This window comes from Duganella violaceipulchra, assembly GCF_019166075.1.
Classification (GTDB): Bacteria; Pseudomonadota; Gammaproteobacteria; order Burkholderiales; family Burkholderiaceae_D; genus Rugamonas; species Rugamonas violaceipulchra.
The window spans coordinates 56039-113709 of sequence record NZ_JAHTGR010000004.1 but is presented as its reverse complement, the minus strand read 5'-3'; the positions used below and the strand labels follow the sequence as shown (position 1 = coordinate 113709).

Sequence of the window (57671 nt, the reverse complement as noted above, 5' to 3'; positions counted from 1 at the left end):
GCGCCGCCAGGCCGACGGCGCCCAGACCGGCCATAAACAGCGCGTAGGTCTCCGGCTCAGGTACCGCCGACAATGGGGTCAGCTTGATGACACTGCAGGAATACGAAAATAGGCTCTCGCAGGCAGTGGCGACGATCTGGCCGCGGTCGTCAATGCCCCCGGCGGAAAAAATCTCCAGCTTCAGCGATGGATCGACCAGCGAATTGAGGTCGAAGGTCTGGCCATTTTCGTACAGGAAGCCGTGCGAGGTGTAGTCCGCGGTCAAGCCATAGCCCACGACCTGATGCAGTGCGTTGATGCCCAGCGCTTCGTTGAGCGCGTAGCCGCCCGAGAATTTATGCAGGCCAGGGATATACGTCAGCTGCCCGTTGACCTTCATCCAGGCGGAGGGTTCGCCGTTGCCGTCATCGATCCGATCCGCGCCCGCCAATGCACCGTCGCTGCTCAAGGCAAAAGGCATCGGATGATTGACCGCGCCGGCGCTGATGATGTTAATGCTGCCGTTCTGACTGACGAAACCATTGTCGCCAATACTCCCTGCCACCGTGCCGCTATTATTGATCGCTCCCGCGCTGCCACTGCTGTTGCTCAAAAGGGTCGCCGTGCCATTGGCGAAGGTCGCGGCCTTGTTGCCGGCGCTGCCCGCGATCACGCCGGCATTGTTGATGTCGTTCGCGGTCGTGCCATCGGCCAGATAGTTCACGGCGCCGTGGTCGTATACGAAGCCGCGCGTGGTTCCAGCCTGGTTCCGCATGGTGCCGACCAGCACACCGTTGTCATTCATTTCACCGGACGAGAGATGCCAGCCCGATGCCGAAAAGGTAGCAACATGCCGTGTTGCCGCAGTATAAAAAAATATGGAATTCTGATAGTACGGCACAGTGTCGGAAGCGGCCGCACCGGCGATATCGCCGTTGGCGGCGAGGGCGGTATTGCCCATGTTCGCGCCCATATCGGTGATGACCTGTACCGAATAGCGAACTTCGGCTTGCGCCAGCAATGGCGCGGCCAGTGCGCCGAGCAAAGCGGCAGCTAGCAGGGGTTGTTTGATTTTCGCAGCTGTTGGCATCGTATGTCCCTCCTGGGGGAAATACCAGATGTTACTCTTTCTAATGCTTTATCGATATTTTTATTTATATTTTGATATTGTTGCATTTGGTGAGTATGTTGGGCAAAAAATTACGGTAGGAAGGAAATGTGGGGCAGCCACATGGCCATGCTGGCGCCCACTATGCCCACGCCCATCGCCAAGGTCAGCAGCGTCAGGCCGGCCGCCGCCGCCAGCTTGCGGGCGCCGCCGCCAGCGCGCGCGCGCAGGTAGAGCTCCAGCAGCGTCAGTGGCAGCAGCGATTCGCCGAACACCAGGAGGTTGAGCGCCGGGCCGGTGAAGGTCTTGGGATCGAAACCGACCGGGCCGCCATTGACCAGGAGCCAGAACAGCAGGCCGACGCGGAAAAACCAGCTGCCGCTCACCACCAGGAACAGCCGCAGCGCCCAGCGCCGGTGCAGGTCCAGCCGGCGCGCGCGCGCGTGGCGCACCGCCAGCACGGCGCACAGCATGATCAGCACCGCGTCCAGCGTGGTGCCCCAGTGCTGGGTCATGTCGCCGGCCGCGTTGCGGGTCCAGACCATGTAGGCGCCGGCGATGGCGGTGACGACGGCGACCGTCACATAGACGCGCCCGTTCCAGCGGTGGAAGGCCGGGAAGCGTGCCCGCAGCGCCGGGATCAGCTGCAACGGGCCGGCCAGCGTGACCAGCGCGGCGATCGCCAGATGGGCGGCCAGCGCGGCGTTGCCCACGCGGTCGCCGGGCACGTAGCCGACCGGCAGCACTTTGTTAAAGCGCATCCAGTCGCCCGCCGCCACCGCGCCGCCGTAGAACGACGCGATATAGGCCACGAAGATCGCCTGGCCGGCAACCATCACCGCGAACCAGAAAGCGGCGGCGGCTTTCAGCGCCTGGCCGGCGCGCACGCGCACGCTGCGACCATCGGGCATGGTGCCTTTGAACATTAGGGTATCCGACATCTCACTCCTCCTTGCTGGGTTTTCGCCGCACGCCGGCGTAGCATAGGAATATGGCCGAAGGCGGCCGCGCCCACCCGCCGTATCCGACCAGCGACGAGCGTTTTGCGACGAAGCACGGCCGATGCCGACCAACGGCGAACAGCCGCTGCGCCAGCCGCCGTCCGCAGTATCCGCGGCATCGCCAGCATGTGTTGCGGCCAAGCCGCAGTGAGCCGCGTTAATTTCGCCGGATGCCGCACCGCCGTGCACGGATGTACAATGACTTGCAGGCTGAAAGGCCGGCAACCACCGTGGAGGACGCATGACGGAGACGTCGCCGGCAGCAAATTTGCCATTGTTGCCACTGATGGCCGCAGACCGGCCGTCGCGCCAGCGCGCGCTGGTGCTCACGCTGGTGTCGGCGCTGGTGTTTTGCGCGCTGCTGCCTTACACCAAGGTGCCATTGCCGGCGCTGGCCGCCTTCATCCCCATCTACGAATCGAGCCTGCTGCTCAACGACCTGATTACCGCCGTCATGCTGTTCGGGCACTTCAGCATCCTGCGCTCGAAATCGCTGCTGGTGCTGGCCGGCGGCTACCTGTTCACCGCCTTGCTCACCGTGCCGCACATGCTGACCTTCCCCGGGGTGTTCTCGCCCAGCGGCTGGCTGGGCGGGCACAGCCAGGCCACGGCCTGGCTGTATGTGTTCTGGCACGGCGGCTTCCCCGCCTGCGTGGTGGCCTATGCGCTGCTGGGCCATCGTGAACGCCAGCGGCCGTATGCGGCGCCGTCGTCGCAGTGGGCCGCGCTGTGGGCGATCGCCGCCGCGCTGCTGGCCGCCGCCGCCTTCACCGTGCTGGCCACGGCGGGCCACGACTGGCTGCCGCCGATCCTGGTGTCGGGCCACTACACGCTGGCCGGCCGCATCGTGCTGGCCGGCACCTGGGCCGCCAGCGTGGTCGCGCTGGCGGTGTTGTGGCGCTATTCCAACCGCTCGCTGCTGGACCTGTGGCTGGGCGTGGTGATGGCGGCCTGGCTGTGCGACATCGGCCTGTCGGCGGTGCTCAACGCCGGCCGCTACGACGTCGGCTGGTACGCCGGCCGCATCTACGGCCTGTTGGCGGCCAGCTGCGTGCTGATCGTGCTGCTATTGGAAAGCAACAAGCTGTTTGCCCGCCTGGTGGTGTCCCATGAACACGCGCTGCAGCGCGGCGCCGACCTGCAACGACTGAACCTGCAAAACGAGCAGCGCGCCACGCAGTATGCGCAAGCGCTCGACGAGCTGCACTTCAAGGAAGAGGAGATCCGCGCGGTGGTGCACAACATCGCCGACTGCGTGCTCACCACCGACGCCGCCGGCGTGATGATCAGCGCCAACCCGGCGCTGGAGCGGGTGTTCGGCTACACCGCGACGGACGTGGCGGGGCGCCACATCTCGCTGCTGATACCGGAACTGGCGGCCGACAGCGAATCGGCCTTCATCCGCGACGGCGAGGTCGATGGCCTGCACCGCGACGGCCGCCGGCTGCCGCTGGAACTGGCGATGAACGACTTCGAGGTGCATGGCGTGCGGCAGTCGGTGGTGGTGCTGGCCGATATCGGTGAACGCAAGCAGTTCGTGGCCGAGCTGCGGCGCGCGCGGATCAACGCCGAGCAGGCCAACCAGGCCAAGTCGACCTTCCTGGCCAACATGAGCCACGAACTGCGCACGCCGCTCAACGCCATCCTCGGCTTCGCGCAGATCCTGGCGGCGGAAACGATGCCGGTGACGCCGGAAAAACGGCGCGAATTCATCCACCACATCCTCAAGGCCGGCAAGCATTTGCTGGTGCTGATCAACGAGGTGCTGGACCTGGCCAAGGTCGAGTCGGGCACGCTGTCGCTGTCGGTGGAGGCGGTCGAGCTCGATGAGGTCATGACCGCCTGCCAGCAGATGATGGCGCCGCTGGCCGACCACCGCGAGCTGCGCCTGCGCTTCGTGCTCGAGCCCGGCATCTATGTGCAGGCCGACCACACGCGCCTGAAGCAGGTGCTGCTCAACCTGCTGAGCAATGCGGTCAAGTACAACCGCAAGGGCGGGCAGGTCAATGTGAGCTGCGTCGCCCTGTCGCCCGAGCGTATCCGGATCGCGATCCAGGACGGCGGCGAGGGCCTCGCGCCCGCCCAGCTTGCCCAGCTGTTCCAACCCTTCAACCGGCTGGGGCGCGAAGCGTCGAGCGAGGAGGGCACCGGCATCGGCCTGGTGATGACCCGGCGCCTGGTGGAAATGATGGGCGGCACCATCGGCGTCAGCAGCACGGTGGGCGTCGGCAGCGTGTTCTGGATCGAGCTGAAGGCGGCCGCCGCGGTCCGCGTCGCGCCCGGGTTCAGCCAGATCGTGCCGGTCGACCCGCTGGCCGCGGCCGGCTCCGGGCAGCGCACCCTGCTGTACGTGGAGGACAATCCGGCCAACCTGTTGCTGGTCCGGGAACTGATCGGCTTGCGCGGCGACTGCAGGCTGCTGACCGCCAGCGAGGCCACCGCCGGCCTGCGGCTGGCGCGCGAGCAGCGGCCGGACGTGATCCTGATGGACATCAACCTGCCCGGCATGAGCGGCAATGAAGCGGTGAGGCTGCTCGGCGCCGATCCGGCCACCCGGGACATTCCGGTCATCGCGCTGTCGGCCAACGCGATGGCGCACGATGTCGCGCGCAGCCGGCAGGCGGGCTTCACGGGCTACCTGACCAAGCCGCTGGACCTGGACCAGTTCACCGCAGCGTTGAACGCGGCGCTGCGCTGCTCGGAGCAGCGCGCCAGCCGCAGCCTGTAGCCCTTGCCCGGCGCGCGGCGGTCGGCCCGGGGCGGCCCAAATAGGCTATCATGCCGCCTCTTTACCCGTTTGATTGTTCTTCCCATGAAAGTTCCCCGCAGCAAGCACTTTTCACCGCACCGCAGCAAGCTGGAAGCGTTGGTGAATGTCGTCCTGATGGGGGGCGTGGTGAGCGCGCTGAGCTATTACAGCCGCCTGCATGGCCGCCTTGGCGTGACCCGCCACGCGATCGCGCTGGCGCCCGGCCAGCGCCTGCCGCGTCCGCTCAAGATCGCGTTTGCCTCCGATTTCCATGCCGGCCCGCCCACCCACGCCGGCATCTTCAACGACTTGTTCGCCAGCATCGCCGCCGAGCAGCCGGACGTGCTGCTGATGGGCGGCGACTACGTGTCCGGCCCGGCGGCCAATGTCGCCGTGCTGTGCCCGGCGCTGGCGGCCTGCCGTCCGCCGCTGGGCAAGTTTGCCGTGCTGGGCAATCACGACCTGTCGACCGACGACGGCGAGATCTGCCGCCGCTTCGAGGCGGCCGGCGTGCAGATGCTGGTCAACCGCGCGCAGGCCCTGGCTGCGCCGTTCGGCAAGGTCGCGATCTGCGGCATGGACGATCCCTGGACCGGCGAGCCCGACGGCGCCGCCACCTTCGCCGGCGCCGCCGACGCCGACGTGCGGGTGTTGCTGATGCACGCGCCGGACGGCCTGCTGGCGCTGGCCGGCCAGCGCTACGACGTCGCCTTCGCCGGCCACACCCACGGCGGCCAGATCGCGCTGCGCGACGGCACGCCGCTGGTGCTGCCGGCCGGTCCGCTGTCGCGTCCCTATCATTATGGACGCTTCCCGGTGGCCGGCAACGGCGAGCTGATCGTCAGTCGCGGCGTGGGCTGCAGCCGGATTCCGGTGCGCATCAACGCCGATCCGGAACTGGTGATCTGTACTATGCAATAATTGCTGCACCATGCACACCGACATCCAACTCCAAACCGAAGATCCCACCGCCCGCGACTCCCGGCTGTTGATGGACGAATTGTCGACCGCGCTGGAAGCGATCACCGGCGACTGCGGCCGCTCATCCTTCGACATCGACGACATCGTCGGCCCGACCGGCTGCTTCGTGGTGGCGCGCGACGGCGCCGGCCTGGCGCTGGGCTGCGGCGCGCTGCGGCCGCTGGAGCCGGGCGTGGCCGAGATCAAGCGCATGTACGCGCGCCACGGCACCAGTGGCGTCGGCAGCGCGGTGCTGCGCTTCCTGGAGGACCAGGCGGTGGCGCTGGGCTACCAGGCGCTGTGGCTGGAGACGCGCCTGGTCAACCGCCGCGCCGTCGATTTCTACGAGGCGCGCGGCTACCACCGCATCGCCAACTACGGCAAGTACATCGGCAACCCGCTGGCGGTGTGCTTTGAAAAACAATTGCCTATTTGATGCAGACCGCCCGCACCATCTTGATGTCGGTGATGCCCAGCAGGACCTTCTCGATGCCGTCCATCTTCAAGGTCAGCATGCCGTCTTCCAGCGCGGCCGCCAGCAGCTGGGCGACGCGGGCGTGCTCCTGTAGCAGCTTCTTGACCTTGTCGCTGCCTATCATCAGCTCGTGCAGGCCGACGCGGCCCTTGTAGCCCTTGTTGCACTCGTCGCAGCCAACCGCGCGGTACAGTGTGAACTTGCCGTCCCTGGCGTAGCGCTGGCGCCAGCCCGCCAGCACGGCGGCGCGGCCGGCGGCGCCGTCCTTGATGAAACTCTCGGTGTTGAGCAACTCCTCGCAGAACTCCGTCAGCAGCAGCTCCAGTTCCTCCTCGCCCGGCTGGTAGGCCTGCTTGCAGTTGCCGCACAGGCGCTTGGCCAGCCGCTGCGCCAGGATGCCCAGCAGCGCGTCGGCGAAGTTGAACGGGTCCATGCCCATGTCCAGCAGCCGCACGATCGACTCCGGCGCGCTGTTGGTGTGCAAGGTGGCGAACACCAGGTGGCCCGTCAGCGAGGCCTCGATGCCCATGCCCACGGTCTCCTTGTCGCGCATCTCGCCGACCATGATGATGTCCGGATCGGCGCGCAGGAAGGCCCGCATCACGGTGGCGAAGTCCAGCCCGGCCTTGCGGTTGACCTGCACCTGGCGCAGGCCCTTCTGCGTGATCTCGACCGGGTCCTCGGCGGTCCAGATCTTGGTGTCGGGCGTGTTCAGGTAGTTCAGCACCGAGTGCAGCGTGGTGGTCTTGCCGGAGCCGGTCGGGCCGCAGACGAAGAACAGGCCATACGGTTTCTCGATGGTGGCGCGCAGGCGCTCCAGGTTGAACGGCAGCACGCCCAGCTTGTCGAGCGGGATCGGCTCGCCGGCCGCTAAAATCCGCATGACGATGTCCTCGACCCCGCCGGCCGAGGGGATGGTGGCCACCCGCAGCTCGATGTCGAGCGGGCCGTATTTCTTGAACTTGATCTTGCCGTCCTGCGGCTTGCGCCGCTCGGAGATGTCGAGGTCGCACATGATCTTGACCCGCGCCACCAGCGCGCTGCGGTAGGAGGCCGGGATCTCGATGTAGGGCACCAGCGTGCCGTCCTTGCGGAAGCGGATGCCGGTCTTGCCCTTGCCGGGCAGCGGCTCGATGTGGATGTCCGACACGCCCTGGCGGTAGGCGTCGACGATGATCTTGTTGAGCAGCTTGACCAGCTCGTTCTCCACCGCTTCCGACACCTCGGCCGAGGCGCCTTCGTAGTCGCCGTCGTCGTCGTCCATGCCCGACAGCAGCTCGCCGACGCTGCCGCTGTCGCCGGCGGCGCCGAAGAAGTGCTCGATCATCATGCGGAACTCGCGGTTGCTGGTGACGCGGAACACCGGCTTGGCCTTGGGGAAGATCTGGTTGACGATGTGGGTGTGGGCCACCCGCTCGGGGTCCAGCGCCACCACCAGCATGCCGTCCTTGCCGTCCTCCAGCGGCATCCAGCCGGATTCCTCGATGTACTGGCGCTTCAGGTTACGCAGCAGTTCGACCGGCTTGATGCGGTCCGCCTTGAAGGGCTCGTACGGCACGCTGAAATGCCGCTCCAGCGAGGCGCCGATGGCCGCCAGCTTGACCTGGAATTCGTCGATCAGCACATCCTCGATATCGTGCTCCTTCTTGCGGGCCGAGCGCGTGGCCAGCTCCAGCTCGGGCGCCGACAGCACCGCGTCCGTCACCAGCCCGTCATATTTGGTGCGTACCATTTGCGGTGGCTTCATGCGCTGGCTGAAGGCCACCGACAGCGTCTCGCACAGCTCCTTGACGCCGTCCTCGGCGATGGAGGAGAACGGCGCGCGGTCGCGGTTGTTGATGAACTGGACCACGCCCAGCAGCTCGCGCGACTGCACCGCGATCAGCGGCGCCACCAGCATCTGCTTGGTGCGGTAGCCGGTGCGCTGGTCCACGCCTTGCTGGAAGCGCAGCTCCGGCGAGTAGCGCGCCAGCTCGCTCTGGTCGTAGACGTCGGCGATGTTGATGGTCCTGCGGGTCAGCGCGACGTAGCCGGCGATCGAGGCCGGCGTGACCGCCAGCTTGAGGTCGCGGAACGAGGTCAGCCCGGTCTTGACCTTGGAGACGATGTAATCCTTTTCATGGTCCATCGCGTACAGCGTGAAGCGGTCGCAGTTGAACAGGTCGCAGAATTCCATGCCCAGGTCGAGCATGATCTCGTCGAGGTTGCTGGTGGCGTGGATCTTGGTGGTGACCGTTTGCAGCTTCTGGAAAAACGCCAGCCGCAGGTCGACATCGCTGGGGTGTGGACTGGGGTTGCCGGCGTCGTTCATGATCGCTTTCGCTAGGTCAGTGGAACTTCCATGCCTTCATACGCGAGGAAGACCTTCAGGTCGCCCAGCAGCGGCGCATGGCGCGCCATCACATCGGCGAACACGGCTTCGAGTTCGTCGTCGCTGCGGGTCGGTTCATGATGGGTGCAGTATAGCGCTTTGGCGCCGGTGCGCAGCGCCATGGCGAACGCGGAATCGAAGGTGCCGTGGCCCCAGCCCCGCTTGGCCGGATATTCCTCGCGGGTGTAGGAGCAGTCGACGATCAGCGCGTCGACCCCTTGCACCACGGCGTCGATGGCGGCGTTGCGCTCCTCCATCCATTGCTGGTAGGCGGCGTGTTCCGGATGGCCGGGCGGATGGATGTTGTAGTGCGGTTCGTGGTCGCCGGTGAAGAACACCGACTTGCCGTTGCACTCGATGCGGTAGCCGAGGTCGGTCACCGGGTGGTTCATCACCACGTTGTGCACGGTGGCGTCGCCGACCTGGATAGCCTCGCCGATGGTCAGGGTCTGGTATTCGATGGTGGCGTCCATCTGGGTTTCGCTGACCGGGAAATAGCTGTTTTGCAACTGCACGCCCATCACATGCTCGATGCCGTTGCCGGTCACCGGATCGGTCACGCCGTGCAGGCGCACGCGGCTGTCGCGCACGAACAGCGGCGTGAAGAAGGGCAGGCCGTGGATGTGGTCCCAGTGGCTGTGGGTGATGAAGATGTTGGCGTGGACCGGCGTTCTTTTGTTTTGCAGCAGGGACTGGGCCAGCGAAAAGATGCCGGTGCCGCCGTCGATGACGATCAGGGTGTCGTCGTCGGTGCGCACTTCGATGCAGGTGGTGTTGCCGCCATAACGCGCGGTGCGCGGGCCGGGGGAGGGAATGGAACCGCGCACTCCCCAAAAAATAAATTTCATACGCAATCCCTGTTTTTTTTACTAGATACTGCGGTCGATGATAGCTTTTTTTCTCGACAACAGGGAAAAACCCGACACTGCGGGTGCTAATTTTGTGTCCTGCGTCATTTGCCGATGTACAACAGCTTGTGCTAGAGATACACTTCGAAAGTGCGCCTGAGCGTCTGGCGGCTAGCGCAAGCCCATACTACAGGTATTGAAAAAACAACCATGCAAGAGTTGAATCAAACGCAGATCTCACAGCGGCTCGACCAGCTGACGGAACTGAGCGTCCAGCTGGGCAGCAGCCATGACACCGATACGCTGCTCGAGCGCATCCTGATCGTTGCGAAAAGCATGACCAACGCCGACGGCGGCACCTTGTACCGCCCCAGCGAGGACAAGCGTTACCTCGATTTTACGATCCTGATCAACGACACGCTCAAGACCCATCAAGGCGGCATCAATGGCGAGCCGATCAGCGCGCCCGGCGTGCCGCTGTTCGACGAGAACGGCGAGAAAAACCTGGCCTCGGTGGCGGCCTACGCGGCCCACTTCGGCCTGTCGGTCAACATCGAGGACGTCTACAAGGCGGACGTGTTCAATTTCTCCGGCATGGTCAAGTTCGACCAGCTGCGCCACTACCATTCGCAATCGTTCCTGACGGTGCCGATGAGCGACCACGAGGGCGAGCTGGTCGGCGTGCTGCAACTGATCAACGCCAAGGACAGCGACACCGGCGCGATCCGCGCCTTCAGCCAGACCGACCAGCGCTTCATCGAGGCGCTGGCGGCGCAGGCCGCCGTGGCGCTGACCCACCAGCGCCTGATCGCCCAGCTGGAAGAGCTGCTCGAATCACTGGTCAACCTGATCAACATCGGCATCGATGAAAAGTCGCCCTACACCGGCCGCCACTGCCAGTTCGTGCCGGAATTGACGATGTTGCTGGCCGAGGCCGTGCACAGCACCGAGACCGGCCCGATGGCCGACTTCCGCATGAGCGAGCAGGACCGCAAGGAACTGTGGCTGGCCGGCCTGCTGCACGACTGCGGCAAGATCACCACGCCGGTGCACGTGGTCGACAAGGCCACCAAGCTCGAAACCATCTTCGACCGCATCGCCGTCATCGACACCCGCTTCGAAGTGCTGCTGCGCGACGCCGAGATCGATGCGCTGCGGCGCAAGCTGGCCGGCGGCGACCACGCCGCCATCGATGCCGAACTGGCACAGCTGCAGGCCACGCTGCGCGAGGAGCGCGACTTCATCCGCGACGCCAACGTCGGCGGCGAGGGCATGAAGACGGAAGACCAGGAACGCGTGCGCCGCATCGGCCAGCGCCGCTGGGTCGGCGTGGATGGCGCCGAGCAGGACTTCTTCAGCGACGACGAGCTGACCAACCTGACCATCAAGTTCGGCACCTTGACCGACACCGAGCGCAAGATCATCAACAACCACATCTCGATGTCGATCCGCATGCTGGAGGCGCTGCCGTGGCCCAAGCACCTGAAGAACGTGCCGGAATACGCCGGCGGCCACCACGAGCGCATGGACGGCAAGGGCTATCCGCGCGGGCTGACCAAGGAGCAGATGTCGATCCAGGCGCGGGTGATGGCGATCGCCGACATCTTCGAGGCGCTGACCGCCAAGGACCGGCCTTACAAGAAAGGCAAGATGCTGTCGGAGTCGCTGCGCATCCTCGGCAATTTCTCGCTCAACGGCCACATCGATCCCGACCTGTTCGACATCTTCATCCGCAGCAAGATCTATCTGGTGTTCGCCCAGAAGAACATGGACGAAAAACAGATCGACGACATCGACGAATCGAAGATTCCCGGCTACACCCCCTGACGCCCCGACGCCCTAACCCCCGGAAGGAGCGCGCGTGCGCCTGATCCCCGCCAAGTGGACCAAGACCCTGCTGAAGTACGGCCCGCGCTGGCTGCTGGGCGTGCTCATCACGGCCGCCGGTGTGCTCTACACGCTCAACCTCTGGGACAGCGAGGCCGTGGCCCGCTTCGACAACCTGCTGGCCGGCGAGCGCATGAAGCTGGAGGCGCCGCAGCTCGATCCGCGCATCGTCATCGTCGACATCGACGGCAAGGCGTTGACCGAGTTTGGCCGCTTCCCGTGGAGCCGCAACGTGCAGGCGCGCCTGATCTCGCAGCTGACCGGACACTACCAGGTCAAGGCGGTCGGCTACGATATTTCCTTCCCCGAGCCGGACACCAGTTCCGGCTACGGCGTGCTGGAGAAGCTGTCCAACCGGGAGTTGAGCGACGTGCCGGCGCTCAGGCAAAAGCTGGCGGAGTTGAAGCCCTCGCTGGACTACGACGGCCTGTTCGCCGCCGCGCTGGCCAAACAGCCGGTGATCCTGGGCTTCAACCTGTCGCCGGACCAGGTCAAGGGCGAGCTGCCCAAGCCGCTGTTCAGCGAACAGGACTTGAACGGCCGCGAACTGACCGCCTACAACGCCCCCGGCTACGAGGCCAACGTGCCGGTGTTGCAACGGGCGGCGGCCGGCGGCGGCAGTTTTTCCGTCTCCACCGATCCGGACGGCATCGTCCGCTCTGCCTACCTGATCCAGCAGGTCGGCGACAAATACTATCCTTCGCTGTCGGTGGCCACGGCCGGGCTCTATCTGGGCGCGCTGGCGATCAAGCCGCTGCTGACGGAATCGGTGGACCAGCTGTCGCAGAACCAGCTCGACAGCGGCGGCTACGACGCGCTGACGTTTTTGCTGCCGGACCACAAGCAGCGCGTGATCCCGGTCGGCGAGGCGATGACCACGGTGGTGCAGTTCCGCGGCACCGGCGGCCCGGCCGGCGGCGCCTTCCGCTACGTGTCGGCGGCGGACGTGCTGACCGGGCGCGCACCGCCGGCATTGCTGAAGGGCACGGTCGTGCTGATCGGCACCACCGCGCCCGGCCTGGTCGACTTGCGCGCCACGCCGGTCAAGGCCGAGTATCCAGGGGTGGAAATCCACGCCAACATCATCAAGTCCATCCTCGACAACCGTTTCAAATCGCGGCCCTACTATGCCTTCGCGCTCGAGGCCGGGCAGATCCTGGCGATCGGCCTGGTGCTCAGCTTTGCGCTGGCCGCCTTGTCGCCGCTGCGCTCCATCCTGCTCGGCGTGCTGGTGCTGGCCGCCAGCTTCGGCCTGAACTACTACGAATACGCCTCGCTCGACCTGATCTACAACCTGGCGATGCAGCTGATCGTGATCGCCGCCGTGTTCGTGCTCAACGTGGCCTGGGGCTATTTCTTCGAGGTGCGCAAGGGCCAGGCGCTGGTGTCGCGCTTCGGCGAGTACGTGGCGCCCGAGCTGGTGGCCGAGATGGCCGACGATCCCGAAAAATACAATATGGACGGCGAAAGCCGCGAGCTCACCGTGCTGTTCGTCGACGTGCGCGGCTTCACCACCATCTCCGAGGGGCTGACGCCCAAGGCGCTGCGCGAATACATCAACCTGTACCTGACGGCGATGTCGGAAGACATCCGCGACAGCCACCGCGGCACGCTGGACAAGTATATCGGCGACGCCGTCATGGCCTTCTGGGGCGCGCCGGTGGCGTTCGCCGACCACGCCAGCCGCGCGGTCGCCACCTCGCTGTTGATGCAGGCTTCCGCCCACCGCCTCAACGACGACTTCGTCGCGCGCGGCTGGCCGCCGCTGAAGATCGGCATCGGCCTGAACACCGGCCTGATGCACGTGGGCGACATGGGCTCGAAGATCCGCCGCGCCTACACCGTCATGGGCGACGCCGTGAACCTGGGCTCGCGGCTGGAAGGCATCACCAAGGTGTACGGGGTCGGCATCGCGGTCGGCGAGGCCACCCGCGCCGCCGCGCCAGAGTACGCCTACCGCGAGCTGGACCTGGTGCGGGTCAAGGGCAAGAACGAACCGGTGGCGATTTTCGAGCCGATTGTCTTGGACAAAGAGCTCGATCCGGCCGCCCGCAGCGAGCTGGAGCGCTGGCACGCGGCGCTCGCTGCCGTGCGCGCGCAACAATGGGACCAGGCAATGGCGATAATTGTTGAATTGCAGGCATTATTGCCTGACCGCAGCCTGTATTCCTTATATACTGAACGCATCGCCTATTACCGAGCTCATCCTCCCGGCGTGGACTGGGACGGCGTCACCACGTTCGAAACCAAATAGTACGAAAAGCGCAAGCATGAAGGCGAAATAACAAAGCGCAATCCAGCCACAGGCAGGGAAAAAACTGCCCTCCAGACCGGAAAAAAAGTGGCGGCCTGAGCAAAGAAGGCTACACTGAGAGGAATATTAGTTTCCTCGTGGCTATGCTTTTGCGGGCGCTTTGCAGCCCTTCTGGCCACCAACAATTCTGAATCACCGACTCGCGGCGCACCGGGCGCGCGGGCCCAGATCCACACCGGATAGAGGATGCCGTTATGAAAGCCGAGACCAGCCGCTCCCCACAACGCCGCGCACACACCGCGCCGCTGCGCCGCAAACTGATCGCCGTGCTGGTGGCCGCCTGTTACACCGGCGCCCAGGCCGCGCCGGTCAGTCCGACCGTGGTGGCGGGGCAGGCCAGCTTCAACCTCCAGGGCAAGACCTATTCGATCACCAACACGCCCAACACCATCATCAACTGGCAGAGTTTTTCGGTGGCGTCGGACGAGATCACCCGCTTCATCCAGCAGAGCGCGGACAGCAAGGTGCTCAACCGCATCACCGGCCAGAGCCCGACCCAGATCCTCGGTTCACTGCAATCGAACGGCAAGGTATTCCTGATCAACCCGAACGGGGTGATCTTCGGCGCCGGCTCGCGAGTCGATGTCAACGGCCTGGTGGCGTCCAGCCTGGCGATCTCGAACGCCGACTTCCTGGCCGGCAAGAACAACTTCAGCGGCGACGCCGCCGCGGGCAAGGTCAGCAACGCCGGCACCATCACCACGCCGTCCGGCGGCCAGATCTTCCTGGTCGCGCCGGCGGTGGAAAACAGCGGCGTGATCTCGGCGCCCAACGGCGACGTGGTGCTGGCGGCCGGCCACAGCGTGCAGCTGTTCGATTCCAGGGATCCGAATGTGCAGGTGGTGGTGTCGGCGCCGCTTGACCAGGCACTGAACCTGGGGCAGATCGTGGCGCAGGGCGGGCGGGTCGGCGTGTATGGCGCGCTGGTGAGCCAGCGCGGCGGCATCAACGCCAACAGCGCGGTGCGCGGCGCCAACGGCCAGATCATCCTGAAATCGAGTGGCACCACGCTGCTGGAGGCGGGCAGCAGCACCAGCGCCACCGGCAGCAACCTCAACACCGGCGGCGATATTCAAGTGCTCGGTCCGCTGGTGGGCCTGACCGGCAACGCCGTGGTCGACGCCAGCGGCGCGGCCGGCGGCGGCACGGTGCTGGTCGGCGGCGACTACCAGGGCAAGAATCCGGCGGTGCAGAACGCCCGCCAGGCGTATGTGGGCAAGGACAGCGTGATCAAGGCCGACGCCACTGGCAACGGCGACGGCGGCAAGGTGATCGTCTGGAGCGACCAGGCCACCCAGGTGTTCGGCGGCATCTCCGCGCGCGGCGGCGCGGCCGGCGGCAACGGCGGTTTCGTTGAAACGTCCGGCCATTACCTCGATATGCAGGGCCAGGTCGACACCCGCGCGCCCAAGGGGCTGACCGGCAAGCTGCTGCTTGATCCTAGCGATGTGTATATCGCCGACAGCACCAGCGTGTCCGGCGTGCCTAGTTCGATAGGCAACGCCAATCTGATCGCCGGCGGCGGGACCTTCCTGGAATCCGGCACCGTACAGGATTCGCTGCTGCTGACCGACACCTTGCATACGGCGCTGTTGGCCAACAACGTGACGGTCAGCACGGGTAACCCGAACGGCAACAGCAGCGGCGGCGATATCACTGTCCTGAGCGAGATCCTGTTTCCCACAACCCCAGGACTGAGCAGGACCCTGTCGCTGACTGCCGACCGCGACATCTACCTGAAGGCTCCCGTCACCGGCTACAACGACCCCACCAACGGGGTCACCAGCAACCTGGTGCTGACGTCGGGCCGTAACATCGCCCAGGTCACCGAACCGATCGCCGCGCTCACGCTGCACAACCTCACGGCGCTGGCGGCCACCGACATCACGCTCGACAACACCAGCAACGCCATCGGCGGCGCCGCATCGCTGCAGGCGACCGGCGGCAATGTGACGCTGACGGGAGCCAATGTCAATCTCGGCGCCAGCAGCGCCGCCGGCACGCTGACGGCGGCCGCCTACAACGGCGACCTGGTGGTGAGCGGCAACCTCACCAGCGCCGGCAACATCGCGCTCAGCTCGGACAAAACGAATGGCCAGGTGACCATCAACAGCGGCGCCACGCTCTCCTCCAGCGCCGGCATCACGGTGCAGGCCGATAACATCGCGGTGAACGGCGCGATGACCAGCGCGGGCAATACGACGCTGAGCTCGACCAAGGCCAACGGCCTGATTTCGCTCGGCAACGACGCGGCGCTGTCGTCGACGGCCGGCGACATCGTCCTGCAGTCCGACAATATGACGCTGGGCGGCACCATGACCACCGCCACCCAGCACGGCGTGCGGCTGACCCCGAAATCCGACGCGACCAACATCGAGATCGGCGTCGGCGCCGCCGACGGCACCGGCGTGCTGGGCCTGACCCAGGCCGAGCTGGCCGGCGTGCACCTGCCTGCCAACGGCTGGCTGAGCATCGGCGACCAGGTCGAGGGCAATTCCAATGGCACCGGCACCGGCAACCTGGCCGTGGTCGGCAACCTGGACCTGACGGGCGGGCAGAACGCGGGCTCGCTGACCTTCTTCAGCCAGGGCGGCAACATCGCCGTCAATTCCGGCGCGGGCATCAACGCCAGCGGTGCGATCACCCTGGTCACGCGCCCCACCGGCGCCTACCACATCACCAATGAAGGCAGCATCACCTCCAGTTCCGGCATCAACCTGTTCGCCGGCAAGATGAACCTGGCCAACGGCACGCTCAGCAGCGATTCGGTCAGCCTGGGAACGAGCAACGTCATCGACATCGGCGCCACCAACGATCCGGACAACACACTGGTGCTGAGCAGCGCCGCCCTGGCCGGCGTCAGCGGCAGCTCGCTGAGCATCTACAGCTACAGCGGCAACGCGGCCGGCAACATCGTCGTCAGCGCGCCGCTGACCCGCACCAACAGCCTGAGCCTGACGTCCACCGGCAACATCGCGCTGCAGGCGGCCGTCAGCACCGGCGGCCTGACGCTCAGCGCCGGCAGCAGCAGCAGCATCACCGCCACCGACAGCGTGACCGTCAACGGCATCTTCAACCTGCAGGCCGGCACCTGGTCGCAGCTCGGCACGCTGCCGAACTTCAGCGCCACCGATTTCCGTCTCTCCGGCGGCAGCTTCCTGCGCGCCGCCGGCACCGGCGACGGCGGCAGCGGCACGCCTTTCCACCTGGTCGATGTGTATGGCCTGCAAGGTATAGGGACCTTGTCCACCGCCTCTTCCTTCGTGCTCGACAACGATATCGACGCCAGCCAGACGGCGTACTGGAATCACGCCAGCGGCAGCACCTACGCCGGCTTCAAGCCGATCGGCGGCCTCGATTACGCCTACGTCGGCACCTTCGACGGCGGCTACAAGACCATCAGCGGGCTCTACATTAACAACGCCGGCAACCACACCGGCCTGTTCTCGGTGCTGGGCTCGGGCACGCTCAAGCACGTCAAACTGAGCGGCGCCACGGTGATCGGCCAGGGCTACACCGGCGCGCTGGTGGGCACCATCGGCATGAGCGGCATCGTCACCGGCGTGGCGGTCGAATCGAACGTGACCGGCGACGGGGCCTATGTCGGCGGCCTGGCGGGCTATTCCAACGGCGCCATCAGCAACGCCTACGTGCTGGGCAATGTGACCGGCAAGTCGTCCGACAGCACCGGCAGCACCGGCGGCCTGCTGGGCGCCAACGGCATGTATGGCTCGGTCAACGGCGCCTACAGCAGCGGCGCCGTCAAGTCCAACACCACCGACGTGATCGACGCGCTGGTCGGCGCCAACGCCGGCGGTGGCACGGTGGCGGGCGGCTACTTCCTGACCACCGGCGCGTCCAGCGACAGCACCGGCGCGCTCGGCCTGAACGCGACGCAGATGAAGCAGCAGGCCAGCTTCACCAACCTCGATTTCGATGGCAGCTCGTCGGTGTGGCGCAACTACGATGGCCACACGACCCCGCTGCTGAGGGGCTTCCTGACACCGATCACCGTCACCGGCGGCGGCACCAGCAAGGTGTATGACGGCGTCACGTACGCCTATACCCAGGCGTTTGACCAGCCCGCCGGCCTGTACGGTACGCTGGCCTACGACAACGGGGTCAACGCCGGCGTCCACAAGCTCAACGGCTTGTATTCGACCAAGTACGACGTCAATTATGACCCGTCGACGACGTTGACCATCTCGCAGCGCGAGCTGAACCTTGGCGGCAGTGTGACGGCCAACAGCCGCGTGTACAACATGGACCTGAACCCGGCCACCAGCCAGTACGGTACGCTGGCGACCCTGAACGTCGCTGGCGCTACGCTGAGCGGCATGGTCAACAGTGACGCGGTCACCCTGGTTGGCACCGGCAGCTTTGCCGACCGCGACGTCGGCAACAACAAGACTGTGACGTTCACCGGCTTCACGCTGGGCGGCGCCGCGGCCGGCAATTACGTGCTGACCGGGACGCCGACCGGGCTGAGCGGGCTGAGCGCCAACATCACCCCGGCCCCGCTGACGGTGACCCTGGCCAGCCGCCAGTACAACAACCTCACCGGCGCCATCTTGGAGGGCGCCACGCTCACCGGCGTGCTGGGCATGCCCGAAGGCCCGCTTGACACGGTCTCGCTGCTCCTCGGCGAAAGCGCCAGCCTCAACTATGCTGACAAGCACGTCGGCGTCAACAAGGCCGTCACCGTCAGCGGCGGCACGCTCGGCCTGGGCGGCTCCAAGGCCAGCAATTACACGCTCAACACCAGCACCGGCGTCCATGGCACGATCAGCGCGCTGCCATCGGCGACCTGGAGCGGCAGCGCCAGCAACCTGTGGAGCGCCGCCGGCAACTGGGTGGGAGGCATCGCGCCGGAAGGCGCCAACGTACTGGCCGCCAACATCGGCAGCGGCGCCGGCACCATCATCTACGACGCCACCGCCGGCACCAACGGCAGCACCGCGCTGAACCAGCTCAGCGTCGGCAGCGGCAGCCAGCTGGCGCTCAGCGGCGGCGCGCTGACCGTCGGCGGTGCCGCCACCGTGAGCAGCGCCGCGCTCAGCCTGAGCGGCAGCCTGGCGCTGAACGGCGCCTCGACCGTTTCCACCCTGGCGCTGACCGGCGGCACGCTGACGGTCGGCAGCACCGGCAGCCTGAGCAGCTCCACGCTCAACCTCAACGGCGGCAGCGTGGTGCTGAACGGCGCCGCATCGGTCTCCAACCTGACCTTGGCCAGCGGCGTGCTGAGCGGCACCAACAGCGCCGCCACGCTGAACGCCTACAACCTGGCGCAGACCAACGGTAGCATCAACATGAGCGGCTCGCTCAGCGTCTACAGCTACGGCTACGGCGGCATCTCGGTCGGCAATATACGGGCGCAAAACGGCATCACGCTCACGCTGTACGCGGGCGAGAGCGGCGGGTCGATTACCCAGACCGGTCCGCTGACCACCAACGACCTGCATGTCAACGCCACCACCGGCATCACGCTGACCAACAGTGGCAACCATGTGGGCGCCTTCACCGCCTCCAATAGCCAAGGCAACATCCTGCTCAACAACACCGTCAACAGCGGCGAGCTGGCGCTGGGCGCACTGACCACCCACAACGGCAACATCGTCATCGACAATCACGGCGGCATCCATACCGGCGGCACCGTGCACGCCTACACCGGCGGAGTGTCGATCACCGCGCACAGCCCGATCACCATCAGCGACAGCGTGTTTGGCACCGACATCGCGCTGTCGGCCAGCACCGATATCACCTTGGCCGGGACCGCGGTGCTGGATGCGGACCACTCGATCAACATGGTGGCGACCAACAACATCGTGCTGGGCGGCACGTTGAGCGTGAGCTCGGCGAGCGGCAGCATCTCGGCGGTCGCCACCAACGGCAGCATCTCGGTCGGCAGCACCACCAACATCAACAGCAACGGCGCGCAGCTGGTGCTGGCCGCCCCATACGGCTCGGTGAACACCTCTTCGGTCCACCTGGGCAGCAATACGGTGCCCAACATCGACTCCGGCAGCGCGGCCGCGGCCGCCGCCGAAGCCGCCGCCAAGGCCATCGCCGACGCCAAGGCCGCCGCCGACGCCGCCGCCAAGGCCGTGGCCGACGCCGCGGCCAAGGCCGCCGCCGACGCCGCCGCCAAGGCCGTGGCCGACGCCGCGGCCAAGGCCGCCGCCGACGCCGCCGCCAAGGCCGCCGCCGACGCCGCCGCCAAGGCCGCCGCCGACGCCGCCGCCAAGGCCGCCGCCGACGCCGCCGCCAAGACCGCCGCCGACGCCGCCGCCAAGGCCGCCGCCGACGCCGCCGCCAAGGCCGCCGCCGACGCCGCCGCCAAGGCTGCGGCCGATGCCGCCATCCAGGCCGCCGCCGACGCCGCCGCCAAGGCTGCTGCCGACGCCGCCGCCAAGGCTGCCGCCGACGCCGCCGCCGCCCAGGCCGCCGCTGACGCCGCCGCCAAGGCTGCCAACGACGCCGCCGCCGCCGCCGCACAGGCCGCGGCCGACGCCGCCGCCAAGGCTGCCGCCGATGCCGCCGCGTCCGCTGCAGCCCAGGCTGCCGCCGACGCCGCCGCCAAGGCTGCCGCCGATGCCGCCTCCAAGGCTGCCGCCGATGCCGCCGCCAAGGCCGCCGCCGACGCCGCCGCCAAGGCTGCTGCCAATGCCGCCGCCAAGGCTGCCGCTGACGCCGCCGCCGCCGGCCAAGCCGCCGCCGACGCCGCCGCCAAGGCCGCCGCCGATGCCGCTGCGGCCGCCGCCAGCCAGACGTCGACGCCGGTGGCCCAGGCGTTGAACTCGACGGTCAACATCATCAATACCGTCACCCAGGCCCAGGGCGGCGTCGTCAAGGCGCCAACCGTCACGCCGCCGTCGGACAGCAGCACCGCTGCCAGCGGGACCGGCAGCAGCGGTGGCTCGACCAAACCGGACGACAAGGTGCCCGACGAGAAGGACAAGTCCGCCGGCAAGGTCGACGTGCTCGCCAGTAAAAACGAGCCGACCAAGAAGATGTATTGCAACTGACGCCGTGCCGGGCAGCCCGGGGCCGTCGCTGCGGCGGTCCCGTTTATGAGCTGAAATCCAACACTCGGCGGCGCCCCTATCAATTTCAATCTTTCAAATAGGCATTGTATATAAGGGCTATGCTAGCATCGGAAGGGCGTGGCAAATGTCACGCAACCCATATTACGAGCGAACCCATGAGATATAGCTTAACGCGCCTATTAGCAGGTTCCCTACTCGCCGCCGCCGTGACATCGGCCTGGGCGGCCCAGCCGACGGACGACAATGCCGTCATCCGTTTCGAGATCAGCCGTTTCGAGGTCAAGGGCAACACCCTGTTGCCGCCGGCGCAGGTCGATGCGCTGCTGGCCAAGTTCGTCGGCAAGGAGCGCGATTTCGGCGACGTGCAACGAGCGCTCGAAGCGCTGGAAGCGGTCTACCACGAGCGCGGCTACAATGTCGTGACGATCGAGCTGCCGGAGCAGGAGCTGAACCGCGGCGTGGTGCAGCTGCGGGTGGTGGAAACGCGTATCGGCCGCATCAGCGTCAAGAACAATCTGTACGTCGACGCGAACAATATCCGCCGCAGCCTGCCTGCCTTGCAGGAGGGCAGAACGCCGGACCTGAAGGCGGTCTCGGCCAACCTGAAGCAGGGCAACGAGAGTCCCGCCAAGGAAGTCACCCTCAAGCTGCAAAGCGGTGAAAAGGACGACGAGGTCGACGCCGTGCTGGAGGTCAAGGACCAGCCCGTCTGGAAGGCCATGGCCAACGTCGACAACACCGGCACCCAGCAGACCGGCAAGACCCATGTCGGCTTCATCCTGCAAAACGCCAACCTGTTCAACCGCGATCACCTGGCATCGCTGCAGTACACCACCTCGGCCGAGGAACCGGGCCGCGTCAAGGTGTATGGCGCCGGCTACCACATCCCGCTGTACGCGCTGGGCGACTCGCTGGACTTCTTCGCCAGCTATTCCAACGTCGATTCAGGCACCGTGTCGGCCGGCGCGGTCAACCTGGCCGTCAGCGGCAAGGGCGCGGTGTACGGCGCGCGCTACAACCAGAGCCTGGCCAAGCGCGGCGAACTGGAATCGAAGCTGAGCTACGGCGTCGACTACAAGGCCTTCAAGAACAGCGTGCAGTTGCAGGGCCAGGAGCTGGGCAACGATGTGACCGTGCATCCGCTCAGCATCGCCTACCAGGCCACGCTGCCGATCAAGCAGGGCGAAGTGAGCGGCCAGCTGACCTTGCTGCGCAATATCGCCGGCGGTTCCAAGGGCGACCAGGCCGCGTTCACGCTGGCCCGCGCCGGCGCCAAGGCCGACTACACCATGCTGCGCGTGGCCGGCAGCGTGACCCGCGCGCTGCCCAGGGACTGGCAGCTGCGCGCCATCCTCAACGGCCAGTACAGCAGCGATGCGCTGATCCCCGGCGAACAGTTCGGCGCCGGTGGCGCCACCTCGGTGCGCGGCTTCATCGAACGCGAGATTTCCAACGACTCCGGCCTCGGCGTCAACCTGGAAGCCTACACGCCCAATCTGTGCACCCACGCCGGCTGGAATTGCCGCCTGCTGGCGTTTTACGACACCGCTTATGCCAAGCGCAACCACGCGCTGCCCGAGGAACTCACCAGCACCACCATCGCCAGCACCGGCGTCGGCGCGCGTTTCGTGCTGTCCACCTATGTCAACCTGCAACTCGATTTCGGCCACGCGGTCCGCGCCGGCGTGACCGGCCGCGACAACGCCAGCCGCCTGCACCTGCGTCTGGGACTGGCGTACTGACCGCGTGCGGTTCACCCTGAAATGTACTGGAAATGAAAATGCCACAGCCAAATAACTCCCACCTCGTCCGGGCCTTGTTCCGGGGTTTGCTGTTGCTGGCGCTGTGCGGCGCGGCCGGCGCGGGCTGGGCCGCGCAAGTGGCGGGCACCATCGTGCAGCTCAGCGGGCCGCTGCTGGCCAAGAAGGCCGGCGGCGTGGTGCGCATCCTGTCGATGCGTTCCGAAGTCGAAAGCGGCGACACGCTGGTGACCGAGAAGAACACCTACGCCATGGTGAAATTCATCGACAACAGCGAGATCACGCTCAAGCCGGGCACCACCTTCAAGGTCGAGGACTTCAGCTACGACGCCGGCAAGCCCGACGCCGACAGCGCCTCGTTCAACCTGGTCAAGGGGGGGCTGCGCTCGGTCACCGGCCTGCTGGGCAAGCGCAACAAGGAAAAATTCGCCATGAAGACGCCGAGCGCCACCATCGGCATCCGCGGCACCACCTTCATCGCCGACATCGTCGAGCCGAGCGAGGAGGCGCTGGCCTCGCGCCTGGCCTACAACCTGGCGAGCACCGCCGCGCTGGACCAGCTGGCCGCGCCGGTGCGGCCGCTGATGCTGGCGCAGTTGACGCTGCCGTCGCCGACCGGCGCGCGCGCACCGGGCCTGTACGTGCAGGTGCTCGACGGCTTGATCCATGTGACCAATCCCGCCGGCACGTCCAATTTCAGCCCCGGCCAGTTCGGCTATACGCCTAACTTCCGCCAGCCGCCGGTCCTGCTGCCGGTCAATCCTGGCATCCCGTTCACGCCGCCGCCGGCGTTCAACCAGAGTACCGGTCCTTCGGGCAGCGGCGCCGGCACGAACAAGTCGAACACCATCGATTGCGAAGTGCGTTGAAAAGGACTTGACCTTCCCATCGTGGGATACTTGATGCTGTTGTCATCGAGTCGTCCAAAGGGTTTGCCATGTCCACTGCCGTTGTTGCCGTAGCACAGTCGATCAACATCGAGGGCATGACCTGCGCCTCGTGCGTGGGCCGCGTCGAACGCGTGCTGGCCGCCGTGCCGGGGGTGGACAAGGTCAGCGTCAACCTGGCCACCGAATCGGCGCGGGTGGAGTCGTCGCAGCCGCTCGATTTCGCGCTGCTGGCGCAGGCGGTCGACCAGGCCGGCTACCACGCCACGCCGGAACGCCCGCCGTCTGCTCCCGCGCCTGCGGCGCCGGCGCCTACGCTGGCCCATCCGGGCGGCGGCCGCGCGGTGCTGCTGGCGGCCTTGCTGTCGCTGCCGCTGCTGTTGCCGATGCTGCTGGAACTGGCCGGCGTGCACTGGATGCTGGACGGCCGCCTGCAGCTGCTGCTGGCGACGCCGGTGCAGTTCTGGCTCGGCGCCCGATTCTATCGCGCCGGCTGGCTGGCGCTGCGCGCCCGCAGCGGCAATATGGACCTGCTGGTGGCGCTGGGCACCAGCGCCGCGTATGGCCTGAGCGTCTATCAGCTGCTGACATCGACCTCCGCCATGCCGCATTTGTATTTTGAAGCGTCGGCCGTGGTGATCACCTTGATCTTGCTGGGCAAATGGCTGGAGGCGCGCGCCAAGCGCCAGACCACGTCCGCCATCCGCGCCTTGCAGGTGCTGCGGCCCGATTCGGCGCGGGTGCGGCGCGGCACGCAGGATGTCGAAGTGCCGATCGCCGAAGTAGGTCCGGGCGAGCTGGTGGTGGTGCGGCCGGGCGAGCGGGTGGCGGCCGACGGCGTGGTGGTCGAAGGCGCCAGCCATGTCGACGAGGCGCTCATCACCGGTGAGAGCCTGCCCGTGGCGCGCCACGCCGGCGACCATGTGACGGGCGGCGCCATCAATGGCGAAGGTCTGCTGCTGGTGCGGGTGACGGCGGTGGGCGCCGAGAGCACGCTGGCGCGCATCATCCGCCTGGTGGAGGATGCGCAGGCGGCCAAGGCGCCGGTGCAGCATCTGGTGGACCGCGTCAGCGCGGTGTTCGTGCCGGTGGTGCTGGTGCTGGCGGTGCTGACCTTCGCCGGCTGGTGGTTGGCGAGCGGCGACGCCGAGCGGGCCATCATCAACGCGGTGGCGGTGATGGTGATCGCCTGTCCCTGCGCGCTGGGTTTGGCGACGCCGGCCGCGATCATGGCCGGCACCGGCGTGGCGGCGCGCTACGGAATACTGATCAAGGATGCGGAGGCGCTGGAGCTGGCGCACCGCATCACCACCGTGGCGTTCGACAAGACCGGCACGCTCACCGAGGGCAAGCCGTCGCTGGCGGCGCTGGAGCCGGTGGGCGTCGATGAAGCACGGCTGCTGCAACTGGCCGCCGCCATCCAGCGCGGCAGCGAGCACGCATTGGCCCGCGCCGTCACCGATGCCGCCGCCGCGCGTCTGGCCACCAGCGCCGGCGTCGTCGACGCGCCGACCGCCACCGGCGTCACCGCCTTGCCCGGCCGCGGCGTGGCGGCCATGGTCGACGGCGCGCGCCTGATACTGGGCAGCACGCGGCTGATGCAGGAGGAGGGCGTGGCGCTCGATGTGCTGAGCGTCCGCGCCACGGAACTGGAGCGGCAAGGCTTGACGATATCCTGGCTGGCCGCTTCCAACGCGCCGCAGCCCGCGCAGCTACTGGGCCTGCTGGCCTTCGGCGACCGCGTCAAACCGCAAGCCCGCGCCGCGCTCGAAGCGCTGCATGCGATGCACATCCAGACCATCCTGCTCACCGGCGACAACCAGGGCAGCGCCGACGCCGTCGGCAAAGAACTGGGCATAGGCCGCATCATCGCCAACATGCTCCCCGCCGACAAGGCGGCCACGGTGGCCGGCCTGAAGACCGTCGGCGCCTGCATCGCCATGGTCGGTGACGGCATCAACGACGCCCCCGCGCTGGCCGCCGCCGATGTCGGCATCGCCATGTCGAGTGGCACCGACGTCGCCATGCACGCCGCCGGCATCACGCTGATGCGCGGCGATCCGGCGCTGGTGGCGGCAGCGATTTCGATCTCGCGCCGCAGCTACAGCAAGATACGCCAGAACCTGTTCTGGGCCTTCATCTACAACCTGGTCGGCATACCGCTGGCCGCCTTCGGCCTGCTCAACCCCATGGTTGCCGGCGCCGCGATGGCGCTCAGCTCCGTCAGCGTGATCAGCAACGCCTTGCTGCTGCGCCGCTGGAAGCCGGACCATCAGAAAGGACAAGCATGAACATCGGACAAGCGGCAGCGGCCAGCGGCGTCACGGCCAAGATGATCCGCTACTACGAAAGCATCGCCCTGATCCCGCCGGGCAAGCGCAGCGAGGCCGGCTACCGCATCTACGGCGACAACGACCTGCACGCGCTGCGCTTCGTCAAGCGCGGACGCTCGCTGGGTTTTTCGCTGGAGCAGATCCGCGAGCTGCTGTCGCTGTGGCAGAACAAGGAGCGCGCCAGCGCCGACGTCAAGACCATCGCCATGGGCCACGTGGCGGAACTGAACCAGCGCATCGCCGAGCTGACCGAAATGCGCGACACCCTGCAAACGCTGGCCCACTGCTGCCACGGCGACCATCGCCCCGACTGTCCCATTCTCCAATCGCTGGCCAACTAAAGTATAATCGCCCGGTTTTGGTGCCCGCGCGTCTGTCCAGACGCGCAGTTAAACGGGAAACATGGAGCTGGCCACGCCAGCCAACATGTGCTGCCCCCGCAACGGTAAACAAGCGTCGTCGTTGACGACAAATCCGCCTCTTCAAACCACTGTGCAGTCGCATGGGAAGGTCAGGCGGTGTCGCTTGCCAGCCCGGATACCGGCCAGGACAGGTGGAAATGCCCAGGCATTTCTGTTCAATCCGCTCACGGGGAAGTGAGCGGCTTGCATCTGTTGCGATCTACATCTATGCATCGATTTTGTGCGCCACGGCCTTGCCGACTGGCGGCCGTGCCCTGCGCACGCGCCGTTCGCGCACGCCTGCGCCCCGATTTTTCTTCTCTGCCCACAGGACCCGCCCATGTTTAACCTGCCCGCCGACGCGGCCGTGCACTCCATCGAGACACTGCTGTATTCCATTTCCACCATCCTCTACCTGCCGGTGCTGCTGGGGATCGCAGCGCTGGTGCTGCATATGCTGGTGTGCTTCGGCACCTTCGGCGCCGAATGGCTGGAGCGCCGCCGCGGCGTGCGCGTGCTGGTCGCCACCGCCAAACAGGAAATGGCCGCCGTACTGACCGCGCAGGAAGGCGAGCCTGGACTGGACGCCCGCCTCGAACGGTTGGTGCAGCGCGCCGACGTCAATGGCGTGCGCCGCCTGGACGGCGTGCGCTTCGTGGTGCGCGTCGGCCCGGCGCTGGGGCTGATGGGCACCCTGATCCCGATGGGCATCTCGCTGGCCGGTCTGGCGCAGGGCAACCTGCCGAAGATGGCCGAATCGATGACCACCGCCTTCACCGCCACCGTGGTCGGCCTGGCCTGCAGCGTCAGCGCCTATGTACTGAGCCTGGTGCGCGAGCACTGGCTGCGCAGCGACCTGACCGAGATCGCCTACGCGGCCGAATCCCACCTCGCGGCGCAAGACCACAAGCCGCACCTGGTGCGCGCGGGAGCCTGAGATGCGCTATATGAACCGCCACCGCTACAGCCGCATCGGCGAGCATAACGAGGACCCGCTGGCCGGCGTCGCCAACCTGTTCGACGCCAGCATCGTCTTCATCGTCGCCATGATGCTGGCGCTGTTCTCGGCCTGGAACATGATGGACCTGCTGGACCCGAACTCCGAAGTCACCATCGCCAAGAAAAGCGCCGACGGCCATGTCGAGGTGCTGACCAAGAAGGGCGCCGAAATCAAGGTGAGCAAAGTGAGCGACAAGCCGCTGTCGGGCTCCGGCAAACGCCTGGGCACCGCGTATCAACTGCCGGACGGGAAGGTCGTGTATGTACCTGAATAAAAAATTGTGGGCGCTGCTACTGTTGCTGGCGTCCCTGTGCATCGGTGGTTATGTGCACTCGGCGCAGGCGCCGCGCACCTTGGCGCTGATGCTGGGCGATATCGAATCGCGCCCGGCGGTGCTGGCGGTGCGCGGCCTGCAGGCCGAGTTGAAAGAGCTGAACGTCGCTGTGCGCATCATTCCGGCCAACGGCATGACGCCGGCCGACCGCGCGGCCCTGACCAGCGCCGATGTTGCGATCGTCAACACCAAGGGCCGCCAGGCCATGGTGGCCCTGGGCGCCGAACTGCAGGCCTTGCAGAAGGCGCGACGGCCGGTGTTCGCGGTCGGCGGCGCCATCGACGACAGCTTGCGCGAGCAGGGTGTGCGCGACGATAAGACCATACAGTCCTACCACAGCGAAGGCGGCGTGGAGAACATGGGCAACCTGCTGCGCTACATCCTGCGCAACCACTTCGGTTCCAGGCTGTCCGTCGCGCCGGTGCATGCGATGCCGGAAGTGGGCCTGTACGACGTGGCGGCCAACCGCACCTCCGGCAGCTACGAGCAGTACCTGCAAGGCTACGCCAGCTACAAGCCCGGCGCGCCATGGATCGCCGTGCCGTTCTACCGCGCCAGCCTGGTGGCTGGACAAACGCTGCCGCTGGCGGCCATCGTCGCGCGGCTGGAGGCGAGCGGCTACAACGTGCTGCCGGTGTTCGGCTATCCGTACGACGTGCCGCTGCGCTTCCTGCTGGACGAAAACGGCAAGCGCCGCGTCGAGCTGATTGTCGCATTGGGCATGAAGGTGGGCGGCACCGCCAACACCGGCGCGCTGCTGGACAAGATCGGCGTCCCGGCGATCAACGCCATCACCCTGAGCCAGCAGTCGCTGGCGCAGTGGCAGGAATCGAAGATCGGCCTCGATATCATCGAACGCACCTGGCAGCTGGCCGGCGCCGAAGTGGCGGGCCTGATCCAGCCGACCGTGGTCGCCAGCCGCGAACGCATCAGCGATGCGCAGACCGGCCTGGCCTACGTCGAAGAGACGCCGATCCCCGAGCGCATCGAGCGCTTGAATGAGCGCGTCAACAGCTGGATGGCCTTGCGCCAGAAGGCCAACGGCGACAAGCGCATCGCCATGCTGTACTTTAACTATCCGCATGGTTCCGAGACCATCGGCGCGGCCTACCTGAACGTGCTGCCGGAGAGCCTGTGGCAGATCGTCCAGCGCCTGAAGCAGGACGGCTACCAGACCGGGACTGCGCTGCCGCCGTCGCAGCAAGAACTGCAAGGCGAGATCCAGCAGTGGGGCAACTACCCCGGCAAATCCAGGGGCGACTACATGGCGGGCCTGACGCACTTGGCTGAAAGCGGCCAGGCGCTGCTGGTCCCGCTGGCCGATTACCAGAAATGGTTCGCCACGCTGGCGCAGCCGCTGCGCGCGTCGATCGAGAAATCCTGGGGCAAGCCGGAGAACGCGCCCGTCCTGTGGCGCAACGCCAAGGGCGAGCCGTTCTTCGTCTATCCGGCGCGCCGCTTCGGCAATGTGCTGATGGCGCCGCAGCCCGGCCGCGCCTGGGAACAGAACCTGGAGAAGCTGCACAATGAAGTCAGCATGCCGCCGTCGCACGAATACATCGCGTTTTACCTGTGGCTGCAAAAAGGCTTCCAGGCCAACGCCGTCATGCACATCGGCACCCACGGCACGCAGGAATGGCTGACCGGTAAAGAGGCCGGCCTGTCCGCAAGCGATCCGACCGAGGCGCTGATCGGCGCCATGCCCAACATCTATCCGTATGTGATGGACGACGTGGGCGAGGGCATACAGGCCAAGCGCCGCGGCATGGCCGTCATCATCGACCACATGACGCCACCGTTCGACGTGGCCGGCCTGAATCCCGACCTGCGCGAACTGGGCGCGCTGCTGAACGACTACCGCGTGGCCGAGCAAAAAAGCCCGCTGCTGGCGCGCAGCCACCTGACAGCGATCAACCGCCTGGCGGCCAAGAGCGGCGTGTTGAAGGACATGAAAAAGACCGAGCTCAAAACCGAAGCCGACATGGAAGGCCTGGAGGAATACCTGGACGACACCGGCAGCAAGCTGACGCCGTTCGGCCTGCACACCTTCGGCGTGGCGCCGAAGCCGGAGCTGCGCAACGCCACCGCGCGCGCCGTGGTCAGCCTCGACACCACGTCGACTCCGGAGCAAAAAACCAAACGCATCGCGCAACTGGAAAACGACATCGAACGCAGCGCCGGGCTGGAACTGGAGCGCCTGATGCAGGCGCTGTCCGGCCGCTACATTCCGACCGGCGCCAGCGCCGACCTGGTACGCAATCCGGACGCGCTGCCGACCGGACGCAACTTCTTCGGCCTCGATCCGTCGCGCATCCCGAGCAAGACCACCTACGAAGCCGGCTACAAACTGGCGCAGCAACTGGCGGAAGACTATCGCAAGCGCCACGGCGCCTGGCCGGACAAGTTGAGCATGAACCTGTGGGGCGTCGAAACCTCGCGCCACGAAGGCATCATGGAAGCGCAGGCGATGGCGCTGATGGGTGTGCGTCCGACCTGGGACGAGCGTGGTCGCGTGACCGGCGTGGAAGCGCTGACGCGCAAGCAGCTGGGCCGCCCTCGGGTGGACGTGACGCTGATCTCGTCCGGCCTGTTCCGCGACCTGTTCGGCAACCTGCTGACGCTGATGGACCAGGCGGCGCAACTGGCGCAGAAGCAGGACGACAACGCCCCCGGCGAAGACGGCAACGTGATGCAGGCGCACAGCCGCAAGACCGTGGCCGCCTTGCAGGCCAGCGGCATCGGCGCCGAAGAGGCGCAGCGCATGGCGTCCGTGCGCATCTTCGGCCTGCCGAGCGGCGCCTACGGCACCCAGATCGAGAAGCTGATCCCGCTGACCAACGCCTGGCAGAACGAGAAGGAAGTGGCGGACGTCTTCATCAACCGCATGAGCCATCCGTTCGGCGCCGGCTACTGGGGCGACGACAAGGCCGATCCCGGCCAGCGCCGCGAGTTGTTCAGGCAGGCCATCAGCGGCAGCAAGATCGCGTTGCACAGCCGCTCCAGCAACCTGTTCGCGACGCTGGACAACGACGACTTCTTCCAGTACCTGGGCGGCACCGCGATGGCGATCCGCAGCGTGGACGGCAAGACGCCGGAGGTGATGGTCAGCGACCTGTCCAACCCGCGCAAGCCGGGCCACAAGACGCTGGAGCAGTACATGGGCCAGGAGATGCAGGCCCGCTACCTGAACCCGCACTGGGCCGACAGCATGCTGAAGGAAGGCTATTCCGGCGCGCGCTACATCAACCGCGTGGTCGATTACCTGTGGGCGTGGCAGGTCACCGTGCCGGAAGTGGTGGACGGCGGCAAATGGCAGCGCATGTACGACACCTATGTGGAAGACCGCCACGGCCTGAAGGTGCGCGAGCGCTTCGCCGGCAGCGGCAACCTGCGCGCCTTCCAGGCCATCACCGACCGTATGCTGAGCGCGATCGAACGCGGTTACTGGAAGCCGAGCGACGCGGTGCGCGAAAAACTGACGCAGCAGAATGCGCAGGCGATCAAGGATGCCGGCGTGTCGTGCAGCGCCGATTCGTGCAGCAAGGCGACGCTGAAGATCGCGCCGCAGTTCAGCGGCCAGTTCGTGCCCAACGTGGGCACCAACGCGGCGGTCGCGCGCGGTGCCGCAGCGGCCGCACGTGCCGGTGGCGCCGCGCCATCCGCGCAGCCTCCGGCGCCGACGGCCACGCAGCAGCAGACCGATGTCGCCATGCAGAACGCGGTGGCGGACTTGCAGGCATTGCAGGCCAAGGCGCAGGAGCTGCCACCGCCCGTGCCGGCGCACGCGAAGAACAAACCGGCCGAGCCGGCGCCGAAAGCCAAGGCCGCAGCCGATACTGCCGACGCCAAGGTCAATGGCTTCGAAATGCAAACGCTGGCCAACCTGACGCCGGTGCAGAAGACCGTCGGCACGCTGGCGCTGCTGGCGCTGGCCGCCGCGCTGATCGGCGTCGGCTACGTCGGCCGCCGGAATAAATTGAGTAAATTGAAGGAGTACCTATGATTGTCAAATCCATCATCGCGCTGGTGGCGGGCCTGCCGCTTGCATCGCATGCCGACGAGCAGGCCGCAGCCGCCGCGACCACCATGGCTGCGGTGGAAGTGCGCGGCCACTACGACAACGGCGTCGGCACCTCCAGCGCCGCCAGCCAGGGCTCGGTGACGGCGGCGCTGATCGCCAACCGTCCGGCGCTGCGTCCCGGCGAGCTGCTGGAGTTCGTGCCCGGCGTGATCGTCACGCAGCACAGCGGCGACGGCAAGGCCAACCAGTACTTCCTGCGCGGCTTCAACCTCGATCACGGCACCGACTTCGCCACCTTCATCGACGGCATGCCGGTCAATATGCGCACCCACGCGCACGGCCAGGGCTACACCGACCTGAATTTCCTGATGCCGGAACTGGTGGACCGCATCAACTACAAAAAGGGCCCGTACTATGCTGACGAAGGCGACTTCGCCTCCGCCGGCGCGGCGCATCTGGGACTGGCGAACAAGCTGAAGGAAAACACCGCCAGTGTGACGGTGGGCGGGCATCAGTACTACCGCGCCAATCTGACCGGTTCGACGCCGCTGGGCGAGGGCAACCTGGTCTACGGCGCGGAGCTGGGCCACAACAACGGCCCGTGGGTCAGCCCGGAAGCCTTCCACAAAAGCCTGGGCGTGCTGCGCTACAGCCCGGGCGGCAGCGACAACCAGTTCAGCGTCACCGGCATGTTCTACAAGGGCGCCTGGTATGCCAGCAACCAGATTCCGCTGCGCGTGGTGCAGAGCGGCGAGATCGGTCCCTACGGCGCCATCGACACCAGCGACGGCGGCATCACCTCGCGTTACAGCCTGTCCGCCACGCTGCGCCGGCGCAGCAGCGACACGCTGTTGCAGGCCAACGCCTACGTGGTGCAATCGAGCCTGGACCTGTACAACGACTTCACCTACTTCCTCAATGATCCGGTCAACGGCGACCAGTCGCGCCAGACCGAAAAGCGCCGCATGGCGGGCTTCGACGTGGCGCAGACCTGGTTCGGCAAGTGGGGCGGGCTGGAAGTGAACAACAAGGTCGGCGTGCAAGGGCGTTACGATTACCTGTCGCCGCTGGCGCTGTACAGCACCGTGAAGCGCCAGATCTCCGGCACCATCACGCAATCGAAGGTCAAGGAAGCGAATGCCTCGGCCTACTTCGAGAACACGGTGCAGTGGCGCGAGTGGCTGCGCACCACGGCCGGTGTGCGTTACGACCGTTACCGCTTCGATGTGAACAGCAATATCGCCGAGAACACCGGCAAGGTAGGCGAGGGCATGACGTCGCCGAAGATGTCTGTAGTGCTGGGGCCCTGGGCCAAGACGGAGTTCTTCATCAACTACGGCGAGGGCTTCCACAGCAACGACGCGCGTGGCACCACCGTGCACCTGACGCCGAAGGAACGTGAACCTGTCGACCCGGTTACGCCGCTGGTCAAGACGCGTGGCGCGGAACTGGGCATGCGTACCGAGGTCGTGCCGGGCCTGCAAAGCTCGATGGCCTTGTGGAAGCTGCGTTCGGCGTCGGAGCTGGTGTTCTCCGGCGACGCCGGCGATACGGCGGCCAGCCGTGGCAGCTACCGTTCGGGCATCGAGTGGAACAACCACTACATCGCCACGCCATGGCTGTTGTTCGACCTGGACCTGGCCTACTCGCGCGCGCACTACACTGAGCATGACGACGTGGGCGATTACATTCCGGGCGCGATCGGCAAGGTGGCGTCGTTCGGCGCCACCATCACCGATATCGGCCCGTGGTCCGGCGCGTTCCAGATGCGTTACTTCGGCCCGCGTCCGCTGATCGAGGATAACAGCCAGCGTTCGGCGACGACGGCGATTGCGTATGCGCGGGTGGGCTACAAGATCGACCGGCGCTGGGCGGTGTCGCTCGATGCCTTCAATCTGTTCGATCGCAAGGCCAGCGATGTGGACTACTACTATCCCTCGCGCTTGCAGGGCGAGCCGGCGGAAGGCGTCAACGACATCCACTACCATCCGGTGGAGCCGCGCACCTTGCGGCTGACATTGAAGTCTACGTTCTGACGAACATCCAGATGGTCAGCACGGCGCCGACGATGACGACGAAGCCGCGCATGACCTTTTCCGGCAGGCGGTGAACCAGCCATCCGCCGCACAAGCCGCCGGCGATGCCGCCCGCGCACAACGCCAACGCGGCCGGCCAGCTGATCAAGCTGGAGGTGGCGAAGATCAGCGTGGCGGCGGCGTTCATCGCCATCGCCAGCACGTTCTTGGTGGCGGCGGCGGTGCGCACCTGCTGGCCGGCGATGGTCAGCGCGGCCAGCATCAGGAAGCCGATGCCGCCGCCGAAGTAGCCGCCGTAGACGGCGATGCAGCTTTGCACCAGCACCAGCGTCCAGCGCGGCATGCTGCCGGCCGCGTGCAGCGGTTTTCTGCGGAAGCTGCCCCACGCGAACACGCTGGTGGCGAACAGCACCAGCCACGGCACCAGCCGCGCGAAGAACGACGGCGGCGTATTCAATAACAGGATGGCGCCGAAGATGCCGCCGATGGCGCTGATGATCAGCATCTGTTTGAATGTCAGCGGTCCGACATCGCCGGCCAGATTGCGGCCGGCGTAGGCGGAGGTGATCTGGCTGGGGAATAGCGCGATGGTGGACGTCATGTTGGCGGCCAGCGGATTCAGGCCGGCCAGCAGCAGCGCGGGGAAGGTGATGAACGAGCCGCCTCCGGCCAGTGCATTTTGCACACCGGCCATGAGACCGGCGGCGGCGACCATCAGGACGATGTGGATTTCAAGTGGCGGGACTGGCGGCATGGGGGCTCGGAAGTGTTCGGGTAAACGATTGATTATAACCGTGTACTGAATATCGTTCCTGGCGCAGTCCGGATGTTGTTAATGCTACTATCATGACATGACGACACCCTACCAACTCTATTACTGGGACGGCCTGCAGGGCCGCGGCGAATTCGTGCGGCTGGCGCTGGAGGAAGCGGCGGCGCCGTATGTGGACGTGGCGCGGCACAAGCAGGGCATGCCGGCGCTGCTGTCCTGCCTCGATGGCGCGCAGGTCGACCATCCATCGTTCGCGCCGCCGGTGCTGCGCGCGGGCGAGCTGCTGATCGGGCAGACGGCCAACATCCTGATGTACCTCGGCCCCCGCCACGGCCTGGCGCCGCGCGCGGAGGCGGGGCGGCTGTGGGCCAACCAGCTGCAACTGACCATCGCCGACATGGTCAACGAGGTGCACGATACCCATCATCCGATCGCGGTCGGCAAATACTACGAAGAGCAGAAGAAGGAAGCGAAGGCGCGCGCCAAAGGCTTCCGCGAGGAGCGCATACCGAAGTTCCTCGATTACTTCGAGGGCGTGGTGGCGCGCAATCCGGGACGGGGAGGGTATGCGGTCGGCTCGAAGCTGACGTATGTGGACTTGTCGCTGTTCCAGCTGGTCGAAGGTTTGCGCTATGCGTTCCCGAAGACGATGGCGCGGCTGGAACCGTCGTATCCGGCGCTGATCGCCTTGCGCGACAAGGTGGCGCTGCGGCCCAACATCGCCGCTTATCTCAAGTCCAAGCGGCGGATAGCGTTCAATGAAGACGGTATCTTCCGCCGCTATCCGGAGCTGGACAAATAATCAGGCCGCGCTGGTGACGGGATAGCCCGCATCGGCGATGGCTGATTTCAACGGCGCCAGCAGGCTGGCGCTGTCTATCCTGACGGTCTTGCTGGCCAGGTCGATCTGCACTTTTGCGGCCGCATCGACCGCCTGCACCGCCTTGGTCACCGCACCCACGCAATGGCCGCAGCTCATGTTTTCCACTTGCAGCTGATACATCGTCGTACTCCTCAAACTGTTTCGATGTTCATACTGTAGCCCTTCCCGCCGTGGGAAGGTCAAGCATTTTTAGGGATTAAATGGCCTATGATTAAAGAAGTGTTCTAATATCAATAATTGTTTATCGAGAAAATGTTGCGCCAAATGAATGAGGGCCGAAAAATGGTATCCGATGGTGAAAGCAGTCACGAATCCAGCTTCTTGCATGCAAGTTTGTCTATAGCGGAAAAGCTGGAAAGGGCGCGCACAGAATTGCTTGATTTATCTGCGCGAAATCGCCTGTTGAATATTCCGCGATCGGCGAAATCTGGACGAACCATCGAGGTAGTCGACGAAAAAACTTCCGAAATTTTTCGTTTGCTGGTCACCGAAAACCGTGCCTTTACATTCCTGCCCGGCAGGGCCGCTTCTGGAGCCGTCGCTGATTCGGAAGAAGATCCGGATGAGATTGGTGATCTGGCTCAGCCGGACGAGAGTGTCAATGAGCGTGGTGTTTTTAATCGTCATGTGGACACAAAACTTCAGACTAAGCTGACGTCTAAGGGGCTTCAGAAAAGATTGCTCGAACTCTGTTCCGACGCTCGTACTCTTGAAGAGGAACAAGGCGTTAATATTTTATTTCTGGCGTTGGGGACCTTGAAATGGGTAGATCCAACCAACGTGAAAAATATACGGTATGCCCCTTTGATCTTAATCCCTGTCAGCCTCGAACGTGGCAACGCGGCAGAGCAATTTAAGTTGAGATGGCGCCAGGAGGATCCCGCTTCTAACCTGTCGCTGGAAGCTTATCTGGATCGTATTCATAGTTTGAAACTACCCACGTTTGAGGCGAGCGATGAAATTGACACTGCTGCCTACATAAGCGCAATCGGCGATGCTATCAAATCCAAGTCTGATTGGTGTGTCAATCCCGACGATATTGTTCTCGGATTTTTCTCGTTCGCAAAGTTTCTGATGTATCGCGACCTGGATCCCTCAGCGTGGCCAGCGCAAGCTGGTATCACGTCGCAGCCTCTGATCAAAGGCTTGTTAAGCGATGGTTTCGGTTCCCACGCGCCTTTGCTTTCTGAGGATGAGAGTATCGACGCGCATATTGCTCCTGCAGATCTATTGCACATAGTTGATTGTGATAGTTCGCAGGCACTTGCGGTCCACGACGTCAGGGCTGGGCAGAACCTTGTTATCCAGGGACCGCCGGGTACTGGTAAATCGCAAACGATCGCGAATGTTATCGCCTCGGCTGTCGCTGATGGAAAAACTGTCCTGTTCGTAGCGGAAAAAATGGCCGCGTTGGATGTGGTAAAGCGGCGACTTGATTCTGCGGGCGTTGGCGACGCCTGTCTTGAGCTACACAGCAATAAGGCAAACAAGCGAATCTTGCTCGAGGAACTAAGGCGTACTTCCAATCTTGGCGCACCAAGAGGAGATTTCGAATCCACGCTGAATTCACGGCTTTCGGAAGCCAGAAACACGCTTAATTCCCATGCTGCGAGGCTGCACAGTCTGCATGAAAATGCACAGTTGACGCCATATCAGGTTATTGGCGAGCTGACGCGATTGCGTCAGGAAGATTTCCAACCGGTTGAGCTGCGGCTGACTTCTCCCGAGAACTGGAGCCCCGATGAACGTAAGTTCCGGGAGAGTCTGATCGCTGAGTTGGCGCAAAGGATCTTCGAAATTGGTACCCCTTCGGCCCATCCTTGGTCTGGAGTCGGATTGACTGTAATTCTCCCTACCGATGTAGAACGTCTCGTGCGTCGAATTGCTGAGTTAAAAATTTGCCTTGATGCCGCATGTGATGCGCGCTCGTCACTCTCTCAGTCTTTAGCGCTGGATGTACAAGATAATTTGGTGGGGATGAGCACGGTGATCGAACGCGCGCGTCGCGTTGCCGATGCGCCCTGTTTGAGCGCCGCGGCCTTGACGGCGCCGTGTTGGACCGCTGAGCGCGCGCAGATTAATCGATTGACCGAGGCCGGCTCACATTGGGCTAGCCTCGAATCTGGCTTGCGTGGCAAATTAAAACCATCATCGTGGGCTGCGGATGTTGATGCATTACGCCGGGACTTTGGCCAACTCCCAGCCAACTTTGACCTTTCCGTGTTTTTTGTTGCCGATAAATTGCTGGCCATTTTGTCGTCACTTGTCGATGAGGCGGGCCGACTGACGCGCGGCCTTGGGAGTAGCGAAGGCAATGGCACGATCACCTTCATCGCCAACAGGGTATTAACCGCCGAGCGCGTTGCCGCCGCGCCGAATGTTAGTCCAGATGTCTTTGCGGCGACCATATGGGAACAGGGCGTCGAACAGGCGGCAGATTTGGTCGAGGCTATTTCAGTTTGGCACGCTGTCAGTGCTGAGATTGAAAGCGATATTGTTGATGCCGCATTGGATATGGACCTTTCTGATGCTCGGCAGATCCTGGCTGCACAAGGTAGCAGCATATTCAGGTTTCTTAGCGGCGACTGGCGGAAGGCGCGCGCCCGAGTAAAGTCCATATTGAAAATTCCCGAAACTCCGCTAGCGAGACAACTTTCCCTGTTGGATGCGTTGGCGAAGGGACAGAAGGCGCGCGCTGCCATAAAAAACAATGAAGACATAGGGCGCGCGGCCTTTGGCGCCGACTGGCGGGGCGAGCGTTCGGCGCTTGCGCCATTGACCGCCCTGGTTGAGTGGATGCGTAGCCTGAGAGGTTTAGGAGCCGAGCCAAGACTGATCGCTCAGAGGCTGCCCGACAGGGCTGCCATTGGTGTGCGTGCTGAACATGTCCAACGTCTGCTCCGCGATGCCAGCGGTTTGCTGCAAGATATCTGGAACTCAATCGGAGCAGAGAGAAGTCGTTTGTTCCCCGGTGCTATTTCAGTGGAAGACGTTTCGTTGGAGACGCTGCTTGTGCATGTCGAACACTTGGTCTCGATGTTTCGCATGAGCTCGGAAATATTTGTGCTGATGCCCGCAGCCGCACCGGAAGCCATCTCGGTTTTAGATACGCTGATTGCCGCACTAGCCGCAAAAAAAATATTAGATGACGACCAGTCACTTGGCTTGACCGCCTTTGGCGGCGCATGGGCTGCTACCGAATCGGATTGGGGTGCGCTGCATGGCGCCTCCCAATGGATAGACGCGAATGCCGACATTCTTCACGTCGTTGCGCGGCACGAGGCGCGCGGCTTGCCACTATTGGATGCGATGAAGATAGAGGGGGACTTTTTGATGCTTGCTGACGATTTTGGGCATCTGTTTGGCAGCTTGCGCAGCGATGCTTGGGAACTGTTCGGTACCAAGCTCACGGCGGATGTGTCTGTGACCAAGCTGAGTGGGCGACTGACTGCATGGATGGAATCGTCGGAGCAGCTATCTAAATGGGTCGCCTATCGGGATAGGGCCGATCAAGCCGTTGCGGCAGGGCTGGGGGAAATCGTTGCAGGACTGGAAAACGGCACACTCGATGCGAACGCCACGCGCAAGACCTTCGATATGGCATATTACGAAGCGTTGTTCCGGGATCAGGTTGCTGCCGAGCCGGCGCTTGCGCGCTTTGATGGTCAAATCCACTCGCGGCTGGTGAGTAACTTTTCTGCATTAGATCGTGAGCGCATCGCGGCCTCCAGCATGGAGGTGGTGCAGGCACACTACCGAAGAATTCCTCAGGGCGGTGGCGCTGCCGGGCCGTTGGGGATATTGCGAGGAGAGATGGCGCGACGTCGAGGCCATATGCCGATACGGCAGTTAATGCTGAAGGCCGCACCTGCGATACAGGCACTCAAACCGGTACTAATGATGAGCCCGTTGTCTGTTGCGCAATTTCTGCCGCCCGGTCAGCTTCATTTTGATTTGCTCGTGATGGATGAGGCAAGTCAGATCCAGCCGGTTGATGCACTTGGCGCTATCGCACGTTGTCGCCAAGTCGTGGTAGTTGGCGATGAAAGGCAGCTTCCTCCGACCAGGTTCTTTTCCAAAATGACGGGTGGTTCGCAGGACGACGAAGAAATCGATGAAGCTCAGGTATCGGACATTGAAAGCATACTCGGTCTGTTTTCTGCACGTGGCCTGCCTCAACGGATGCTGCGTTGGCACTACCGTAGCAGGCATCAATCATTGATCGCCGTCTCGAATAGCCAGTTCTACGAGAATAGACTCTTCATCGTTCCCAGCCCGTACACAAAAGAAGCGGGTATGGGACTACAGTTCAACCACATTGCCGATGGCGTTTTCGATTCGGGTAACAGTGGCACCAACGAGATAGAGGCGAAGGCTGTTGCGAATGCGATCATCCAGCATGCCCGTTTAAATCCGCAGCTATCGTTGGGCGTCGCCACGTTTTCTGTAAAACAGCGGAAGGCGATTCAAGATCAGCTAGAGTTGCTGCGACGGCAAAATCTGGAAAGCGAGACATTCTTTAATCTTCATCCCAACGAGCCTTTCTTTGTCAAAAATCTGGAAAACGTGCAGGGCGATGAAAGGGATGTGATTTTTATTTCGGTTGGGTACGCGCGCAATGCGCAGGGATACCTGGCAATGCGATTCGGGCCGTTGAGCGCGGACGGCGGTGAGCGGCGACTGAATGTGCTTATCAGTCGGGCTAAGAGGCGTTGCGAAGTCTATTCGTCCATTACCGACGAAGACATAGACTTGGAGCGGGGGAAGGGTAAGGGCGTCTTCGCGTTCAAATTGTTCCTGCATTACGCCCGCACGGGCCGACTCGCCATGCCTCAAGCTACCGATAGGTGCTATGAAAGTCCGTTTGAAATCCAGGTGGCAAAGGCCCTGCAAGAACGCGGCTGTCAAGTTCACGCGCAAGTTGGCATTGCCGGCTTCTTCATTGATTTGGCAGTAGCGGATGCCGATCGGCCTGGCCGATATATTTTGGGGATCGAATGCGATGGTGCGACTTATCACAGTTCCCGATCTGCTCGAGATCGCGACAGATTGCGGCAATCAGTATTGGAGGATCATGGATGGATAATTCACCGAATATGGAGTACCGACTGGTTTAACCGGCCTAAGGATGAGCTTCAGCGGGTACTGACGGCCATTGACGCAGCGCGGGCGGAGCTGGATGCACGCATGGAACTCGCTTCAAAGAAAGGTCATGCCGTGCCGGTGACTATCGTTAGCATTGATCGGGGAGATGCGATTGAAATTGGTTTGACTTCCGTCGATGAAACGGAGAAAGAGCGGATTGCCTATATCGAAGCGAGTCCTGTGCGACCGGCAGGCGGCTATGAACTTCATGAAACGCCGACCGGGGTACTTGCTGAGCTCATTAAATCTGTCGTTGCAGTAGAGAGTCCAGTGCACGCGGATGAAATCGTCCTCCGACTGCGTTCGACCTGGGGACTGAAGCGGGCGGGCGGGCGTATTCAAGCTGCGGTGGAGCGGGGGCTTGAGCTTGCCCTCCAGGACGAAAGAATTGTGATTGAAGACCGGTTTATATCGATGAGCAGAGCGCCGATTATTGTGCGCGATCGGAGCGGCGTGATTTCCGATGCTTTGCGTAAGCCAGAGATGTTGCCGCCTAAAGAGATCGATATAGCGATTCGTAATGTGGTCGCAAGAAACTTTGGGGCAAGTTCGGAAGAGATCGTTTTGTCAGTTTCCCGATCGCTTGGATTTAAAGCGACCAGCAGCCAATTGCGCGAGCTGATCCAGATGAGAATCGAGGGGATGGTCGGGAGCGCTGCTCTGGTGCGTAGAGGGGATAATTTAGTTCTAGACGACACGACGAGTTGATCATCGTTTATCGGACCGAGTGGCTTGTTTTGACGCAGAACGGAGGAGGGATATTACCGCTAGAGTCGTCAGATGAACAGCGCAGACCTTATCAAGCTCCTCGTCTCTCATGGCTGGTGTCACGTCTCCACGCGTGGCAGCCATCATAAGTTTTTTCATCCTGCCTCGGGCAGGACGGTGATTGTTCCGCATCCTAAAAAGGATTTGTCTATTGGTGTTACCAAGGCTATCTTGAAACAGGCGAACTTGAAATGAAGGCCCCTATGCTTTATCCGATCTATGTCTGGAAGGATGAGGGCAGCGCCTATGGCGCCGCTTTTCCCGACCTTCCCGAGGTCTACACGGCGGCAGACGACCTTGATGATCTTCCCGCGATGGCCCAGGAAGCTTTCATCGCAATGTACGAGCGGGCAGATATATCACCACCGCCCCCCACTGCCATCGAAAATTGGCGCGACAATGAACGTTATCAAGGCGGGTTCTGGTTACAGGTCGAGCTTAACCTTCCTTAATCGCATATCAAGCACACTGGCTGTCAAATGGGCGATGGTCAGCCATCGCCTGGAAATGTTGGCATTGCTGAATGTTTAATATTTTTAAGGGCGATTTCGCTATGGTCAGGTTGCTGTATATGCTTGTTGTGATGACGCTTGCTGAGTGCAGTCGCCCGCAAGCGATGGATGGTTCGGCGCCACTGGTGGTAAGCGCTGCGCAGGGACGCGACAAGTTCCTGGCCTACCTGCATGCGGTGACCATCGATACCGGCGAAAGCCAGATCAAGCCTTTGCTCGACAGGTTGACGGCTGCCTGCCAGGCGGATCGGGAAAACAGCTGCATGCTACTCAATTCCACCCTGGAAGGCGGACGGTGCAACGAAGCCTCCCTGCGCGTGCGCGCCAAGCCAGCGGGGATCGACAAGCTGCTGGCGCCAACGTGCAAGCTGAACGGGAGCAGGCCAGCGGCGAGAACGTCCATTTGATCAGTAATTCTGACCGCATGTCCAAAGGAGCGATATTGGTGGGGGCGCGGCTCAATCCTCGGGCGGATCGTTCAGCTTGGCCAGGTCCAGGCTGACCAGCGCCCAGATGCCGCCGGCATAGTCCGGCTCGCGGGAAAGGTATTCCACTTCGGAGGGTTTGATTTCAAACGCCTTGCCTTGCTCGACCAGCTGGCCGACATGGCCGTAGATGGCCTTGGTGGCGTTGCTCATGGCCTTGTCCACCGTGTCGCCGGTGGTGACGCAGCCGGGGATGTCCGGCACGGTGACACCGTACTTGGTGTTGCCTTTTTTTCGGATCAGGATAGGGATGTCCATGGTCTTACCTCGGGTGTGGTCCGAAAGTCTGGCGAAATCAATGACTTGCAGTGTCTAGTGTCATACAGGTTGCTGCCGGTTTCAAGCACTTTCGTGGCTGACGCCGCCTTTATTGTGCAATGCATTATAGATTGACATCAAAATCCACCACCACATTGCCTGAAGGAAAAAAGAAGCCCCGCCGGCATTGCTGCGGGCGGGGCTAACAGGTACGGATTTATTCTACTACATTTACAAAACGTCGCTGGCGTGGTCGGCCAGGCGTGAGCGTTCGCCGCGCGCCAGGGTCACGTGGCCGCTGTGCGACCAGCCCTTGAAGCGATCCACCACATACGTCAGGCCGCTCGAGCCTTCGGTCAGGTAAGGCGTGTCGATCTGCGCGATATTGCCCAGGCAAAGAATCTTGGTGCCCGGACCGGCACGCGTGACCAGGGTCTTGACCTGCTTGGGCGTCAAGTTCTGCGCTTCGTCGATGATCAGGAACTTGTTGACGAAGGTGCGGCCGCGCATGAAGTTGAGCGACTTGATCTTGATGCGCGAGCGGATCAAGTCCTGCGTCGCCGCACGGCCCCATTCGCCACCGTCCGAATCGGATTTGTTGAGCACTTCCAGGTTGTCGTCGAACGCGCCCATCCATGGCGACATCTTCTCTTCCTCGGTGCCCGGCAGGAAACCGATGTCTTCACCGACCGGCACCGTCACGCGGGTGACGATGATCTCGTTGTAGAGCTTGGTTTCCAGCACTTGCGCCAGGCCTGCGGCCAGGGCCAGCAGGGTCTTGCCGGTACCGGCCTGGCCCAACAGGGTGACGAAGTCGCATTCCGGATTCATCAGCAAGTTCAAGGCGAAGTTCTGCTCGCGGTTGCGGGCGGTGACACCCCACACATTGTTCTTGTTGTGGCTGAAGTCGCGCAGGGTCTGCAGCACGGCGGTCTTGCCGTTGATCTGCTTGACCTGGCCGTAGAACGGCGTTTCGCCATTCTTGGGTTCCAGGAAGATGAACTGGTTGACCAGCAGCGACGGCACGAACGGACCGGTGACGCGATAGAACGTCGCGCTCTGGCCGTTCTTGTTTTCCTGCCAGGATTCGAGGTCCTTGCCGTGCTTGGTCCAGAAATCGTCCGGCAGCTGGACGATGCCCGAGTACAGCAGGTCGGTGTCCTCCATCACGTGGTCGTTGAAGTAGTCCTCGGCCGGCAGGCCCAGCGCGCGCGCCTTGATGCGCATGTTGATGTCCTTCGACACCAGCACCACAGGGCGGCCTTCCTGTTCCGCTTCCAGCGAGCGGACCACGGACAGGATCTGGTTGTCGGCTTTGCCGACCGGCAGCCCGACCGGCAGGTCGGCCGTTTGCAGGCGCGTCTGGAAGTACAGGCGGCCCTTGGCGTCCTTGTTGCCCAGCTTGGACAGCGGGATGCCGTTCTCGATGGCGTCGTCGTCGGTGTTGGAGACCAGCGCATCCAAAGTGCGCGACACCTGGCGGGCGTTGCGCGCCACCTCGGTCATGCCCTTCTTGTGGTTGTCCAGCTCTTCCAGCGTCATCATCGGCAGGTAGACGTCGTGCTCTTCAAAGCGGAACAGCGACGATGGATCGTGCATCAGCACGTTGGTGTCGAGCACGAACAGCTTGGTGGTGCCGGTCTGGTCGGCGTGACGGCTGGTCGACGACTTGATCGCCACTTCATGCGGCTTGTGCTTGGCCGGGTGCGGCGCCTCGGCGGTGATCGGCGTGACCTTGCCGCGCGCGGCAGGCACGGGCTTGGCCTTGGCGGCCGGCTTGGCCGCGGCAGGCGCGATGCCGGCGGCGGCGTTCTTCAGTACGGCAGGCGCGGCCTTCAGTACGGCGGCCACGGCTTTGGACTTGGTGCTGGTTTTCGGTGCTTCGACTTTGGCTTTTGCTACAGGCACTGCTTTGACAGGCGCCGCTTTCTTCGGCGCGGGCGCGACTTCAGCCACCGCTGCTATAGCGGGAACTGGACGCGGCCCTGTCGCTTTTGGATAATCTTTCGCCAGAAGTAAAGTCGCTGGCTTACTAGGTAATTTTGGCAGTGGCATCAGGATCTCATTTGAAAAATATCTGGAGGAATCCGCCCATGGCGCAGCATGCTTCCTGGTATGGGAAACATTGGGACCGTATGGGGTGGATGCTGGGTAAAAACAGGGTTTAAAGACTGCCGACGGGCGCTCATCATGCCCGGAGAAAGTACCGCGTGGTGGCCGGCTGGCCACCATGTAGGGTGGTGGTGTGTATGACAGTGATGACTCAAAATGACTGGATAGGCTTGGTTCGGTTGAGCAACTCTGGAAGCTGCAACACGCATCCTGTACTTAAGCCTGACGCGCTACAAATTCCAGCACTTCATCGACGTGACCCGCTACCTTCACGCCTCTCCATTCTTTCACCAATTGACCAGTAGCGTCAATCACAAACGTACTGCGTTCGATGCCACGCACCGTCTTGCCGTACATTTGCTTCATCTTCATGACGCCAAACTGCAGGCAGAGCGCTTCATCGGGGTCGGAAATCAGTTCGAAGGGCAGGCCCAGCTTGGTCTTGAAGCTTTCGTGCGAGCGCAGGCTATCGCGGCTGATGCCGTAGATTTCGGCGCCGGCGCCCTGGAATTGCTCGTGCAGGTCGCGGAAAGCCATGTTTTCGGTGGTGCAGCCCGGGGTGTTGTCCTTGGGGTAGAAGAACAGCACGGTATGGCGCGCCGGACGGCCCGACAGCTGGAAGGTCTGGCCGCTGGTCATGGCGGCGGAGAAATCGGTTACAACGGTAGGGCTATCAGCCACAGGCAGTCTCCTGAACGGTAGGCATTAAGAACGGGCGGCGCCCTGTACGATCAGCTGTCCGGAACGACCCGGCAGCTCGCCCCAGGTGATCGGGCAAACCGGCATGGTCTGATGCTGGATCTTCTGATGGTAATCGGCCATCGACGCCAGTTGGTAACCTTGCGCCTTCCAACCGGCCAACAACTGCTCGAATATGGGGGCGAGTTTTTGCCCTTCAAGCTCGGAATGCAAAGTATATACGTGGTCGCGGGTGGCGCCGGCGGTCAGCTTAAGCAGGAAGTCGGCGATGTTGCCGGTGCCGATGACGACGCCGTCGATCTCGCGGCCCAGCAGTTCATCCAGCGTCGGCAGCGTGGTCGGCAGTTGGATGTGGGACAGCACCTTGTCGCCGTCGGACAGGCGGTGCGGACCGTCGGCCGGATGGGCCAGGGTGCCGTTCTCGTTGAGCACGCAGCGGCCGTCGGAGGCGTAGGCGTAGCCGGCGGTGTCGTGTTCGGCGAAGGCGGCGTTGTTCATCTGCCAGCCGGCCGCGCCGTGGGTGCGCGGCGCGCTGCCGAACACCTGCGTGAAGCGGGCTGCGGCCTTGCGCATCATGTTGGTGGACCAGGCGCCGTCGCGCTTGGCGACGTTGTCCTGCCATAGCACGTGGTCCCAGGTGTGGATGCCGCATTCGAAGCCGGCGTCGCGCACGGAGCGCATCTGTTCGGCGCATTCCCTGCCGATGTCCGGCCCCGGCAGCAGGGTGCCGTACATCAGCGTCTTGATGCCGTAGTGCTCGACCACGGAAGTGCGCGAGACTTTGCTGAAGAAGCCCGGACGCAGCGCGCGGCGCAGCGCCCAGCCGGTGTGATCCGGTCCCAGCGAAAACAGGAAGGTGGCCTGGGCCTTGTGCGCCTTCAGCACGGTCACCAGGTGCATAGTGCCTTCACGGGTGCCGCGGTAGGTGTCGACGTCTATCTTCAACACCATCAGCGGCGCTTGCGGTTGCAAAGTCTCGGTCAAATCTTAGTCCATCAGTTTTTGTGCTTCGGCCACCTGGCCGCGGTAGGCGTCGAAGATTTTCTTCAGCGCGTCAGCCATGGTGGTGGCCGGTTGCCAGTTCAGCTCTTCGCAGGTGTTGGTGATCTTCGGCACGCGGTTCTGCACGTCCTGGTAGCCGGTGCCGTAGTAGGCGCCCGACGTGGTCTCGACGATCTTGACCTTGGCGGCGCCTTCGGCGTACTCCGGGTACTGCGGCGCCAGCGCCAGCATCATGGTGGCCAGTTCGCGGATCGAGTAGTTGTTGACCGGGTTGCCGATGTTGTAGATCTTGCCGCTGGCCGCGCCATCCTTGTTCTCGATGATTTTCATCAGCGCGTCGATGCCGTCGTCGATGTCGGTGAACGCGCGTTTCTGCGCGCCGCCGTCGACCAGCGAGATGTTCTCGCCGCGCACGATGTGGCCGAAGAACTGCGTCACCACGCGCGACGAGCCTTCTTTCGGCGTGTGGATAGAATCGAGGCCGGCGCCGATCCAGTTGAACGGACGGAACAGCGTGAAGTTCAGGCCTTCCATGCCGTAGCCCCAGATCACGCGGTCCATCAGCTGCTTGGCGTTGGAGTAGATCCAGCGCGGCTTGTTGATCGGGCCGCAGACCAGTTCCGAATTCTCGGGATCGAACTCGGCGTCGTGGCACATGCCATACACTTCCGAGGTCGACGGGAACACCAGGTGCTTGCCGTACTTGGCGGCCGAGCGCACGATGGGCAGGTTGGCCTCGAAGTCCAGTTCGAACACGCGCAGCGGCGCTTTCACATAGGTCGATGGCGTCGCGATGGCGACCAGCGGCAGGATCACGTCGCATTTCTTGACGTGGTACTCGACCCATTCCTTGTTGATGGTGATGTCGCCTTCGAAGAAGTGCATGCGCGACTTGTAGGCCTCGTTCTCCAGCACGTCGGTGATGCGATCGGTGCTCATGTCCATGCCATAGACATGCCAGTCGGTCGTTTCCAGGATGCGCTTCGACAGGTGATGGCCGATGAAGCCGTTGACGCCGAGGATGAGGACTTTTTTCATGTGATAGTTACCCAGGTAATGTTCATTGTCCGCCAGCGGACAGCGCCGCCAGGCGGGATTGCAACTGCTCAGCCGTTACGGGTTCCCCGTCGGCCGTCAAGGCGGAAATCGTCAGCATGCGGCCATCGCCGCACACGCCAAAGATGCAATTATCCACTACTGTCAAGCCAGGTGGCAAACTTAGCGATACAACATTGCCGAAATTGCCAGACAATCGGGCCCGTTGCAGCACGTATCGTACACCGCCGATATCGGTGAACGCGCCGGGGTAGGGCGGGGCCACGGCGCGGTGCAGGTTGTACACATCCTGCGCCGGCAGCAGCCAGTTGATGCGGCCGTCCTCGGGCTTGCGGCCGCCGAAATAGCCGCCCTTGCTCAGGTCGTTCTTCAGGCGCGGCGCCGTGCCGTCCAGCAGCGACGGCAGCACGCGCCACAGCGCCTGCTCGGCCGCCACGGTGACCTTGCCGAACACTTCGAAGGCGGTGTCGTCCGGCAGCACCGGCACTTCCATCTGCGCCACGATGGCGCCGGCGTCCGGCTTGACGGTCATCTCGTGCAGGGTGGCGCCGGTGACGGTGGCGCCGTGCAGCACCGCCCAGTTGACCGGCGCGCGGCCGCGGAACTCCGGCAGCAGCGAGCCGTGCATATTGAACGCGGGCGCCACCGCCAGCAGCTCGGCCGGCAGCATGTTGCGGTAGTAGAAGCTGAACATCAGGTCGGGCTTGATCGCCTTGACCTGCTCCAGCAGCTCGGGCGACCCGGCGTCGGCCGGCGTGATGTAGGGGATGCCCTCGGCCTGGCACAGCGAAATCACCGATTCGAACCAGATGTTTTCGTTGGCGCTGTCCTCGTGCGTGACCACCAGCGCGACATCGACGCCGCCGGCCAGCAGCACCTTCAGGCAGCGCACGCCGACGTTGTGGTAGCCGAAGACGACGGCGCGTTGCGGTTTGTTGAAATCAGTCATGGCCTCGGCCTACGGTACGTTTTTCCACACCGGCCGGCAGGTCGAGCGACTGGCCGGGTTTTTGTTCCAGTATCGTTTGTACCACGTAGCGCGGGCGCGCGCGCACTTGCTGGAAGATGCGGCCGACGTATTCGCCCAGCAGGCCGATGCCGAACAGGATGGTGCCCATGAAGAAGAAGGCGATCGCGAACAGCGTGAACAGGCCTTCCGCTTCCGCGCCCAGGAACAGGCGGCGCACCAGCAGCACGAACACCAGCAGGCCCGAGGCCAGCGACAGCAGGATGCCGAACATCGAGAAGAATTGCAGCGGCACCAGCGAGAAGCCGGTGACCAGGTCGAAATTCAGGCGGATCAGGCTGTACAAGGAGTACTTCGATTCGCCGGCCGCGCGTTCCTCGTGCTCGACGATGATCTCGGTCGGCTTGCGGGCGAAACGGTAGGCCAGCGCCGGCACGAAGGTGTTGACCTCGCCGCACTGGTTGACCAGGTCGATCACATTGCGGCCGTAGGCGCGCAGCATATTGCCCTGGTCGGTGATCTTGATGTTGGTGATCTTCTCGCGCACCTGGTTCATGGCCTTGGAGGCGTAGGTGCGCCACGCCGAATCCTGGCGCTTGCGGCGGATCGAGCCGACGTAGTCGTAGCCTTCGCGGATCTTGGCCACCAGGTTGCCGATTTCCTCGGGCGGGTTCTGCAGGTCGGCGTCGAGCGTGATCATGATGTCGCCGCGCGAGGCTTCGAAGCCCGCCAGGATCGCCATGTGCTGGCCATAGTTACCGTTGAACAGCACCACGCGGGTGACGTCGGGACGCAGGCGGAACTGCTCGGCCAGGAAGGAGACCGAGTTGTCGCGGCTGCCATCGTTGACGAACACGATCTCGTAGGTCGTGCCGAGCTTGTCGAGCGCCGGATACAGGCGATCGAACAGGGACTGCAGGCCGGCCTGCTCGTTGTAGATGGGTATGACGACGGTAATTTCTGGCTTAAAGTCTGGATTCATAGGCGACGACACACTCATTTGATCAAAATCGTTTTCACGGCGGCGACGGCTCGGTCGACATCGGCCGTGGTCATGGCATAGAACATCGGCAGGGTCACGGTCAGGCGGCCGATCTTTTCCGACACCGGGAACATGCCCTCCTTGAAGCCGCGCTCGCGGTACAGGGTGAACAGGTGGATTGGCGCGTAGTGGTAGCCGGTGCCGATGTTGAACCGTTCCTGCATCGCGCGCATGAAGTCGGCGCGGGTGCTCGGGCCGTGATCGGGCAGCACGATCTGGAACAGGTGGTAATTGCTGGTCTCAAACGCCTGCAGCGGCAGCTGGGCGCCGGACTGCGCTTCGAACTCGGGCCCGAAAGCCTGGTAGTAGTGGCGCGCCAGGTTGCGGCGGTGCGCGGTGATGTTGTCGATATTGGCGAACTGGCCCAGGCCGATGGCGGCCATGATGTCGCTCATGTTGTACTTGCCGCCGAGGACATCGACATCGATGCCGTCGACGCCGCTGCGGGTCACGCCCTGCAGGCGGTATTTCTCGGCCAGCCTGGCTTCTTCCAGGTTGTTGAGCACCAGCGCGCCGCCTTCGCCGGTGGTGATGTTCTTGTTGGCCTGGAAGCTGAACGAGACGAAGTCGCCGAACGAGCCGATGCGCTTGCCGTTCCACTCCGAGCCGAACGCCTGGGCCGCGTCTTCGATCACGCGCAGATTGTGCTTCTTGGCGATGGCGTACAAACGGTCCATGTCGACGGGCAGGCCGGACAGGTAGACCGGGATGATGGCCTTGGTGCGCGGGGTGATCGCGGCTTCGACCTTGTCGAGGTCGATGTTACGGGTGACCGGGTCGATGTCGGCGAACACCGGCGTGGCGCCCACTTCGATGATGACGTTGGCGGTGGCGACCCACGAGATCGAGGTGGTGATGACTTCGTCGCCGGCGCCGATGCCGGCGATGCGCAGCGCGATCTCCATCGTGCAGGTGCCGGAATTGAAGGTGCGCACGGGGCGGCCGCCAAAGTATTCGGACATCTGGGCTTCGAAGGCGGCCACTTTGGGGCCGCTGGTGATCCAGCCGGAACGCAGCACGTCGCTGACGGCGGCGATGGTGGCCTCATCGATCGTAGGTTTCGAAAAAGGCAAGAAAGGTAAGGCAGAGGTCATGGGGTCGCTCTCGTAATGCTCTCGTTATGGATACGGCTGATGGCCGCATTCTAAATTGTTCGTCAGGTCCGCGCCAGCAAGGCGACGCCCACCAGGATGATGCCGATGGCGACCATGCGCTGCACCGTCAGCGCTTCGCCGAACAGATACCAGGCGCCGACCGCGGTGACCACATAGCCCAGCGACAGCATCGGGTAGGCGATCGACACGTCCACCCGCGACAGCGCGATGATCCACAGCACCACCGACAGCACGTAGCAGGTCAGGCCGCCGATGATGGGCAGCTGCATCGCCACCTTGAGGCCGACCGAGAACAGGTTGTTCAGGGTCAGGTGGATCTCGCCGACGTTCTTGGCGCCGGCCTTGAGCAGCAGCTGGGCGATGGCGTTCAACAGCACGCCAAAGACGATAAAACCGAAAGTTGCGATATTCATGTGTTGTTTTAATAAGTTACAGGTTGGCCACGACGACGCGGCGCGTATCCTCAGCCACCACGCGCATGGCCAGGCCGTCGCCCTTCAGCTCTTCATACTTCTCCGGGCTGAGGATGGCCAATACTTTGACGCCTTGCTTGATGTGTTCATTCCACTGCACCACGAAGGCATCGACCGTCGGGATCGACAGCTCCGGCTGCTGGCGCAGGCCGAAGGTGAACTCATCCCAATAGTCGACCAGCACCACGGTGCGTTGCAGGTAGAAGGTCATCGACTGTTCGTAGGTGCTGACCGAATAGATCTTGGTGTCGGGCTTGAGCTCCGGCAGCATCTTCAGCGCCACCGCTTTGCCGGCGCGCATTTTGCCATACGGCTCGAAGCCGGTCAGGATCAGCTGGGTGGCGACAAAGCCGGCGATGGCCATGGTCAGCACGGTCAGGTCGCGCCGCAGGTGGCGCGCATGCAGCAGCGCCAGCGCGCCGCCAGCGGCGGCCACGATGCCGGCCATCAGCACCCATGGCTGGTAGGCTTCCAGCAGCGCGGTTTCCTCGGGATGGCGCACCGCCATGGTGACCATCTGCGGCACGGCGGCCACGCCGGCCACGCCGATCAGCACCAGCAGGCCGGCGGCGATCATGAGGCTGCGGCGCGAGGCGTTCTCCAGGTCGACCGCGATCAGCAGGGCCAGCGCCGGGAAGATCGGCAGGATGTAGCCGGGCAGCTTGGAGCTGGAATAGCTGAAGAAGAAGAAAATGAACACGGTCCAGATCAAGAGCAGCAGCTTGGGCTGGAATACGCCGTTGCGTTCGCGCCGCACCGCGCCCCACAGCGCCTGCGGCAGCAAGCCCAGCCACGGCACGATGCCGGGCACCAGCATCACGAAGAAGTAGTACCACGCGCCTTCGCGGTGGTGGGTCTTGAGGAAGAAGCGTTCCCAGTGCTCGTGCACGAAGAAGAAGTAGGGCTGCTCGGGGTTGCGCAGCGCCACCAGCACGAACCACGGCGTGGCGACGGCGAAGAACAGCAGCAGGCCCTTGCCCAGGTGCAGGCGCTTCCAGATGGCGAGATCGCCCGACAGCGCCGAGTACAACACCAGCACCGCGCCCGGCAGCACCAGGCCGATCAGGCCCTTGGCCAGCACCGCCAGCGCCATGCCGGCCCAGCAGACCAACATCCAGTTGCGGCGCTCGGCCGCGCCGGCGCCGTCGCGCTGGGCGACCATGACCGCGCACAGCACCACGGTCATCATGCCCGACAGGCTCATGTCGAGCGAATCGATCTGGCCGGAAGCGACCCAGAACAGGCTGGAGCCGAGCGCCAGCGCGGCGTAGAAGCCGGCGCGGGCGCCGAACACGCGGTTGCCGGCGTAGCCGGTCAGCAGCACGCCGCCCAGGCCGCACAGGCCGGTCCACAGGCGCGCCTGCCACTCGCCCAGGCCGAACACGGCGAACGAGGCCGCGTTCATCCAGGTTTGCAGCGGCGGCTTTTCAAAATACTTGATGCCGTTCAGGCGGGTGGTGACCCAGTCGCCGGTGGCGAACATCTCGCGCGCCATTTCGGCGTAGCGGCCCTCGTCGGGCGGCACCAGCGTGCGCACGCCCAGCACGTACAGCCAGACAATGACGAACGCGGCCAGCAGCGACCAGACGATTTTCTTGGAGTTGTACAGGTCGTTCATCAGGCGGGGTTGCCCTCGTGGTCGATCGAGTTGTCAATCGAGCTGTCAATAATGAGGGCCAGCGTGACCTTGCGGCCTTCGCCCATCAGGATGTTGTAGGTGCGGCAGGCGGCCTGGCTGTCCATGCATTCGACGCCGATGCGGCGCATGGTCAGCGCGGCCGTCAGGCGCGGGTGGATGAAGCGCTGTTTGACGCCGGTGCCGAGGATCACCACGTCCGGGCTGTCGGCGCCGATGGTGTCGAAATGCTCTGCGGTAATAGATTCGAAGGTGGGGGCGTCCCACGCGCGCGGCGGAATTTCCGGCAGCACGATCAGGCTGTAGTGGTAGCGCTGGGCGTTGATTTCGACGCCGGTTTCATCGTAACCGGTCACAGTCTGGTATTTTTGAGTATCGCTGGCGTGGAGCTTCATGACAGAAATCGTGGGTTTAGTCGGCAAAGGAAGCGCCATTGTAGCGTTTTTCCGGGGTGATCCTGCGCTTTCCACCCCTTACAGGTTGATTAAATGGGATGCTTTCGGCAGAATGGATCTTTTCGCATTGCAGCACGGGCCGCCGGGGCGTTTTGGCAGTCCTGAGCGGTTTGCCTCACCTAGACAGGATTTTATTTTGCGACCGATTCAAAAATCGAACAAATTAGCGGAAGTCTGCTACGAGATCCGCGGCCCGGTGCCGGAAAAAGCCCGGCAAATGGAAGAAGAAGGCCATAAGATCACGAAGTTGAATATCGGCAACCTCGCCGTATTCGGTTTCGATCCGCCGGATGAAATCGTCCAGGACATGAAGATCAACCTGCACAATGCTGCGGGCTACACCGATTCCAAGGGCATGTTCGCGCCGCGCAAGGCCGTGGTGCACTACACCCAGGGCAAGAATATTGCCAATGTGAACATCGAGGATGTCTACCTGGGCAACGGTGCGTCCGAGCTGATCGTCATGTCGATGAACGCGCTGCTCAACACCGGCGACGAAGTGCTGGTGCCGGCGCCCGACTATCCGCTGTGGACGGCGGCGGTGTCGCTGTCGGGCGGCACGCCGGTGCACTATGTGTGCGACGAGATGCAGGACTGGTTCCCGGACATCGAAGACATGCGCCGCAAGATCACCTCCAACACGCGCGCCATCGTCGTCATCAACCCGAACAACCCGACCGGCGCGCTGTACCCGGTCGAGCTGCTGCTGCAGATCATCGAACTGGCGCGCCAGCACCAGCTGATCATCTACGCCGACGAGATCTACGACAAGGTGCTGTACGACGGCGCCGAGCACGTCTCGATCGCCTCGCTGGCCGACGATGTGCTGTTCGTCACCTTCAACGGCCTGTCGAAGAACTACCGCGCCTGCGGCTACCGCGCCGGCTGGATGGTGGTGTCGGGCCAGAAAGACCATGCGAAAGACTACATCGAGGGCCTGAACATGCTGGCCTCGATGCGCCTGTGCGCCAACGCGCCGGGCCAGTTTGCGATCCAGACCGCGCTTGGCGGCTACCAGTCGATCCAGGACCTGGTGGGGCCGGGCGGGCGCCTGCTCAAGCAGCGCGATCTGGCCTACAAGCTGCTCACCGATATTCCAGGCGTAACTTGCGTCAAGCCGAAAGCTGCGCTGTACATGTTCCCACGCCTCGATCCGAAGATCTACCCGATCGCGGACGACCAGCAATTCGCCTACGAGCTGCTGGCCGAAACCAAAGTGCTGATCGTCCAGGGCAGCGGCTTCAACTGGATCGCGCCGGATCACTTCCGGGTCGTGTTCCTGCCGAATTCGGACGATATGATCGAAGCCTTCGGCCGTATCGCCAAGTTCATGGAAGGCTGCCGGAAACGTCACGGCGCCAGCTTCTAACAAAACAATAGAAACGATTTATATGAAACCCATCAAAGTAGGTTTGCTCGGCGTCGGTAACGTCGGTGGCGGCACGTTCGACGTGTTGTTGCGCAATCAGGAAGAAATCCGCCGCCGCGCCGGCCGCGGCATCGAAATCGTCGCCGTCTCGGCCCGCAACCTGGAGCGCGCCAAGCTGCGCACCGGCGGCAAGGTCAAGGTGGTGGCCAGCCCGTTCGACATCGTTAACGATCCCGAGATCGACATCGTCGTCGAGCTGATCGGCGGCTACGACCAGGCCAAGGCGCTGGTGCTGCAAGCGATCGCCAACGGCAAGCACGTGGTCACCGCCAACAAGGCGCTGCTGGCCGTGCACGGCAACGAGATCTTCGCCGCCGCGCAAGCGAAGGGCGTGATGGTGGCGTTCGAGGCGGCCGTGGCCGGCGGCATTCCCATCATCAAGGCGCTGCGCGAAGGCTTGACGGCCAACCGCATCGAATGGTTCGCCGGCATCATCAACGGCACCACCAACTTCATCCTGTCCGAAATGCGCGACAAGGGTCTGGACTTCGCCACCGTGCTCAAGCAGGCGCAGGAGCTGGGCTACGCCGAGGCCGACCCGACCTTCGACATCGAAGGCGTGGACGCGGCGCACAAGGCCACCATCATGTCGGCGATCGCCTTCGGCATCCCGGTGCAGTTCGACAAGGCGCACGTCGAAGGCATCTCCAAGCTCAACGCGATCGACATCCGCTACGCCGAGCAGCTGGGCTACCGCATCAAGCTGCTGGGCATCGCCAAGCGCGCCAAGGTCAACGGCGTGGAAGGCGTGGAATTGCGCGTGCATCCGACGCTGATCCCGGCCAAGCGCCTGATCGCCAACGTCGAAGGCGCGATGAACGCCGTGCTGGTGCATGGCGACGCCGTCGGCGCCACGCTGTACTACGGCAAGGGCGCCGGTTCCGAGCCGACCGCGTCGGCCGTGATCGCCGACCTGGTCGACATCACCCGCCTGGCCACGGCCGACGCCGTGCACCGCGTGCCGCACCTGGCCTTCCAGCCGAACGCGATGACCGACATCGAGATTTTGCCGATGTCGGAAATCACCACCAGCTACTACCTGCGGATGAACGTCAGCGACCAGCCGGGCGTGCTGGCCGACCTGACCCGCATCCTGGCCGACGCCACCATCTCGATCGACGCCATGATGCAGAAGGAACCGGCGGAAGGCGAAACCCGCACCGACATCATCTTCCTGACGCACCAGACGCAGGAGAAGAACGTCATGGCGGCGATCGCCAAGATCGAAGGCCTGGCCACGGTGTGCGGCAACGTCACCAAGATCCGTCTGGAAAACCTGAGCTGATTTAGGCGGGGGTCAAGTCTGACATTCGGACACGAGCTCTACCGTAACGCGCGTTACGGTAGAGCTCGTGTCCGAATGTCAGACTTGACCCCCGTGGTTGGACGAAAAAAAACCGGGCAGCGTCTACGCACGCTGTCCGGTAAAGTCTTGCTCCTATTAACGGGGTACTACTTCCTGCTTACTTCGAAGCGACCGTCAGCTCGCTCTTCACTTCCTTCACGCCCGGCACGGCCGAGGCGACCTGGATCGCCTTGGTGCCGATGTCGGTGCTCGCTACCGAGCCGCTCAGCACAACCACGCCGTCGGTGGTGGTCACGCCGATTTGTTTTTGATCCGCCAGGGAAGCCTTGATTTTGCTGGTGATGGCGTCGTCATTGGTGGCGGTGCCGGTCTTGGCGGCGCCAGCCATCGCGGCTTCGGTCTGGGCGAATGCGGTGCCGGTGGCGGCAGCGGCGGTCAGGGTGGCGGCAACCAGCAGGCGGGCGATCAGTTTGGTAGTCATCATGATTTGCTTCCTTTTTCAGTTTGAGGATAAAACGTCAGTGACGTTATCCTCTCCTTTGCAAGCCCCGTGCCAGCCGCAATAAACTCTTTAAAATCAAACGCTTAAAGGCGATTTTTCAGCCAGGCCCGGTTCGTCCGTGGCATTTCCGGCCAGATCGCCCCGATTTTGTCGGGAGATGGCGACAAGCTTCCGTCGCCATCTCGCAAGTGATTGATTTATAGGCGTTTATTCCTGTCGCTCTGCGGCGACAGCGGCGCCGTCGCCACGGAACAGGCTGGCGTCCAGATCGTATTTTTGCAGCAGGCGGTAGAACTCCGTGCGGTTGCGCTCGGCGAGCCGGGCGGCGTCGGCCACGTTGCCATCGGTGAGTTTGAGCAGCTGCACCAGGTAGTTGCGCTCGAAGCGCTGCTTGGCTTCGGTGTAGCTCAGCACTTCCAGCGACGGCACCCGCAGCGCCCGCTGCACCAGCGACAGAGGCACCAGCGGCGCGGTCGCCAGCGCACATACGTGCTCGACCACGTTGTACAGCTGCCGCACATTGCCCGGCCAGGCGGCCGTGGTCAGCGCCTCCAGCGCGCCGGGCGCGTAGCCGCGCACCGTCTTGCCGTACTTGGCGGCCAGCGCTTGCAGGAACTGGGTCGCCATCGGCGCGATGTCCTCGCGCCGCTGCGACAGCGGCGGCAAGATCAAGGTGATGACGTTGAGCCGGTAGTACAGGTCTTCGCGGAACTGGCCTTCCTGCATCGCCGCGTCGAGGTCGCGGTGGGTGGCCGACAGGATGCGCACATCGACCGGCCGCGCCACGTCCGAACCCAGCTGGCGCACCACGCGCTCCTGCAGCACGCGCAGCAGCTTCACTTGCAGCAGCAGCGGCATGTCGCCGATCTCGTCGAGGAACAGGGTGCCGCCGTCGGCCGCCTGCAGCAAGCCTTCGCGGCTGGCCACGGCGCCGGTGTAGGCGCCCTTGATGTGGCCGAACAGCTCGGACTCCAGCAAGGCCTCGGGGATCGCGCCGCAGTTGACGGCGATGAAGGGCGCCTTGCTGCGCCGGCTGGCGCGGTGGATGGCGTTGGCCAGCAGTTCCTTGCCGGTGCCGCTCTCGCCGCGGATCAGGATGCTGGCGTCGGAGGCGGCCACCAGCCGCGCTTCGGCCAGCAGCTCGTCCATGCACTGGCTGCGGCTGATCAGCCCGGCGCGCCAGGCGTGGTCGCCGCTGGCGGGGCCGGCCTCCGGCGCGGACAGGTTCAGCGCCTGCACGATGCGCTCCAGCAGCGTCTTGGCGTCGAACGGCTTGGTCAGGTAGGCATAGGCGCCCAGGGTGGTGGCCTCGACCGCGTCGGGGATGGTGCCGTGCGCGGTCAGCAGGATCACCGGCAGCGCCGGCCAGGCGCTGCGGATTTCCTGGAACAGCGACATGCCGTCGCGGTCCGGCAGGCGGATGTCGCTGATGACCAAGCGCGGCAGTTCGATCGCCAGCCGCGCCAGCGCCGCCTCCGCGCTGCCGACGGCCGTCACGCGGTAGCCGTTGGCGCTCAGGCGCATGGACAGCAGGCGCAGCAGGT

At 63.9% G+C, this 57671-nt stretch carries 40 protein-coding genes and 1 riboswitch (2 of these 41 running past the window's edge); of the genes, 21 read left to right on the top strand and 19 right to left on the bottom strand.

Annotation, left to right across the window (positions count from 1 at the left end):
- Positions 1-1069, bottom strand: the 5' portion of a protein-coding gene (locus KVP70_RS34190; RefSeq protein WP_229224706.1) for a PEP-CTERM sorting domain-containing protein. It extends 41 nt beyond the left edge of the window; 1069 of the gene's 1110 nt are visible here — the first part of the coding sequence; its start codon is at positions 1067-1069; the stop codon falls past the left edge of the window.
- Positions 1070-1179: 110 nt separating this feature from the next.
- Positions 1180-2028 (bottom strand): DUF2306 domain-containing protein, encoded by an 849-nt coding sequence (locus KVP70_RS08965; RefSeq protein ID WP_217941831.1) that lies wholly within the window; start codon positions 2026-2028, stop codon positions 1180-1182.
- 301 nt (positions 2029-2329) lie between these two features.
- Between KVP70_RS08965 and KVP70_RS08960 the strand changes: the two genes are divergently transcribed.
- The 3 genes from KVP70_RS08960 to KVP70_RS08950 all read left to right on the top strand — a co-directional run bounded on the left by KVP70_RS08960 (position 2330) and on the right by KVP70_RS08950 (position 6233).
- The gene (locus tag KVP70_RS08960) at positions 2330-4816 is read left to right on the top strand and encodes an MASE4 domain-containing protein (RefSeq protein WP_217941829.1); all 2487 of its coding nucleotides are present in this window, start codon (positions 2330-2332) and stop codon (positions 4814-4816) included.
- 84 nt (positions 4817-4900) lie between these two features.
- Positions 4901-5758, top strand: a complete 858-nt coding sequence (locus KVP70_RS08955; protein WP_217941828.1) for a metallophosphoesterase — start codon at positions 4901-4903, stop codon at positions 5756-5758.
- Positions 5759-5768: 10 nt separating this feature from the next.
- Entirely contained in the window at positions 5769-6233 is a 465-nt protein-coding gene (locus KVP70_RS08950; RefSeq protein WP_217941827.1) for a GNAT family N-acetyltransferase, read from the top strand.
- On the opposite strand, the gene KVP70_RS08945 is transcribed toward KVP70_RS08950, so the two are convergent.
- Complete coding sequence (locus KVP70_RS08945) at positions 6226-8583, bottom strand: GspE/PulE family protein (protein WP_217941825.1); 2358 nt, start codon at positions 8581-8583, stop codon at positions 6226-6228. The genes KVP70_RS08950 and KVP70_RS08945 overlap by 8 nt on opposite strands.
- An 11-nt stretch (positions 8584-8594) precedes the next feature.
- Complete coding sequence (locus KVP70_RS08940) at positions 8595-9491, bottom strand: MBL fold metallo-hydrolase (RefSeq protein ID WP_217941823.1); 897 nt, start codon at positions 9489-9491, stop codon at positions 8595-8597.
- Positions 9492-9701: 210 nt separating this feature from the next.
- Between KVP70_RS08940 and KVP70_RS08935 the strand changes: the two genes are divergently transcribed.
- From KVP70_RS08935 to KVP70_RS08885, 11 genes are all read left to right on the top strand, one after another.
- The gene (locus KVP70_RS08935; protein WP_217941821.1) at positions 9702-11318 is read left to right on the top strand and encodes an HD family phosphohydrolase; all 1617 of its coding nucleotides are present in this window, start codon (positions 9702-9704) and stop codon (positions 11316-11318) included.
- 34 nt (positions 11319-11352) lie between these two features.
- Positions 11353-13632, top strand: coding sequence for a CHASE2 domain-containing protein (locus KVP70_RS08930; protein ID WP_217941819.1), 2280 nt, complete (start codon positions 11353-11355; stop codon positions 13630-13632).
- Between the two features lie 254 nt (positions 13633-13886).
- A complete protein-coding gene (locus tag KVP70_RS08925; protein ID WP_217941817.1) occupies positions 13887-20717 on the top strand; it encodes a two-partner secretion domain-containing protein in 6831 nt (2276 codons plus the stop codon).
- A 176-nt stretch (positions 20718-20893) separates the two neighbouring features.
- Entirely contained in the window at positions 20894-22480 is a 1587-nt protein-coding gene (locus KVP70_RS08920; protein WP_217941814.1) for a ShlB/FhaC/HecB family hemolysin secretion/activation protein, read from the top strand.
- Positions 22481-22512: 32 nt separating this feature from the next.
- Positions 22513-23367 carry a FecR family protein gene (locus tag KVP70_RS08915; protein WP_217941813.1) on the top strand — a complete coding sequence of 285 codons (855 nt, stop codon included), beginning with the start codon at positions 22513-22515 and terminating at the stop codon, positions 23365-23367.
- Positions 23368-23435: 68 nt separating this feature from the next.
- On the top strand, positions 23436-25676 hold the full coding sequence (locus KVP70_RS08910; RefSeq protein ID WP_217941812.1) for a heavy metal translocating P-type ATPase: 2241 nt from the start codon (positions 23436-23438) through the stop codon (positions 25674-25676).
- Positions 25673-26059: a Cu(I)-responsive transcriptional regulator gene (gene cueR, locus KVP70_RS08905; RefSeq protein ID WP_217941811.1), complete on the top strand. Its 387-nt coding sequence runs from the start codon at positions 25673-25675 to the stop codon at positions 26057-26059. The genes KVP70_RS08910 and cueR overlap by 4 nt, the downstream gene beginning before the upstream one ends.
- 1 nt (position 26060) lies before the next feature.
- Positions 26061-26281, top strand: a riboswitch (cobalamin riboswitch).
- Between the two features lie 178 nt (positions 26282-26459).
- Positions 26460-27056, top strand: coding sequence for a MotA/TolQ/ExbB proton channel family protein (locus KVP70_RS08900; protein WP_217941810.1), 597 nt, complete (start codon positions 26460-26462; stop codon positions 27054-27056).
- A 1-nt stretch (position 27057) separates the two neighbouring features.
- Positions 27058-27393 carry a DUF2149 domain-containing protein gene (locus tag KVP70_RS08895; RefSeq protein WP_116990142.1) on the top strand — a complete coding sequence of 112 codons (336 nt, stop codon included), beginning with the start codon at positions 27058-27060 and terminating at the stop codon, positions 27391-27393.
- Positions 27380-31456 (top strand): cobaltochelatase subunit CobN, encoded by a 4077-nt coding sequence (locus KVP70_RS08890; protein ID WP_217941809.1) that lies wholly within the window; start codon positions 27380-27382, stop codon positions 31454-31456. The genes KVP70_RS08895 and KVP70_RS08890 overlap by 14 nt, the downstream gene beginning before the upstream one ends.
- Complete coding sequence (locus KVP70_RS08885) at positions 31453-33510, top strand: TonB-dependent receptor (RefSeq protein ID WP_217941808.1); 2058 nt, start codon at positions 31453-31455, stop codon at positions 33508-33510. The genes KVP70_RS08890 and KVP70_RS08885 overlap by 4 nt, the downstream gene beginning before the upstream one ends.
- Here the strand turns inward: KVP70_RS08885 and KVP70_RS08880 are convergent.
- Entirely contained in the window at positions 33500-34264 is a 765-nt protein-coding gene (locus tag KVP70_RS08880; protein ID WP_217941806.1) for a sulfite exporter TauE/SafE family protein, read from the bottom strand. The genes KVP70_RS08885 and KVP70_RS08880 overlap by 11 nt on opposite strands.
- Positions 34265-34361: 97 nt before the next feature.
- On the opposite strand from KVP70_RS08880, the gene KVP70_RS08875 reads away from it, so the two are divergent.
- Positions 34362-35084, top strand: a complete 723-nt coding sequence (locus tag KVP70_RS08875; protein ID WP_217941805.1) for a glutathione S-transferase — start codon at positions 34362-34364, stop codon at positions 35082-35084.
- On the opposite strand, the gene KVP70_RS08870 is transcribed toward KVP70_RS08875, so the two are convergent.
- Positions 35085-35285 carry a heavy-metal-associated domain-containing protein gene (locus tag KVP70_RS08870; RefSeq protein WP_217941804.1) on the bottom strand — a complete coding sequence of 67 codons (201 nt, stop codon included), beginning with the start codon at positions 35283-35285 and terminating at the stop codon, positions 35085-35087.
- A 117-nt stretch (positions 35286-35402) separates the two neighbouring features.
- Between KVP70_RS08870 and KVP70_RS08865 the strand changes: the two genes are divergently transcribed.
- The 4 genes from KVP70_RS08865 (at position 35403) to KVP70_RS08850 (ending at position 41997) form a co-directional block, all read left to right on the top strand.
- A complete protein-coding gene (locus KVP70_RS08865) occupies positions 35403-41018 on the top strand; it encodes a DUF3320 domain-containing protein (RefSeq protein ID WP_217941802.1) in 5616 nt (1871 codons plus the stop codon).
- A gap of 72 nt (positions 41019-41090) precedes the next feature.
- Positions 41091-41273, top strand: coding sequence for a type II toxin-antitoxin system HicA family toxin (locus KVP70_RS08860; RefSeq protein WP_217941800.1), 183 nt, complete (start codon positions 41091-41093; stop codon positions 41271-41273).
- An 8-nt stretch (positions 41274-41281) separates the two neighbouring features.
- The gene (locus KVP70_RS08855) at positions 41282-41530 is read left to right on the top strand and encodes a type II toxin-antitoxin system HicB family antitoxin (RefSeq protein ID WP_217941799.1); all 249 of its coding nucleotides are present in this window, start codon (positions 41282-41284) and stop codon (positions 41528-41530) included.
- 71 nt (positions 41531-41601) lie between these two features.
- The gene (locus KVP70_RS08850) at positions 41602-41997 is read left to right on the top strand and encodes a hypothetical protein (protein WP_217941798.1); all 396 of its coding nucleotides are present in this window, start codon (positions 41602-41604) and stop codon (positions 41995-41997) included.
- Between the two features lie 51 nt (positions 41998-42048).
- Here KVP70_RS08850 and KVP70_RS08845 read toward each other — a convergent pair whose 3' ends face one another.
- From KVP70_RS08845 to KVP70_RS08795, 11 genes are all read right to left on the bottom strand, one after another.
- Positions 42049-42333: a type II toxin-antitoxin system HicB family antitoxin gene (locus KVP70_RS08845; RefSeq protein WP_217941797.1), complete on the bottom strand. Its 285-nt coding sequence runs from the start codon at positions 42331-42333 to the stop codon at positions 42049-42051.
- 231 nt (positions 42334-42564) lie between these two features.
- Positions 42565-44388 carry a PhoH family protein gene (locus tag KVP70_RS08840; RefSeq protein WP_217941794.1) on the bottom strand — a complete coding sequence of 608 codons (1824 nt, stop codon included), beginning with the start codon at positions 44386-44388 and terminating at the stop codon, positions 42565-42567.
- 273 nt (positions 44389-44661) lie between these two features.
- Positions 44662-45126, bottom strand: a complete 465-nt coding sequence (locus KVP70_RS08835; RefSeq protein ID WP_217941793.1) for a peroxiredoxin — start codon at positions 45124-45126, stop codon at positions 44662-44664.
- A 24-nt stretch (positions 45127-45150) separates the two neighbouring features.
- Positions 45151-46095: a polysaccharide deacetylase family protein gene (locus KVP70_RS08830; protein ID WP_217942158.1), complete on the bottom strand. Its 945-nt coding sequence runs from the start codon at positions 46093-46095 to the stop codon at positions 45151-45153.
- 36 nt (positions 46096-46131) lie between these two features.
- On the bottom strand, positions 46132-47184 hold the full coding sequence (locus KVP70_RS08825) for a bifunctional UDP-4-keto-pentose/UDP-xylose synthase (RefSeq protein ID WP_217941792.1): 1053 nt from the start codon (positions 47182-47184) through the stop codon (positions 46132-46134).
- A gap of 22 nt (positions 47185-47206) precedes the next feature.
- Positions 47207-48151: a formyltransferase gene (locus tag KVP70_RS08820; RefSeq protein ID WP_217941790.1), complete on the bottom strand. Its 945-nt coding sequence runs from the start codon at positions 48149-48151 to the stop codon at positions 47207-47209.
- A complete protein-coding gene (locus tag KVP70_RS08815; RefSeq protein WP_217941789.1) occupies positions 48144-49151 on the bottom strand; it encodes a glycosyltransferase in 1008 nt (335 codons plus the stop codon). Before KVP70_RS08815 ends, KVP70_RS08820 begins: the two co-directional genes overlap by 8 nt.
- Positions 49152-49165: 14 nt before the next feature.
- Positions 49166-50305, bottom strand: a complete 1140-nt coding sequence (locus KVP70_RS08810) for a DegT/DnrJ/EryC1/StrS family aminotransferase (RefSeq protein ID WP_217941788.1) — start codon at positions 50303-50305, stop codon at positions 49166-49168.
- A 62-nt stretch (positions 50306-50367) separates the two neighbouring features.
- The gene (locus KVP70_RS08805; protein ID WP_217941786.1) at positions 50368-50739 is read right to left on the bottom strand and encodes an SMR family transporter; all 372 of its coding nucleotides are present in this window, start codon (positions 50737-50739) and stop codon (positions 50368-50370) included.
- Positions 50740-50755: 16 nt separating this feature from the next.
- Positions 50756-52417 (bottom strand): glycosyltransferase family 39 protein, encoded by a 1662-nt coding sequence (locus KVP70_RS08800; protein WP_217941785.1) that lies wholly within the window; start codon positions 52415-52417, stop codon positions 50756-50758.
- Positions 52417-52830 carry an Mth938-like domain-containing protein gene (locus KVP70_RS08795; protein ID WP_217941784.1) on the bottom strand — a complete coding sequence of 138 codons (414 nt, stop codon included), beginning with the start codon at positions 52828-52830 and terminating at the stop codon, positions 52417-52419. The genes KVP70_RS08800 and KVP70_RS08795 overlap by 1 nt, the downstream gene beginning before the upstream one ends.
- 196 nt (positions 52831-53026) lie before the next feature.
- Here KVP70_RS08795 and KVP70_RS08790 point away from each other — a divergent pair, with 196 nt between their 5' ends.
- Both KVP70_RS08790 and KVP70_RS08785 read left to right on the top strand, forming a co-directional pair.
- Positions 53027-54259, top strand: a complete 1233-nt coding sequence (locus KVP70_RS08790) for a pyridoxal phosphate-dependent aminotransferase (RefSeq protein WP_217941783.1) — start codon at positions 53027-53029, stop codon at positions 54257-54259.
- A 22-nt stretch (positions 54260-54281) separates the two neighbouring features.
- Positions 54282-55604: a homoserine dehydrogenase gene (locus KVP70_RS08785; RefSeq protein WP_217941782.1), complete on the top strand. Its 1323-nt coding sequence runs from the start codon at positions 54282-54284 to the stop codon at positions 55602-55604.
- Positions 55605-55782: 178 nt separating this feature from the next.
- Here KVP70_RS08785 and KVP70_RS08780 read toward each other — a convergent pair whose 3' ends face one another.
- Both KVP70_RS08780 and KVP70_RS08775 read right to left on the bottom strand, forming a co-directional pair.
- Positions 55783-56109 carry a BON domain-containing protein gene (locus KVP70_RS08780; protein ID WP_217941780.1) on the bottom strand — a complete coding sequence of 109 codons (327 nt, stop codon included), beginning with the start codon at positions 56107-56109 and terminating at the stop codon, positions 55783-55785.
- Between the two features lie 225 nt (positions 56110-56334).
- Positions 56335-57671 carry the 3' portion of a sigma 54-interacting transcriptional regulator gene (locus tag KVP70_RS08775; RefSeq protein ID WP_255575804.1) on the bottom strand. It continues 133 nt past the right edge of the window, so 1337 of the gene's 1470 nt are visible here — the last part of the coding sequence; its start codon lies off the right edge, out of view; the stop codon is at positions 56335-56337.

What these genes read in the sequence shown, in the direction of transcription:
- KVP70_RS08795 (WP_217941784.1), bottom strand. Translation starts at nt 52,830, where the DNA reads ATGAAGCTCCACGCCAGCGATACTCAAAAATACCAGACTGTGACCGGT.
- KVP70_RS08895 (WP_116990142.1), top strand. Translation starts at nt 27,058, where the DNA reads ATGCGCTATATGAACCGCCACCGCTACAGCCGCATCGGCGAGCATAAC.
- KVP70_RS08920 (WP_217941814.1), top strand. Translation starts at nt 20,894, where the DNA reads ATGAGATATAGCTTAACGCGCCTATTAGCAGGTTCCCTACTCGCCGCC.
- KVP70_RS08875 (WP_217941805.1), top strand. Translation starts at nt 34,362, where the DNA reads ATGACGACACCCTACCAACTCTATTACTGGGACGGCCTGCAGGGCCGC.
- KVP70_RS08860 (WP_217941800.1), top strand. Translation starts at nt 41,091, where the DNA reads ATGAACAGCGCAGACCTTATCAAGCTCCTCGTCTCTCATGGCTGGTGT.
- KVP70_RS08815 (WP_217941789.1), bottom strand. Translation starts at nt 49,151, where the DNA reads ATGAATCCAGACTTTAAGCCAGAAATTACCGTCGTCATACCCATCTAC.
- cueR (WP_217941811.1), top strand. Translation starts at nt 25,673, where the DNA reads ATGAACATCGGACAAGCGGCAGCGGCCAGCGGCGTCACGGCCAAGATG.
- KVP70_RS08900 (WP_217941810.1), top strand. Translation starts at nt 26,460, where the DNA reads ATGTTTAACCTGCCCGCCGACGCGGCCGTGCACTCCATCGAGACACTG.
- KVP70_RS08960 (WP_217941829.1), top strand. Translation starts at nt 2,330, where the DNA reads ATGACGGAGACGTCGCCGGCAGCAAATTTGCCATTGTTGCCACTGATG.
- KVP70_RS08855 (WP_217941799.1), top strand. Translation starts at nt 41,282, where the DNA reads ATGCTTTATCCGATCTATGTCTGGAAGGATGAGGGCAGCGCCTATGGC.
- KVP70_RS08965 (WP_217941831.1), bottom strand. Translation starts at nt 2,028, where the DNA reads ATGTCGGATACCCTAATGTTCAAAGGCACCATGCCCGATGGTCGCAGC.
- KVP70_RS08845 (WP_217941797.1), bottom strand. Translation starts at nt 42,333, where the DNA reads ATGGACATCCCTATCCTGATCCGAAAAAAAGGCAACACCAAGTACGGT.
- KVP70_RS08810 (WP_217941788.1), bottom strand. Translation starts at nt 50,305, where the DNA reads ATGACCTCTGCCTTACCTTTCTTGCCTTTTTCGAAACCTACGATCGAT.
- KVP70_RS08945 (WP_217941825.1), bottom strand. Translation starts at nt 8,583, where the DNA reads ATGAACGACGCCGGCAACCCCAGTCCACACCCCAGCGATGTCGACCTG.
- KVP70_RS08840 (WP_217941794.1), bottom strand. Translation starts at nt 44,388, where the DNA reads ATGCCACTGCCAAAATTACCTAGTAAGCCAGCGACTTTACTTCTGGCG.
- KVP70_RS08820 (WP_217941790.1), bottom strand. Translation starts at nt 48,151, where the DNA reads ATGACTGATTTCAACAAACCGCAACGCGCCGTCGTCTTCGGCTACCAC.
- KVP70_RS08925 (WP_217941817.1), top strand. Translation starts at nt 13,887, where the DNA reads ATGAAAGCCGAGACCAGCCGCTCCCCACAACGCCGCGCACACACCGCG.
- KVP70_RS08885 (WP_217941808.1), top strand. Translation starts at nt 31,453, where the DNA reads ATGATTGTCAAATCCATCATCGCGCTGGTGGCGGGCCTGCCGCTTGCA.
- KVP70_RS08780 (WP_217941780.1), bottom strand. Translation starts at nt 56,109, where the DNA reads ATGATGACTACCAAACTGATCGCCCGCCTGCTGGTTGCCGCCACCCTG.
- KVP70_RS08830 (WP_217942158.1), bottom strand. Translation starts at nt 46,095, where the DNA reads ATGGTGTTGAAGATAGACGTCGACACCTACCGCGGCACCCGTGAAGGC.
- KVP70_RS08880 (WP_217941806.1), bottom strand. Translation starts at nt 34,264, where the DNA reads ATGCCGCCAGTCCCGCCACTTGAAATCCACATCGTCCTGATGGTCGCC.
- KVP70_RS08940 (WP_217941823.1), bottom strand. Translation starts at nt 9,491, where the DNA reads ATGAAATTTATTTTTTGGGGAGTGCGCGGTTCCATTCCCTCCCCCGGC.
- KVP70_RS08910 (WP_217941812.1), top strand. Translation starts at nt 23,436, where the DNA reads ATGTCCACTGCCGTTGTTGCCGTAGCACAGTCGATCAACATCGAGGGC.
- KVP70_RS08785 (WP_217941782.1), top strand. Translation starts at nt 54,282, where the DNA reads ATGAAACCCATCAAAGTAGGTTTGCTCGGCGTCGGTAACGTCGGTGGC.
- KVP70_RS08805 (WP_217941786.1), bottom strand. Translation starts at nt 50,739, where the DNA reads ATGAATATCGCAACTTTCGGTTTTATCGTCTTTGGCGTGCTGTTGAAC.
- KVP70_RS08800 (WP_217941785.1), bottom strand. Translation starts at nt 52,417, where the DNA reads ATGAACGACCTGTACAACTCCAAGAAAATCGTCTGGTCGCTGCTGGCC.
- KVP70_RS08825 (WP_217941792.1), bottom strand. Translation starts at nt 47,184, where the DNA reads ATGAAAAAAGTCCTCATCCTCGGCGTCAACGGCTTCATCGGCCATCAC.
- KVP70_RS08850 (WP_217941798.1), top strand. Translation starts at nt 41,602, where the DNA reads ATGTTTAATATTTTTAAGGGCGATTTCGCTATGGTCAGGTTGCTGTAT.
- KVP70_RS08935 (WP_217941821.1), top strand. Translation starts at nt 9,702, where the DNA reads ATGCAAGAGTTGAATCAAACGCAGATCTCACAGCGGCTCGACCAGCTG.
- KVP70_RS08870 (WP_217941804.1), bottom strand. Translation starts at nt 35,285, where the DNA reads ATGTATCAGCTGCAAGTGGAAAACATGAGCTGCGGCCATTGCGTGGGT.
- KVP70_RS08890 (WP_217941809.1), top strand. Translation starts at nt 27,380, where the DNA reads ATGTACCTGAATAAAAAATTGTGGGCGCTGCTACTGTTGCTGGCGTCC.
- KVP70_RS08950 (WP_217941827.1), top strand. Translation starts at nt 5,769, where the DNA reads ATGCACACCGACATCCAACTCCAAACCGAAGATCCCACCGCCCGCGAC.
- KVP70_RS08915 (WP_217941813.1), top strand. Translation starts at nt 22,513, where the DNA reads ATGAAAATGCCACAGCCAAATAACTCCCACCTCGTCCGGGCCTTGTTC.
- KVP70_RS08955 (WP_217941828.1), top strand. Translation starts at nt 4,901, where the DNA reads ATGAAAGTTCCCCGCAGCAAGCACTTTTCACCGCACCGCAGCAAGCTG.